Origin of the sequence: Apilactobacillus pseudapinorum (assembly GCF_040369555.1) — a bacterium.
In the GTDB taxonomy this organism is placed as follows: Bacteria; Bacillota; Bacilli; order Lactobacillales; family Lactobacillaceae; genus Apilactobacillus.
In genome coordinates this window covers 115,343-173,013 of the sequence record NZ_BAABVU010000026.1, presented here as the reverse complement: position 1 = coordinate 173,013, position 57,671 = coordinate 115,343, and the positions used below count along the sequence as shown (strand labels likewise).

Annotated in this window: 31 protein-coding genes (2 of these 31 running past the window's edge); 7 read left to right on the top strand and 24 right to left on the bottom strand. The window is 38.8% G+C overall.

Going from position 1 to position 57,671, the window contains the following annotated elements:
* Both ABWU86_RS05840 and ABWU86_RS05835 read right to left on the bottom strand, forming a co-directional pair.
* The coding region annotated (locus ABWU86_RS05840) for a hypothetical protein (protein WP_353321965.1) crosses the window boundary (this coding region is incomplete at its 3' end): on the bottom strand, positions 1-3,325 show 3,325 of its 11,644 nt. 8,319 nt of the annotated region lie to the left of the window's left edge.
* Positions 3,326-3,527: 202 nt separating this feature from the next.
* Entirely contained in the window at positions 3,528-24,830 is a 21,303-nt protein-coding gene (locus tag ABWU86_RS05835; protein ID WP_353321963.1) for a DUF5776 domain-containing protein, read from the bottom strand.
* 408 nt (positions 24,831-25,238) lie between these two features.
* Here ABWU86_RS05835 and ABWU86_RS05830 point away from each other — a divergent pair, with 408 nt between their 5' ends.
* Both ABWU86_RS05830 and ABWU86_RS05825 read left to right on the top strand, forming a co-directional pair.
* Complete coding sequence (locus ABWU86_RS05830; RefSeq protein ID WP_353321961.1) at positions 25,239-26,021, top strand: tyrosine-protein phosphatase; 783 nt, start codon at positions 25,239-25,241, stop codon at positions 26,019-26,021.
* 20 nt (positions 26,022-26,041) lie between these two features.
* Positions 26,042-26,980: an alpha/beta hydrolase gene (locus tag ABWU86_RS05825; protein WP_353321959.1), complete on the top strand. Its 939-nt coding sequence runs from the start codon at positions 26,042-26,044 to the stop codon at positions 26,978-26,980.
* A gap of 39 nt (positions 26,981-27,019) precedes the next feature.
* Here the strand turns inward: ABWU86_RS05825 and ABWU86_RS05820 are convergent, their stop codons facing one another.
* From ABWU86_RS05820 to purB, 3 genes are all read right to left on the bottom strand, one after another.
* Positions 27,020-28,255 (bottom strand): TPM domain-containing protein, encoded by a 1,236-nt coding sequence (locus tag ABWU86_RS05820; RefSeq protein ID WP_353321957.1) that lies wholly within the window; start codon positions 28,253-28,255, stop codon positions 27,020-27,022.
* 91 nt (positions 28,256-28,346) lie between these two features.
* The gene (locus ABWU86_RS05815; protein ID WP_353321955.1) at positions 28,347-28,898 is read right to left on the bottom strand and encodes a hypothetical protein; all 552 of its coding nucleotides are present in this window, start codon (positions 28,896-28,898) and stop codon (positions 28,347-28,349) included.
* An 89-nt stretch (positions 28,899-28,987) separates the two neighbouring features.
* Entirely contained in the window at positions 28,988-30,283 is a 1,296-nt protein-coding gene (gene purB / locus ABWU86_RS05810) for an adenylosuccinate lyase (protein ID WP_353321953.1), read from the bottom strand.
* A 233-nt stretch (positions 30,284-30,516) separates the two neighbouring features.
* Between purB and ABWU86_RS05805 the strand changes: the two genes are divergently transcribed.
* Together ABWU86_RS05805 and ABWU86_RS05800 are read left to right on the top strand one after the other, a co-directional pair.
* Positions 30,517-31,809 (top strand): adenylosuccinate synthase, encoded by a 1,293-nt coding sequence (locus ABWU86_RS05805; protein WP_353321951.1) that lies wholly within the window; start codon positions 30,517-30,519, stop codon positions 31,807-31,809.
* An 18-nt stretch (positions 31,810-31,827) separates the two neighbouring features.
* Positions 31,828-32,793 (top strand): GMP reductase, encoded by a 966-nt coding sequence (locus ABWU86_RS05800; RefSeq protein WP_353321949.1) that lies wholly within the window; start codon positions 31,828-31,830, stop codon positions 32,791-32,793.
* Between the two features lie 43 nt (positions 32,794-32,836).
* Here ABWU86_RS05800 and ABWU86_RS05795 read toward each other — a convergent pair whose 3' ends face one another.
* The 17 genes from ABWU86_RS05795 to ABWU86_RS05715 form a co-directional block, all read right to left on the bottom strand.
* Positions 32,837-34,642 carry a BspA family leucine-rich repeat surface protein gene (locus ABWU86_RS05795; RefSeq protein ID WP_353321947.1) on the bottom strand — a complete coding sequence of 602 codons (1,806 nt, stop codon included), beginning with the start codon at positions 34,640-34,642 and terminating at the stop codon, positions 32,837-32,839.
* Positions 34,643-34,794: 152 nt separating this feature from the next.
* Positions 34,795-35,142, bottom strand: coding sequence for a hypothetical protein (locus ABWU86_RS05790; RefSeq protein WP_353321945.1), 348 nt, complete (start codon positions 35,140-35,142; stop codon positions 34,795-34,797).
* A 454-nt stretch (positions 35,143-35,596) separates the two neighbouring features.
* Positions 35,597-37,237, bottom strand: coding sequence for a hypothetical protein (locus tag ABWU86_RS05785; RefSeq protein ID WP_353321943.1), 1,641 nt, complete (start codon positions 37,235-37,237; stop codon positions 35,597-35,599).
* Positions 37,238-37,372: 135 nt separating this feature from the next.
* Entirely contained in the window at positions 37,373-38,044 is a 672-nt protein-coding gene (locus ABWU86_RS05780; protein WP_353321941.1) for a hypothetical protein, read from the bottom strand.
* Between the two features lie 580 nt (positions 38,045-38,624).
* Positions 38,625-39,173, bottom strand: a complete 549-nt coding sequence (locus ABWU86_RS05775; RefSeq protein ID WP_353321939.1) for a class A sortase — start codon at positions 39,171-39,173, stop codon at positions 38,625-38,627.
* 241 nt (positions 39,174-39,414) lie between these two features.
* A complete protein-coding gene (locus ABWU86_RS05770; RefSeq protein ID WP_353321937.1) occupies positions 39,415-40,359 on the bottom strand; it encodes a dihydroorotate oxidase in 945 nt (314 codons plus the stop codon).
* A gap of 9 nt (positions 40,360-40,368) precedes the next feature.
* A complete protein-coding gene (carB, locus tag ABWU86_RS05765) occupies positions 40,369-43,545 on the bottom strand; it encodes a carbamoyl-phosphate synthase large subunit (protein WP_353321935.1) in 3,177 nt (1,058 codons plus the stop codon).
* A gap of 1 nt (position 43,546) precedes the next feature.
* The gene (locus tag ABWU86_RS05760; RefSeq protein ID WP_353321933.1) at positions 43,547-44,626 is read right to left on the bottom strand and encodes a carbamoyl phosphate synthase small subunit; all 1,080 of its coding nucleotides are present in this window, start codon (positions 44,624-44,626) and stop codon (positions 43,547-43,549) included.
* Positions 44,626-45,894 carry a dihydroorotase gene (locus tag ABWU86_RS05755; RefSeq protein ID WP_353321931.1) on the bottom strand — a complete coding sequence of 423 codons (1,269 nt, stop codon included), beginning with the start codon at positions 45,892-45,894 and terminating at the stop codon, positions 44,626-44,628. The genes ABWU86_RS05760 and ABWU86_RS05755 overlap by 1 nt, the downstream gene beginning before the upstream one ends.
* The gene (locus ABWU86_RS05750) at positions 45,878-46,816 is read right to left on the bottom strand and encodes an aspartate carbamoyltransferase catalytic subunit (RefSeq protein WP_353321929.1); all 939 of its coding nucleotides are present in this window, start codon (positions 46,814-46,816) and stop codon (positions 45,878-45,880) included. Before ABWU86_RS05750 ends, ABWU86_RS05755 begins: the two co-directional genes overlap by 17 nt.
* Positions 46,817-47,183: 367 nt before the next feature.
* Positions 47,184-47,765, bottom strand: a complete 582-nt coding sequence (gene apf / locus ABWU86_RS05745) for an aggregation-promoting factor (protein ID WP_293793998.1) — start codon at positions 47,763-47,765, stop codon at positions 47,184-47,186.
* Between the two features lie 307 nt (positions 47,766-48,072).
* Positions 48,073-48,585: a LysM peptidoglycan-binding domain-containing protein gene (locus ABWU86_RS05740; protein ID WP_293793943.1), complete on the bottom strand. Its 513-nt coding sequence runs from the start codon at positions 48,583-48,585 to the stop codon at positions 48,073-48,075.
* A 450-nt stretch (positions 48,586-49,035) separates the two neighbouring features.
* A complete protein-coding gene (gene nhaC / locus ABWU86_RS05735; RefSeq protein ID WP_293793944.1) occupies positions 49,036-50,421 on the bottom strand; it encodes a Na+/H+ antiporter NhaC in 1,386 nt (461 codons plus the stop codon).
* 412 nt (positions 50,422-50,833) lie between these two features.
* Complete coding sequence (gene trxA, locus ABWU86_RS05730; protein WP_293793946.1) at positions 50,834-51,154, bottom strand: thioredoxin; 321 nt, start codon at positions 51,152-51,154, stop codon at positions 50,834-50,836.
* A gap of 5 nt (positions 51,155-51,159) precedes the next feature.
* A complete protein-coding gene (locus ABWU86_RS05725) occupies positions 51,160-51,894 on the bottom strand; it encodes a DUF475 domain-containing protein (RefSeq protein WP_353321985.1) in 735 nt (244 codons plus the stop codon).
* A gap of 93 nt (positions 51,895-51,987) precedes the next feature.
* Positions 51,988-52,653 carry a glycoside hydrolase family 73 protein gene (locus ABWU86_RS05720; RefSeq protein ID WP_293793949.1) on the bottom strand — a complete coding sequence of 222 codons (666 nt, stop codon included), beginning with the start codon at positions 52,651-52,653 and terminating at the stop codon, positions 51,988-51,990.
* Positions 52,654-52,656: 3 nt separating this feature from the next.
* Positions 52,657-53,151, bottom strand: a complete 495-nt coding sequence (locus tag ABWU86_RS05715) for a MerR family transcriptional regulator (RefSeq protein WP_353321925.1) — start codon at positions 53,149-53,151, stop codon at positions 52,657-52,659.
* 197 nt (positions 53,152-53,348) lie between these two features.
* Here ABWU86_RS05715 and ABWU86_RS05710 point away from each other — a divergent pair, with 197 nt between their 5' ends.
* Positions 53,349-53,819: a C40 family peptidase gene (locus ABWU86_RS05710; protein WP_353321923.1), complete on the top strand. Its 471-nt coding sequence runs from the start codon at positions 53,349-53,351 to the stop codon at positions 53,817-53,819.
* A 66-nt stretch (positions 53,820-53,885) separates the two neighbouring features.
* Here the strand turns inward: ABWU86_RS05710 and ABWU86_RS05705 are convergent, their stop codons facing one another.
* Together ABWU86_RS05705 and ABWU86_RS05700 are read right to left on the bottom strand one after the other, a co-directional pair.
* Complete coding sequence (locus ABWU86_RS05705; protein WP_353321983.1) at positions 53,886-54,542, bottom strand: histidine phosphatase family protein; 657 nt, start codon at positions 54,540-54,542, stop codon at positions 53,886-53,888.
* Between the two features lie 67 nt (positions 54,543-54,609).
* Positions 54,610-54,873 carry a hypothetical protein gene (locus ABWU86_RS05700; protein ID WP_293793957.1) on the bottom strand — a complete coding sequence of 88 codons (264 nt, stop codon included), beginning with the start codon at positions 54,871-54,873 and terminating at the stop codon, positions 54,610-54,612.
* A 192-nt stretch (positions 54,874-55,065) separates the two neighbouring features.
* Here ABWU86_RS05700 and ABWU86_RS05695 point away from each other — a divergent pair, with 192 nt between their 5' ends.
* Both ABWU86_RS05695 and ABWU86_RS05690 read left to right on the top strand, forming a co-directional pair.
* A complete protein-coding gene (locus ABWU86_RS05695; protein ID WP_293793960.1) occupies positions 55,066-57,186 on the top strand; it encodes an LTA synthase family protein in 2,121 nt (706 codons plus the stop codon).
* 102 nt (positions 57,187-57,288) lie between these two features.
* A protein-coding gene (locus ABWU86_RS05690; protein WP_293793963.1) for a potassium channel family protein crosses the window boundary here: on the top strand, positions 57,289-57,671 show its 5' portion. Its footprint extends 361 nt past the window's final position; 383 of the gene's 744 nt are visible here — the first part of the coding sequence; it begins with the start codon at positions 57,289-57,291; its stop codon lies off the right edge, out of view.

Below are 57,671 nucleotides of genomic sequence, written 5' to 3'. Positions count from 1 at the left end.
CTTGGTATGCAGCGTTGTATTGAGTTTGGGCTTCTGAATAATTAGCATTACCAGTCACACTAGTCTTGTTAAATCTAGCATCGTTTAAACCAGCTTGATATGCAGCTTCCTTGTATCCTTGGGCAAAAGCAGAAGGATTGGAAGAGTTAATGTAAGCTGCTAATTGAGTGTAATCTTGGTTAGCAGTTCCATTAGCATAGGCTTGGTATCCGGCTTGGATCGCATTGTATGCGGCTAAGTAGTCAGCATTAGTCTTAGTGTTAAATGATTCTGCATCTTTATTAGCAGTTGTATTACCAATACTATCAGCAATCGCGTCAGTAATCCCAGAATTAACGTTACCTAATTGACCGTTAGCAACCGTCATATCACCATTAGATGTTTCCACAACTTTTCCATTTCCGGCATTTTGATAACCTTCAACAGTTGATGTGTAAGCTTGTGGTCCCAATATACTGTTAACGGAGTTAATTCCATAGTTCAAACGCATCCCAATGTATGTGGTTGGGGTTCCTGGTTGAATTTTGTAAGTAATTGGAATAATTCCACCACTATATCCAGTTGTATCCACTGTAAGAGTGTAAGTATTTGGATCCGCCTTTGAGTAAGCATCGGTGATGTTAGAGTTAGGCATTTGGGTTAATTGGTTATATGCACCATTACTGTTAGAACTAGCTACCCCAACATAAATTGGTTGATTGTTTAATTGTTTATAATTGGAAAGTTTAGCGTATGCGGTTACTGTAGTAGAGCCATCACCATTTAATTGTTTGGTAAGTGGACCGACGAATTGAACAGAAGGCACATCTGAAATTTCCAATAAATTACCAGATATATTTCCATTAATCTGATTACCATTTAAATCAACACCTGTATAAGAAGTTGATCCTGAATTTAAAGTAAAATTATATAAATACTGATTAGTCCCATCAGCTTGTTTAATCGCAACAGTATATGCATTAATGTTACCAGCATAACCAGTACCGGATGTTCCTGTGGTAGTTTGGAATTGTTGAACAGCACCTGACTTCATGAAAATAACGTGGTTACTACCAACAGAGTTAATATTGATAGGTCCGTAATATGGAACGTTGTAAGTACTATCTGAATTAGTAACTCCAACCTTCAAGTTACCACGTGAACCAACGTTAAAGTTACCTAACCCAACGTTATTAATCAATCCATCATAAACAGATTGGTGCCCTGCATATGAATTGTAAGTGGTGACATCAGGAACGGAATCCATAACAACTTGCATAACCCCACCATTAATAACATTGATTTGAGTACTACTTGAACCTTGTAAATCAATTGGTTGGTTGTAGAATCCTGAGATCCCGTTGTATCCTTCATAGTTCAAGGTTCCACCATTGATATTGATACTTACTTGTTGACCCGCGTAAACAGCCCCACCAAAGATGTTACTTTGCTTGCTATATAGTTGTGGAATAATGTTCAAGGTTGCGTTCTTGTTAATGTTTAGTGACGCACCTGTGTTACGTAGCCAGACACCCCAAACGGAACCATCAGCGATAGTTGCCGCATTCGCGTTACCACCACGTGGTATTAATGTCATCTTAGAGTTTTCACCGATGGTAAAGTTCCCTGTAACCACAACGTTAGTTCCACCATTAACTGGAGAAGTATTACCGAAGTAATTAGAGTTAGGTTCTAGGATAAAGTTATTAACTTCAAGGTTTTCTTGGTTACCATTTCCTTCGATTAAAACATTTGATTGCCATGGAGAAGTGTAAGTTGCACTTAGGTTAGTTGGAACTAAAACGTTTACGTTTCCACTAAAGTAAGTATCATTACTGTATGAACTTAGAAGTTGTGGTCCGACGTAATTAATGTTACTGAAGTGGAATACCGCTCCCGGTTCGGCACGGAATGTACCAAAGTAGTTAGCCCCATACATAGTTTGGAAGTTTTGTAGATAAATATCCAACGAACCATTTCCAGGACGGTTAACAGTATAGTTATTCCCGTGGAAATCCATCATATGATTTTGACCATCAACAGTTATGCTTGCTTGGTTAGTGTAAATAGTCCCATCATTTTCACCATTAGTAGCTCCTGATAAATCAATATCATTAGCGATTCTAACGGTTGTGAATGTATTACCATTATTATCTTTCGCAACGTTACCACTAACTGAACCAGAATAAGTTGATCCAGTCATAATGTTTTGGAATTGTTGACCATTTTGTACATATACAATTCCTTGGCTAGCTTGTTTAACAACATCATTAAAACCAGCATCGTAGGCTGCATTTCCAGTATTACTTGCAGAGACTGAAGTACTTCCGTTATAGGTGTTACCACTACTAAAGAAGCTGTTCATCGCAGTTCTAGCACCGCGGTAAGCTTGATCATAAGCATTACTTGGTGTATTAGTGGCTGAGTTTAAGTAGTAGTCTTGCGTATTACCATTTGAACCAGCGTATACACCTTGCCACTTACCTGATTCAGCATCTGCCATCCCTTGTTGAGTTAAGGCATAGGTAACCCCATAATCAAAAGCCTTACCTAAACCGGTATAGTTGGTATATTGTTTACGATCGTTGACAATCGCATCAGTATTAGCAGTTGGAATATTAATTACTTGAGTAGGTGAAGTTGCCTTAACAGAAGTATTGCTACTTGTATTTACCTTGTTAAGCATTGTTTGTTCGTATTTACTTACTGAATTAGAAGCGTCCTTAGGAGTATCAGCACCACCTTGATTAGTGTCGTTAGGGTTAGTGTTGTTTAAAGGAGTTCCATCAGTTGCGTTTGGTTGAGTAGTTGAAGTTGCAGTTTGGGAATTAGCAGCTTGTGCTTGCTTATCTGAAGAGTTGTCCCCTGCTGTTTTACGTTTACTATTAAAACCGTTAGATCCGGTTTGTGCATTAGCACTATCACTTTCAAAACCATCTTGCTTGGTAACAGTATTACCGTAGTAGTTGTAATCTTGCGTACCGGCACCAGTGTTTTGAGTGGCTGTATTATAGGCGTTTAAAGCAGATTGAGCCCCATTGTAAGCTGCATTGTAGTAGTTAGAAGCTTGACCACTTAATGAGCTAGAGTTGTTTCCCTTGTTTTGGAACGCATCTTGGGCCCCCTGTTGTATTTGACTAGCATATTGCGTTGTTTCGTCATTGTTGTTGTATGCACTTGCAGTATTGGTATCAGCCTTAGCTACAGTTGTAGTGTTAAGCATCCCATATGCAGACGCACCTAAAAAAGCTAATGAAGCAATTGATACTACGACCCATTGTTTCTTAACCTTTTTCATCATTTTCTTATCGTTTACTTTACTAAATTGTTTCTTATTGTATTGCATTTTCTCATCTCCTCTAAAAAAAGCAATATAAGCATTATACACTTTGTCCAGTGTGATATTCTCTTTATAGAATATCACTTACACGATAGAAACGTTACGATTTTTAATCAATATTAATAAGTTTTACCATATCTTAATAATTTAGCAAAAAAAAATCACATGAGGCGATTTTAATCTACTTCATGTGATTCTTTTTTATTTTCTAGTTATCTTTCTTAACGAAAGCCTTACTTCCAGTTACATATTCACCGTTACCGATGTAGAAACGAGTGGTTCCATAGTAGTTAACTATCTTTTGTACTCTAATTCTATCACCTGCTTGTAGTTTGATAATCCAATTATCATCAGTAAACTTAACGTCCGTATGAACTTGTACTCCAGCTTTGTTGATAACCTTAAATACCTTGTAGTTCTTAGTGTAGTAATTGCTTGAATTACTGTTTGAAGCTACTTGGTTGTTCTTATTAGGTTTAGTTACCTTACTTGAATTATTGTTCTTACTATTTGCCTTAGTATGTTTCTTAGTTACCTTAGCAGTAGTAGTTGGTTTATGAACGGGAGTCTTCTTGACTGTTGTCTTAGTTGACTTCTTCTTACCAGTTGTTTGCTTAGCAAGTGAGTTTTCGTCAGACAACAAGCCTTTATTACTTGTGATGTATTCTCCATTTCCAATGTAGAATCTTGTAATTCCTTGGTATTGAACGACTTTCTTAACCTTAATTACGTCACCACGTTGTAATGTGATTACCCAGTTATTATCAGTAAACTTCGTATCAGTATGAACTCTAACTCCAGTAGCGCTAGTTACTCGATAAGTAGTTTGATTAGTTCTGTAATAGCCAGAATTCTTCTTAACATTCTTAATCGATGTTGTCTTAGTTGATTTCACTTTCTTAGTTCGTGAAACCTTACTATTTTTCTTAACGCTATAGTATTCAGTAACATATCCTTCAATGTAGGCCTTAGAACGACTAAATAGTTTCTTAGGAAGAGCCTTTCCAATTGAACGGTCCTTCTTGGCTTGTGCGCGACCTTCAAGTTTTTGTGATAACTTATCGTCAATCACAAAGTCTTTATTACCAGTTACGTATTCACCATTACCAATGTATAGTCGAGTTGTACCACGGTATTGAACGATCTTTTCAACCCTAATTCGGTCGCCCTTTTGAAGTTTAATAACCCAGTTCTTATTAGTAAACTTGTCACTAGTATGAACTAAGACACCGTTCTTATGACGAACACGGAAGAACTTGTAGTTAACCTTGTAATAATTATCGCCAATTGGCACTTGCTTGTTAAGGTCATTATTTCTTGATGCTTCGTTAAGAACCGCATTAATCTTAGCTTGAACCGCTTTAGCGTATGCTTCTTGGTAAGCCAATGATTTACCTGTAAAGTCAGGATTCTTGGTGTTTCCACCATCTTTATATCCATCGATAGAACCATTGTAAGCATCGTCTTGAGCCGTTCCACCAGATTTTTCTTTACCAACAAACGTGGTCTTTGAAGCATCATTGTATCCAACTTGCGTATCCTGAGCATATTGGAAACCAGCTTGATAATATGGATCGTCTGATTTTGGTTTAGCATTACTATCTTTACCATCATCATGACCTGTCTTAGCTTGATCATATCCATATTTAATGCTTGTCACATCAGCACTTCCGACAGAGTATGTCTTAACTGCATCTTCTTCGGTTTGACCATTTGTATATGCTTTAACCCCATTATTTGCAGCATCCTTAAGGAATTGCAATGCAAATTCGTAGGCAGCTTGGTAAACTGGATCATCGCTGTAGTTTTGATGAGCATTGGGTTGCTTATCATTAAAGTCTTGAATTGCTAATGCAGCACCACGATATGCAGTATCGACATTATTATCTTCGCTATGTGCTGATAGCTCTGTCGCATTTTGCTTCATTTGATTAATTCCACTTTGTGCGTCATTGTATCCCTTAGCAAAGATGTCCTTGATAGCTTCATCATCGTTATATTGAGCCAATGAAACATCCAATGCGTTCCCTTTCAAGTAAGCCACTCCGGCTGCCTTAATAACATCAATAGAATGTTTCATAGTCTTAGCATAAACAGCTTTGTATACAGCTGATTGGTCAGCATCTGCGGGTACATCTTGTTTTCCATTCTTAGCATTGATAAGTGCTTGTGCAGCACCACGATATGCTTCATCTGAATTACTTGCAGTTGAATGATCATTAGCATTATTGGCATTTTGCATTGCTAGGTTATATGCATCTTGGGCATTGTTGTATCCTCTTGTGTAAGCTGCCTTATCAGCTTGGTTATTACCCAAGTTGTTAAGCGCAGTGTTAAGGTCAACACCATTACCAAAGCCAATTGCCCCGTTTGTTGCTTGTGGTTGTGCATCATTCAATGCACGTTGATATGCATCTTGGTAAACCTTATCGTTAATTGCATTGGCAGTATTACCGACAGTATTGTTCTTAACGTCGTTAATCGCATTAACAGCCGCCTTAAATACATAATCACTGTTAGTATTCGTAGCATATGGACTGGTATTACTTGGGTTTTGTTGTGCTTGAGCATATGCAGTTTGCGCATCTTCGTAACCCTTTGCAAAGGCATCCTTATCCGCTTGGTTGCTACCTAGAGTTGCTAATGCAGTTGATAGCTTAGTTCCGTTTAGGAATGCTGAACTACCATTCTTAGCGACACCTTGAGCGTATGATAAAGCCTTATCATATGCGCTTTGAGCAACTGGATCGGTACTTGCTGGACGGTTAGCTCCCTCTTGTCCTTCTTTTTGGTCATTGAAGGCAAGTGAGGCACCATGGAATGTCTTATCCGCATTACTATCAGTTTGATGACCGGTAGTATCTGGGTTAGCTTCTGCTTGAGCATATGCAGTTTGTGCATCAATGTATCCACGAGTAGCAGCAGCTTGTAATGCCTTGTTGTTACCTTGAGCATTAACAACATCTTGTTGTGAAGTGCCGTTATTAAAGCTGGCAGCTGCTTGCTTCCCAATTGCCAATGCTTGTTGTTTAGCACGTTCAAACGATGCTAAGTAGGCTGCATTAGTTTGAGAAACATCTGGAACCGCGTTATCACCACGGGAAACCGCGTTAAATGCATCAGCAGCACCACGATATACTTCATCTTTATCACCATTAGTAGCATGAGTTGAACCCATATTGGCATCCGCTTGCGCATCGCTGTATCCTGCATTTGCATCTTGATATCCCTTAGTAAAGACATCTTTTAGTGCTTGGTTGTTACCAAATTGGTCTAATGAGCTGTTAAGATCTGCTTGGTTACCAAATGCAGTTGCACCAGCATTAGATTGAACTTGTGCTTGTGCCAATGCTTTCGCGTACGCTGCTTGGTAAGTGGCAGAAGTTTCTGCATTTGCATTTTGACCTGCTTGGCCATTCTTCACATCAAGCAAGGCGGCTGCGGCACCACGGTATGCTTCATCACTATCAGAAGTACTACTATGGTCAGCACCATCACTTGCGTTTTGTAATGCTTGGTTATATGCAGCTTGCGCGTTCGCATATCCCTTAGCATAAACATCTTTTTGCGCTTGGTTGTTACCAAATGTGGCAAGTTGTTTTTGTAAATCAACACCTTGACCAAATCCAGTTGCACCACTTGTAGCAATTGGTTTAGCTTCACTCAATGCACGGTTATAAGCTGCCACATATGCAGGATCATTGTAATCATTCTTTTCGGCACCTGGAATACCGTTCTTAACATCATTATATGCATTAACGGTAGCCTTAAATACTAAATCGCTATTAGTTTGATCGGCATATGGACTGTTTTCGCTTGGGTTTTGTGTTGCTTGAGCATAAGCTGCTTGAGCATCATTGTATCCTTTAGTGAAGACATTCTTATCAGCTTGGTTATTACCAAATTGTTCCACTTGTTTACCAAGATCTTGGCTGTTACCAAAACTGGTAGCCCCTTGGTTAGCAACTTGTTTAGCAGCATTTAAAGCTACTTGGTAGGCACCTTGGTAGACTGGACTGGTTTCAGCAGTCGCATTTTGACCTGCTTGACCATTCTTCATATCATTGAAGGCTGCTGCAGCCCCTCTGAAACTTTCATCCACATTAGTATTAGTAGTGTGAGTAGTGTCATCAGGGTTTTGACGAGCAGCATTATATCCAGTTGATGCACTAGCTTGACCAGCTTGATATGCATTCTTTTCAGCTTGAGTCCAATTGCTTGAGTCAGGTTGATTATTAGAGAATTGATTTTGTGCCCCTAATAATGCCTTAGCTGCAGCTTGATCATATTCAGCACTGTATTGGTCTTGGTATGCTTGTGATTTTTGAGATGTATTATCAAAAGTCTTCTTAGCATTACCAGAAACGGCATCACTGTATCCATCCTTAGCACCATCGTGACCAGACTTAATATCTGTGTTTGATGATGTGTAGTTAGCGTTAGGGTCTTTTTGACTATTAAACGCTGTCGCACCAGTAGTTCCATCAGTGTATGCTTGGTATCCAGCTAGATATGCTGAACTACCATTAGGATATTTAGTATTACCATTAATTGCATCACTATGTCCTGAAACAGCATCAGTGTAACCCTTTTGTTCTGCCAAACCAGTGGCTGAATTATCTTGGGTTTGGGCATTTCCAGCATTAAATGATGTCGCACCTTGGAGTGCAGCAGCTTTTCCATCATTGTTAGCTTGGTTGTATGCATCCGCATAAGCTTTCGCTTGAGTTGAATCAGTTGATGTTGAGTTATTAGTACCATAACTTCCATCGTGGAACCCATTTACAGTGGCATGGTAAGCTGCCACTTGTGCAGCTGATCCATTATATACGGATCTAGATGGGTTCGCTTTGGCATCATCATAACCTGTCTTAACATCTTCTGCGGTTTTAATTCCAGCCAAGTATGATGCATCACTATTATTCTTATTAACATTACCATCATTTTGATCTTTGTATCCAGCAGCAGCTTGATTGAACGCGTTCTTATGAGCGACATTCAATGCATCATTAGCATTAGTTGCTGTATCTGGTTGGTTAGCATTAAATTCTGCTAAACCTGAAGCTGCTGCAGCCGCAGCTTCATTCTTGGCACTCTTGTATGCATTGATATATGCAGTTGATTTACCATCCAATGAAGTATCATTACCAGTTTTACCTGCAATGAATCCAGCCTTAGCACCTTCGAATGAATTGTATGCGTCACTATCCGTAATATTATTATTAGCAAGTGTAGTGTCACCCTTAATTGCATTGTAGGCGTTTTGGGCATTTTGTTTACCAGCATTGTAAGCATCTAATTGAGTTGATGATAATTTAGAAGTATCAGTAGTTGGGTTAGTTGCATAAGCATCATTAGCACCACTATTAGCTAGTTGTTTAGCAGCATCGTATGCATTGTTATATGCATCTTGATATTGAACTGATTCATTAGCTAAATTAGTGTCCTTTGGTGAATCGTTCTTACCGGCTGCAAAAGCAGCTTGGGCTGCTTGATATCCGGCCTTTTCAGAAGCAGATTCTTTACCAGTTAATTGACCGCCATTGGCGAACAATTGACGACCAGCAACCATATCATTATATGCATTCACCCCAACCATAAATTGTGGGTTGTTACGTTCTGCATCAGTGTAATTACCACCATTAGCAGCTGCTTGATATCCTTTAGCTGCATCTTGGTATGCTTTAGCGGCAACACCAGTTGGTGAATTAGTGGCTACTGGACTAACGTTACCATCAGCAAACGCTTGTGCACCTTGGGTTAGCGCTGTATTTGCATCTGATTGAGTTTTATTGTAAGCCTTTTGGTAAGCCAATGATTTATCAGCTAAATTAGTAACATTACCAGTCTTAGCATCATCAAAAGCTTGTAATGCTGCTTGGTTAGCTTCATCTCTTGGCGCATCCCCAGTACTACTATTTACCACACCATTGTATGCGTCGGTGTATCCGTTCAGTGCTGATAAACCATACTTATTACCATTTTGAACTCCACTATTCGCATTATCATCGACCTTGTTACCAGCGAAACCTTCACTAAATCCTTTTTGAGCATCAGCGTAACCATCTTGACCTAACTTATCAGTTGGTTCTGATTGGTTAGATACAAACGCATTAGCACCATTAGTGTATTGCACTTGCATTGCTTCAATCGCTTCTTTATATGCCGCACTCTTAATCGGATTATTTTGAATGTAAGGATCTTCTGAATGACTACTATGTCCTGGATTGGTAATCAAATCATTTTTCGCTTGTTGTGCTGCTTGAGTAGCACTTAGATAAACTGGATCTTGGTTGTTACTATCAGTGTTACTATTCACAACTCCACTTACCGCTGATTGAACAGCATTAGCAGAAGTAATTCCGGCTTGTTGCGCTGCATTCGGGTTACTAATTGGTTGATTATTAATGACGGAATCAAAACCAGCCTTAGTATCGTTGTAACCTTGTGCCAAACGATCTTTAGATGCTTGAGATGTAACATTAGTAGTATCAGCAGCATGTAATCCTTGGTTGAATTGTTGTTGTCCAGATTCATAGTTACCTTGTAAATCTGAAACAGCTTTGTTATATGCATACACGTATGCAGGATCTTTGTATTGAGCTACTTGTGGATGATCTGGGTTAGCAGCAACTGCAGTACTAGCATCTGTATACGCTTTTTGCGCCTTAGCATAAGCATCATTATCAACGTGAGCTGTGGCAGTGTTGTTTTCAGCATCACTTAGACCTGCTTGACTTGAATGATATGCATTATATCCAGCAATGTATGCATTGGTTGAGCCACTTGGAATTGAGGCTGCTGGATTATCTTTTGCTAATTGGTAACCGTTACTTGCATCAGTGTATCCCTTAGCTTGAGCAATTGAATGTGAATCATTTCCAGTCGCTTTGTCTAGTCCCTTGTTAAAGTCACTTGCACCCGTAGCTGCATCTTGTTGAGCTTGGGCCTTAGCAGCTGCATATGCATCATTGTATACAGTTGATTGACTTGCATTACCAGCAGCAGGGGTTTGGTTATCTGAATTACCATTAGCACCATCTTTGTAACCATTCAATGTAGCTTGATATGCGGCTTCTTGAGCAGCAGTACTCTTGTATTCATTGCCGTTGTTACCTGGGTTATTTGTCGCATCATTAATACCATTTGCTAATTGCTTAGCTAGGTTAACCCCAGCTTGGTAGTTAACGTTTTGATTATTATTGTTAGCACTACCATTCTTTTGCGCTTGGTATCCTCCCGCGGCAGCTTCATATGCACTCTTATGAGCTTGGTTTAATGAATCATTTGAGCTAGTAGAAGAATCAATTTTTCCTGCTTCGTATTCCTTCACTCCATCATTGGCTGAAGCAGCAGCTTCATCCTTAGCTTTATTGAAAGCATTTAGGTAAGTATTGGACTTACCACTTAAGTCAGGAGTAATTCCGGTTGTTCCAGCCACGAAACCAGCTTTAGCACCGTCAAACGCTTGAGCTGCATCAGTTCCTGCAGCATTTGGATTGTCTTTAGTGTTGTCTGACTTGGTGTCGTTGTATGCAGCAGTAGCATTTTGTTTACCAGCTGCATAAGCAGCTTTTTGAGCTTGAGTCCAATCTTTTTGACTGATTGGCGTAGTGTTGTTGAATGCTTCTGAAGCACCAACCGTTGCCTTTGCTTTAGCATCAGCATAAGCATTATTAAAGACATCTTGATATGCTTCTGGTTGGTTCGCCAAGTCGCTTGGCTTAGCACCATCATTTTGACCGATTGAGTATGCAGAAAAAGCTGCTTGATAACCAGCTTTTTCTGCTGCGCTTGCATCATCAGCAGGGGTTTGACCATTTACAAATTCATCATGACCCTTAACTGAATTTGTGTATGCATCAACTCCGGCCATAAATGATGGGTTCTTCTTATCGTCTTCGGTAATCTTACCGTCTCTAGCAGCTTCATAACCTGACTTAGCGTAATCGTAAGCAGCTTGTTGAACTTGGCTTAATGCATCATCACCAGTAGGTCTAGCTTGACCATTAGCAAATGCAGTAGCCCCAGCTGTAGTGGCTTGTGCGGCTTCTTGTTGCGCTTTTTGGTATGCCAATTGATATGAAACAACTGGTTTTTGTGAAATATCAGTTTGTTTCAAGTTCTTAGCGTCATCAAATGCTTGAAGTGCTGCTTCATTGGCTTGTTGTTGCATAGCATTTCCAGAAGTATCCTTCTTGTTAGATAATGCATCTTGATAACCCGCCAATGCACTTTGACCAGCTGTTTGTCCATCTTTAGTTGCACTATGTTCATTAGGCATTGTAGTGCCATTAAAGCCAGCTGCAAATCCAGCTTGAGCATCAGTGTATCCTTGCTTACCTAAATCAGTGCTTGGCTCTGCTTGGTTGTTCAAGTATGAACTAGAACCAGTCGCGTATTGTTGATGCATTTCATTAACAGCAACTTGATATGCAGCAGCCTTAATTGAGTTATTTTGAATAGTTGCGTCATCTGATGTAGTTGAATGATCTGGGTTGTTTTGTAAGTCTTGTTTAGCTTGACCGGCTGCACTGTTAGCAGTTTGAACAATTGGATCACTACTTGATGAGATGTTATTTGTCGCAACCCCATGAACTGAATCAATAACTTTTTGTGCCATTTCAGCACCTTGTTGGGTAGTTGCGTTGGCGTTATTAGTAGTAGTGCCATTAATCTTGTCATTAAAGCCACGTTGAACATCAGCATAACCTTGTTCAATTTGAGTCTTAGCTTGACTTGATTTAACACCTGAAGTATCAGCTGCATTGTTACCATTTACAAATTGGTTAGTACCAGTTTGATAGTTTTGTTTCAAGTCGTTAACTGCCTTGTTGTAAGCAGTTTGGTATACCTGTGAACTATCACTAGCACCGGCTGGCAAATCTGGGTTGGCACTGATTGCTTTAGAAGCATCATCATAAGCCTTTTGCGCCTTATTATAGGAAACTTTATCAACTACATTTTCAGTAGTTGTGCCATTTTCAATGTCGTTAATTCCGGCTTGACCAGACTTGTTAGCATTGAAACCAGTCTTGTATGCAGCAGTTGCATTACCAGGAATATTTGCATCCTTATTATTGGCCTCAGTATAACCATTAGATGCATCAGTGTAACCTTTTTGTTCTGCAAGGCTTTCAGCTGAACTACCAGTTGGTTTTGCACTACCAGCAATGTATGAACTAGCTCCAGTATTTGCAGCAGTTTCACCCTTTTGCTTAGCATCTTGGTATGCATCGTTATATGCCTTCGCTTGACTTGGATCATTATTAGTAGTTGCGTTAGCGTTATTACCATCACTACCATCTAAATAACCATTAACAGTAGCTTTGTATGCAGCATCTTGAGCAGCTGAACCAGAATTGTATGAATCCTTCTTACTTGGATCAGATAATGCATCGGCAGAACCCTTGGCAACATCTTGGGCTGTCTTCACACCAGCTTGATATGCGGTATCAGTATTACCCTTATCAACATTATTACTATTTTGGTCGCTGTAACCTTTTGCTGCTTGGTTGTATCCATTAACGTGAGCAACGCTTAGCGCATCCTTAGCTTTTGAATCAGCAGAATCGGTATTACCGGCATTAAATTCTTTAGAACCATCGTTAGCCGCTTGTTCAGCTTGTTTCTTAGCAGCGTTGTATGCGTTAATGAATGTTTGAGTCTTGTTAGTTAGGTCAGTGGTTGCACCAGACTTACCGTCAGCAAAACCAGCCTTAGCACCATCGAATGCTTCACCGGAATTAGTACCAACACCATATGGGTTGGCAACTGTAACATCTTGTTTGGTCTTATCGAAACCAGTTTCAGCGTTTGCCTTACCTGTGTTGTAAGCATCCTTTTGTGCTTGAGTCCAAGCACTTTGATCTACCTTAGAAGATGAGTTACCAAATGCTTCGCTAGCACCTGCTTGTGCCTTTTGCTTAGCATCTGTATATGAATCTGAATATTCATCTTGGTAAATACCAGGTTGTTGATTCAAATCACTTCTTTGTGGTTGATCACTTGCACCAGCTGTATAAGCGTCTTTAGTAGCGTTATAAGCTAGCTTTTCAGCTGTGGTTGCATCACCTGGTAATGCTTTTCCTTCATTAAATAAAGTACGACCACTTTGAGCATCTTGATATGCCTTTACCCCAGCCATGAAAGATGGGTTATCTTTTTGTGATTGAGTCAAAGTTGCGCCAGTCTTGGCTACATCGTATCCAGTACGTGCATCATCGTAAGCCTTAGCTTGTGCATCTGTAATTGCATCAGTAACAGTTGGGCGAACTTCGCCACTTGCGAATGCAGTAGCACCATCTGTAATTGCTTTTTGAGCAATTTCTTTGGCCTTGTTGTAGGCAGCTTGGAATGCTACTGGTTCCTTAGCAAGGTCGCTAGAACTCATTGAAGACCCATTCTTAGCATCAGCAAATGCTTGTTTTGCACCGTTGTTACCGTCTTTTTCGACTTGTGGTGCATTCGCATTTTCATCCTTTAGAGATAATGCATTGTTGTAACCAGCAAGTGCTTGTTCACCAGCGGATAGTCCGCTTTGGGCTGCACTATGTTGGTTAGCAATTGATGTTTGACCACTGAAACCAGCAGTAAATCCATCGTTCGCTTCTTGGTAACCCTTCTTACCTAGGTCATCACTAGGTTTTGCAGAATTACTCAAGTAAGCGTTGGTTCCTGCATCGTAATTAGCTTTGTATTGTTCTTGTGCTTGCTTGTATGCAGCAGCCTTAACTGGATTGTTTGCAATGGTTGGATCAGTTGATACATCTGCATGATCTGGGTTACTTAATAGATCATCGTGTGCAGATTGAGTTGCGGTATTAGCAGCTTGTGCAATTGGATCACTGCTGTTCTTGTATGAACCATCCACTGATGCCTTCACTGTATCAGTTACTGTCTTAGCAGCATCCATCCCTGCTTGTTCAGCAGCATTTGGATTAGTGATAGTTTGTCCATTAATCGCAGCATTGAAACCATTTTGTGCGTCTGAGTAACCTTGGCTAATTCTACCCTTACCTTGGTCAGACGATGCACCAGAAGTATTGGCACTGAATTGTGCATCTAAGAATTGTTGCTTACCTGCATCGTAGTTGTTCTTCAAGTCAGCTTGAGCCTTATTGTAGATTTCTTGATATGCAGGTGAAGTATTGGTGGTTGGTGCTGGGTTGTCAGGGTTAGCAGCAATTGAATCACTAGCATCCTTGTAAGCTTTTTGAGCTTGTTGATATGCTGAATCATCAGCATGACTAGTTGGGGTTGTCGCACCCTTTTCAATATCTGATAAACCTGTACGAGCAGATTCAGCAGCATTGTATCCAGCCATGAATGATGGATTGTTCTTTTCCGATTCAGTTGGTGCTTGGTTCTTAACAGCGGCATCATGACCACTTTGAGCATCCTTGTAACCTTGACTTTGAGCTTGACCAGCCAAACTCTTATCGGAAGTATCCGCTTGACCTGCATTAAATGCATTAGCACCATCATCAGCCTTTTGCACACCTAGTGCATGAGCTTGGGTGTATGCATCAGTGTACGCCTTAGCTTGTGCTGAATCACCTTCAGGCACAGTTTGACCATTAGTGTTGTTATTAGCACCAGCTGTAATACCTGCTAAAGCAGCATCGTAAGCGGCTTTTTGAGATGCATTATCTGGAGTGAATGACTTGTCATCACTACCAGTTGCTTTTTGAGCTGCTGAAAAACCAGTGTTTTCATCACTGCGTAGTTGTTGACCTGCCATGTATGCTGGGTCGTTGGTATTGATACCAGGACCTGTTTTGCCGTTGTATCCTGCTTCGGCTTGGGTGTAACCATGATTTTGAGCTACCCCATCAGCCGTTTTATCATCTGGATGAATTACGTTAGTGTTATTGGCAGTGAAGGCATTAATACCATCGTTTAACTTAGCTTGGGCTTCTTGTTGCGCCTTATCGTATGCTGCTTGGTAAACCGGATTGCTGTCGTTATTTCTGCTTTGACCTGATTGACCGTTAAGAATGTCATTGACAGCAGATTGGGCACCATTAAATGTTTCAGATTTATCTGAACCTGAAGCATATGGATTTTTAGCAGTTGAGTCACTTTGAGCAGTATTGTATGCAGTATTGGCATTTTCTTTACCTGCATTGAAGGCATCAACTTGCTTTTGAGTCCAAGTGCTTTGATCAACAGTTTTACCATTTAATGCACTAGCTGCACCTTGCGAAGCTTTATCTTGAGCATCAGCATAAGCTGCGTTGTAAGCATCTTTATATGCTTGAGTCTTACCATCAAGATTTTCTTTTTGACCATCGTCTTTACCAGTAACATAAGCTGAATTAGTAGCATCATAACCATCTTTTTGTGATTGAGTCCAAGAGTTATAAGTTGATTGTGAAACTGGTGTGTTACTTCCGGCACTTGCTAATCCATTTTGTCCTTGAGTAGCATTGGTAAATCCTTGCATGAATGATGGATCATTCTTTTGCGCAGGGGTTAAGCTGCTTTCGCTTTGATTATTCTTAATGACAGCATCGTGTCCATTTTGCGCACTCAAATAACCAGCGCTTTGGACCTTTGATAAAGTATCTGTAGCATTGGTATTAGGTTGTCCGTTAACGTATGCAGTTGCACCATTAGCATAACTTTGAATTGCTTCAGCAGCAGCTTTATTATATGCGTATTGGTAAGCGTTGCTAACGTTATTGTATGTTGAAAGAATGTTTCCCTTACCTTGAGAAATATCTGCGTATGCTTGAGTAGCTCCGTTATTACCATCAACTTTATTTCCATCAACATTATTATATGTTGAAGATGAAATACCTGCTTTGGCATCTTGATAACCTGCTAATGCATTTTGTCCCGCAGTTTGACCAACTTTAGTTTGACTATGTTGATTTTTAAGATTACTACCGTTAAATCCAGCAATAAAACCATTCTTAGCATCTTGATAACCCATATCATATTCCTGGGTTGGATTAGATGGTTCCGCTTGACTGCTTAGGTATTGTTGCGCACCTGAACTATAATTAGCTTGCATAGCATCAACTGCATAAGTATATGCAATTGGGTATACCGGGTTATTGTTATTAGCATTATTTGTAGATGCTTGATCAGATACATCTGGATTATTATCTACAGCGTTCTTAGCATCCGTTGCAGCTGTTCCAGCTGTTGTATAAATAAGATCCGTGGATTCTGTATTGTAATTACCAGTATTGGCAACATCTTTAACCGCTTGTAAAATTTGTTGACCTTCAGATTGACCGTATTTAGCACCGCTAGATTTTAGTGTTAATGTTTGAGATAAATATCCAAATCTATATCCTTTTTGTGCTTCGCTTAATCCTTGTGCAATCATAAGAGTTGAATATTGATTGGTTCCTACAGGAGAAGCAACTCCATTAACAATATTATTAGCTAATGCTAGGTATCCGTTTCGGTAATCATTCTTTAATTCACCTACAGCAACATTATATGCATCTTGATATGCTGGAGATTTGCCAGCCATATTTGGCAATGTTGTTGCATCTGGGTTCTGACTTAGTTGGGTATACGCATCCCTATAGGCATTAATTGCATCATTATATGAAATTCTATCTGTTGCAGAGCTTTGATTAGAAATACTTCCGTACAAAGCATCGGTATTACCAAGTAATTCAGATTGATATGCATTGTATCCTGTCATATAAGCAGAATCAGTAGACTTAGCACTTCCAACATTCTTGGAATCACTAAAACCAGTTTGAGCACGACCATATCCATAGTTAAACGCTTGTGAATCAGCATCCATACCGGTAGCTTGGTTTTGCCCTCTAACATATGCCAAAGCACCATTAGCACCGTCTTGAATAGCAATATCTCTAGATTGATTATATGCATCAACATAGGCTTTTGATTGGTTAGCATCACGACTTAGCGGTGTTGCGGATGCATTAGGAGTGTTCTTTAATACATCGTTAAAGGCTCCGGCAGTACCATCGTAAGCTGCTACTCTAACAGCTGATCCTGTGTAGTTAGCCCCTTGAGTTGGGTTAGCTTTGGCATCGGCAATTCCTGCTTGAATGTCATTATACATAGTATTACCAGCAATGTATGACGCACTCTTGTTAGTAGTATCAAATGTATTTGTGGTTGATGCATTGTAACCCTTTTGTGCTTGGTTAAAACCATTACTCATCGCTTTAGTATCAACAGTAGCATTTGATGAAGTTGTGTCATAATTGTTACTTCCGCTAGCTTGGAACGTTTGAACCCCTGTATTTTCAGAAGCACGGGCTTTGGCCTCAGCAGAAGACCTTGCTGATTGGTAAGCATTTGATTGGGTATTAATTCCACTTACCCCGTATGAAGGTAATTGAGAATTTAGAATATTTGGATTAGCAACAAATGCATACGCATCCTTTACCCCATAGTAAGCATTCTTAGAATCACCAGATAGTCCACTATCAGTACTGTTTAATGGTTGAGCTTGTTGAACCCCATTTGATGCTTGAATCCCTTGTGTATTACCAGTGTAATATGGTTGGGGCTTGTTTTGCGCAGTGACACCACTAGTACCATCTTGGTAACCATTTTCAGCAATTGTTACCCCAGACGCGTAGTTGCTATCTTTTTGTTGTTCAGCTTGGCTCACAGTACCGTTAGTGTAGTCATTGGCACCGGCTTGAAGACGACCAGCTGTATTACCTTGCTTGTAAGCATTTTGGTAAATAGGGTTGTTTGCTTGAGCAGTACTGTTGTTGGTAGATGTTCCTTCGGTAGATGCAGAACCATCCTTGTATCCATCAACAGATCCTTGGTAACCATCTTGGTATGCGAATGGGTTAACAGTACTTGGAACGTTGGTTGGAATGTCGTTAGTTGAAGAATTACTCTTAACAGCTGCCAAACCATCATTAGCACCTAAAGCTTGTGAGTATACTAATCCATAAACAGTGGTTGTATTACTGTTATTACGTTGTTTCTTTTGTGCGTCAAGCAACGCATTCATAGTGTCTGCGTAACCCGGTTCAGTGTTGGCGTTAGGATTGTTACTACCATTATTAAAGTTATTAATGGCATCAGTATATCCCTTCGCGGTAGCTTTACCATTTGCAAAACCTGCTGCAGCATTAGTATTAGCTGGAGCAGATGAGTTTGGATTACTCAAACCTTGCTTAAATCCAGTGGTTAATGATTGATATGCTTGGGTATAACTAGCTTGAATGGCTGCTGTAGTTTCTTGACCTGGATTTGGTTGAACCCCATTATCGAAATCTCTGACAGCATCAGCAGAAGCCTTGTTAGCATCTGCGACTGCACGGTTGTATCCATCAATATAAAGGGTCCCATTAGGACTACTTGTAATTGGTTGGATTGTTCCATTAGCTGCGGCATTGTTCAATGCATCAACGACACCATGGTATGTTTGCGAAGTTGAATCAGATACTTTTGGATTACTTTTTGCTTCCGCAGCGTTGTAATCGCTCATGAAAGTACGACCAATTACTTGTCCATTTTGGTAGTTCGCATTTGTGCTTGGAGTTGAACCAGTAGTCATACCAAGAACTGAATGATAACCATCTAATAATTGATTATATGCAGCAGTATAAGCAGAGTTCTTAGCCCCATCAGCGTTTAAAGTTGCATCTGTGGCTGTTTGGTTCAAGCTCAATTGGTTCTTAGCATCACTTGCTAAATTAGCTCCATCTGAATAAGCCTTGTTATATGCATCAACGAAGACTTTGTCATAAGTGGAATTAATGGAACTTGATCCTGTAATTGAACCAGTTGCTCGATCATTGTATCCAGCAATTGTACCGTTGTATGCATCCAATTGATCAGGATCACTTGGTGCATTATTCTTAACAGAATTAATAGCTGTACTAATTCCAGTATTTAGTTGTTGTTTTTGAAGTTGTCCATCAGTGTAACCTTGAGACTTAGTGTTAACAGCGCTTCCAGTTGTCCCATTGTACCCATTAGTTAAGTCATTGAAACCAGCTTGTACAATTCCAAAGTAATTTTGATTTGCTGGATTGCTTGTAGTTGGTGCCACAGTTGTCTTCTTTGCAACATTTTCACCAGCTTGATAATCAGCTTGAGCTCTAGCATTAAACCAGTTTTGTAAGTCGATGTACATGTTACCGCTAGTACTTGATTTATTAGTGTAGCTAGTGCCTTGAAGTGATGAAAGTTGTGTATTAAAGATATCAGCAGCAACGTTGTAAGCAACTGATTTAGTAGTGTCATTTGCAGCAAGCGCTGTTTGACCGTTAGCTAATGCATTATTAGAGTCACTAAATCCGCTAGTAGCATCATTTTGGCCATTACCATTATTGAATGATGTGTAACCTTGTTTATAAGCGGCTTGCAAAGCATCAGTAAATTGTTGCAATATTGCACTACTATTAACATAAGTTGGATCATTTTTGTTAGCTGATGGCATAAATGTTGGAAGGTTTTGTTGCTTACCATCACGAGCATCTAATAGACCTTGTCTAGCTGCGTTATAACCTTGATTATAGTATGTGATGTAGTATTTTTCATGCCCACTAACAGAAATAGGTAAGTTATTAGTGTAATCTTGCGCCCCTTGGGCGAATGCTTGGGCGTCACCATTCTTAGTTGCATCACTACGTTGATCTGCTACCCCACTATTAAAACCAGTTACATAAGTCTTATCAGTATTATTAGTGGTAATGTTTTGGTTTCCAGGTTGGTTAGAAGCAGTGGTGTAACCATCAGTATGACCTTGAGCGGCAGTGTTTACCCCTGTCGCATAGTTAGTATCACTGTTGGCAACAGTTTGACTAACAGTGTTGTTAACGTAGTCATTAGCCCCCGCTTGTTCTCTACCTTGAGCGTTACCATTTTGGTATGAAGTAGCATAGTTAGCTGTTGATCCAGTTGAATTATTATTAGCACTAGATCCGGTAGTAGATGATACCCCATCCTTATAACCATCAACAGCTCCCTTATATCCAGTTTGATATGAAGCTGCTAAGTTACCTTTATCATTGTAATTAGATGGGATAGAACTAGTATTACTATCAACACTTTGTGGATTACTGCTACTTTTAACAGTGTTCAACCCATCAGTTTGTCCTTGATTAAATGCTGATTGAGCATCTGTATAACCATTGTTGAATGCTTGTTGTCCAACTGTTGAATTACTGTATGGATTATTATTCGCAGTGTTTGATTGTTTGTTATTAAATGCTGACGTTCCTGATTGATAGGCTAATGGTTGGACGTATAAAATATATCCAGCTTCTTCAAGCAAGTCTAATTTTGATTCTGTTTGACCCGTTAGATTAATGTCAGTTTGTCCTTGATTAGCCTTGTAGTATCCATACTTGATACTCTTGTAGACAGTCTTGTCCCCTACATATGAATCATCTGATAAAGCGTCATGACTAGTGGTCCCTGCTTCTGATGATGCGTTAGCAGCAGCATGGATTAATGCTGCTTGAACAGCGTCAAATGCTGATTGAGCAGCGGCCAAGTTATAAATTCCAGCAGAAGGGTTGGCAACTGTTGGTTTTTGTTTAGCAAGCGCTCCATTGATTAATGATTGTCCATATTGGAAACCAGCTTGTTCAGCCTTACTTGCGTTTGGATTTGGATTAGCAGCGGTTGGGTTTGATACGTTTTTAACCGCATTGAAATAACCCGCTTCCGCATCTAAATAAGCATTCTTTTGCGTTGGATTTGATAAAACAGTTCCGTATCCACCAGATGTACTGTTAATAATCGCGTTTCTTTCATCTTGAACAAATGACAATGCCCCTTGGGCATCAGATAGACCAGTTGTTGTAGCTGTGGCTGGAATTCCAAGGTAAGTTGAGGCAAGTCCATATTGAGATTGTAGTGTTGATAATGGAAGTGATGCTTTACTTGGATCTAGTCCAACTAGATATGCTTGGTTATATTGGTTTACCCCATCTTGATAACCAGCAATATTTTGTAGTTGTGGACTAGTAATACCGAAATGGGCATCACTAACACCAGCGTCGTATGCAGCCTTTTGATAACCTTGAATATATGCAACTGGGTTAACAGAGGCACTAAAACCAGGACTCTTCTTTAAATCATCTAATGATAATGGTGCATTTTTATTGAATGCTGCATAACCACTTTGGGCATCATTATAAGCACCAGTATAGTCAGTACTAGTTCTCGTGCTAAAACTTTCAGCATTCTTAGCACTTGAATTACCGTTTGAAGCATCTATTAATCCATCGATAACCCCATTTTGTTGTACGACTGTACTACCGGCTGTGATTCCCATATCACCATTTTCGGTTACTTTTCCGTTGGCACCAGTGTTATATCCTTCAATAGTAGTAGTGTAGTTGTTGGTTCCCGCAGTAGGGCTAGTGTTAACAATATTATTAACACTAGTTAGACCGTATTTTAGACGCATTCCGATAAATTGTGGGTTAATGTTTCCAGTTGCACTCTTTTGTAGCACAAAAGTAACTGGAATAATTTCGCCAGCGTAGTTAGTTGGAACATTAATTGCCCCAGTATATAAGTTCGGATCGGCATTTGAATATAAATCTTGTGTAGATGAATTTGGATAAGTTGTTAAATTGTTAAAATTCCCCTGTGGATCAGTACTACCATATCCAACTTGGTAATAAAGTTTTTGCCCTAAAATTGAGTTGTAATTGGTCAATTTAGCGTATGAAGTAATAACAGTGTTTCCGTTATTATCAACAGAAACTCCACTAGTTCCTACAAATTGAACGGCAGGGATACTTTGAATTTCTAGTTGGGTAGTGTTAACTGTTCCACTGACCAGGTTACCTGAACCATCGACACCAGTATAGTTAACACTACCTGAAGGTAGGTTGAAGTAATAAAGTGGTGTGATACGGTTGGATGAATCTAATATTCCAACATTGTAAGCATTAATTCCTTTTTGGTTACCACCAGTTTGGAAAGTGTTGTTAGTAGTATTGTTATTGTAGAAGATAACGTGATCACTACCAACACCATTAATAGTTAAGTTCCCGTAGTATGGTGTTACGTACCCACCATTTTGGTCAGTAAGTCCAACAATCAAGTTACCACCATTTCCAACGTAGAAATTCCCATTGTTATTTTCGTTGGCAATTAATCCGTATAAAGTGGCTTGACGACCACCAGAAGTGTAATAAGTTCCGGTAGTTTGTGGTAAACCAGCTTCTAGGACCTTAACCAAACCACCATTAATGACTTTAATTGTGGATGCACCTTGCATATCAATTGCTTGGTTATAGTACCCAGCAGTACCGTTATATGCTTGGAAGTTGATGGTACCACCATCGACAGTGATGTTACCCCCACTCATGTAGATACCACCTGATAAACGGTTAGCAGTTTGTGAAGCTAACGGAATAATGTTCAAGACCGCATCTTTAGCAACGTTCAAGTTGGCTGATGAACTACGGAAGTAAATTGCCATATTAGAACTATTAATTCCATTTTCCCCTTGTCCACCAGTATCACGACTGGCAAGGGTCATCTTGGAATTTTGACCAAGTGTCATATTTCCATACAATTCGATTACATTTCCACCATATACTGGTGATGTATTACCGAAGTAATGTGAATTGTTTTCTAGAACGAAGTTTTGCACTTCCAGATTTTGTTGGTTCCCACCACCGACGGTTAGAACGTTTTGCGTAAATGGTGAGTTGTAGTATGCAGACTTAGCCAAATTATTGTAGTTAACCGGGTTTAAAACGTTAACATTTCCAGAGAAGTATACGTTTTGTGAAGTTGCACTAAGCAATTGGCCCCCGATGTAGTTAATATTGGAATAATGAATATTATCATTAGCTCCAACACGGAATGGACCATAGTAGTTAGCAGCATAAAGGGCTTGGAAGTTTTGTAGATATAAATCGGTAAAGTTACTATTTGTAAATGTGTAATCCATATCATGGAAGTCCATCATATGATTTTGTCCATCAATCGTAATGGATGAACCTGTCGCATTAATATTTGCGTATTCACCACCAGTACCAGTAAGTGCTGTTAAATCAATATCACCAACAATTTTAATCTTGATAATATTGTTAGCAACGTTTCCACCACCAGCATTCATCGCACCAGTTTGACCAGTTAAGACGTTGAAGAATTGTCCACCATTAGAGACAAAGACCACACCAGATCCCTTGGCAGTTTCTTGGCTAACAACATCGTTATAACCCATGTTGTAGTATTGGTTAGATGTATTCACTGGGTTAAAGGCAGTATTAACTTTAAAGTTATTGGAACTGTCGAATGAGTTAGCAATTGAATCTTTAGCACCCATATAAGCTTGATCGTATGCGTTATTTGAGTTTCTAATTCCAGAAAATGATTTTACATAGAAGTCTTGATTCCCTGAACTTGCTTGTCCAGGAGCAATACCAACCCATTTACCAGATTCAGCATCACTATAACCTTGCATTGCCAATGTCATGTTAACGGCAGTATCAAAAGCCTTCGCCAATCCGGTGTAGTTAGCGTATTGTTGGCGTGCTTGTTGAATCACAGCATCAGTAACTTGCGGTATGATTGTTGGCTTAATGCTACTAGATGATTGCACACTGACGTTATTAACATTTGAGAATTTTGATAATAATTGTTGTTCGTAGTTTTGAGTAGATGTATATGCAGCGTAAGGAGTATCTGCACCACCACGGTATGGTGAGTCTGGACTGTTGTAGTTTTGTGGTGTTCCATCAGTCAAAGCAACTTGTGGATTAGTAGTAGATGCACCAGTAAATCCACTTCCATTACTTGCAGAAGCACCAGAACTACCCCCATTACTATTAGATGAAGCTACGTTATTGGCTGCAGGGGTATTATTAGCTAAACTGGCTCCACTAGAACTTAAACTAGCTGTTTTGACGTTTCCAGCATCATCTTTTCGGTTAGGAGTGTTTCCATAGTAGGTATAATCTTGAGTTCCCGCACCAATACCTTGTGTTTTTTGATTATAGTCATTAATTACAGCAGTTGCGGCATTATAACCGGCGTTGTAGTAGTTAATTGCTTGACCGGTTAAAGTCGAAGCGTTATTTGATTTACCATTGTAAGCATCTTGGTAACCTTGTTGAATTTGTTGAGCGTAAGTTACAGAATCGTCATTGTTATTGTAACTAGGAGCTTGGCCATTTGAGCTCGAAGAAACTGCAACAACTGGTTTAGAAGCCGTAGTTCCACTACTTTGGGCAGCGGTACCAGACTGAGCGGTTGTACTACTTGAAGAAGCTGCGTTTTGGGTAGTGGTTCCTTGAGAACTAGTCCCAGTTGAATCTGCCTTCGTCAAAGAAACGTTAGCACCACTGCTACCGTTACTTTGATTTGTATTATTATTATTTGATTGTGTTCCATTACTAGATGATGATCCGTTAGAGTCGGCGTGTGCATCATGCCCACCAAAACTGTAAACAGTTGTTCCTAGAGCAGCTAAAGTCGCAACGGATACAACTACCCATTGTTTCTTTACCTTTTTCATTACTTTTTTATCTTTTACTTTATTAAATTGATTCTTGTTGTATTGCATAATAATGGCCCTTTCTAAATTCAATCGGTTATTAAAAAGTTAATTGTTTAGTTACTATATTAATGTTTATTATTCCTTGCACATTAAAAAAGTGCGTATTAAAGCTAATTTTATATAATATTAATGCTATCATTTTCTTAATAAAATTTGAAATGTTTTGAGCTTTTTCTAAATAAAATCACATTAGTTATTAAAAATCGCAAATCATAATCATGCTATATTCTTTCTATTTTTTATTGAAAATATAATAACATATAAATTACCTTTTCCATTAGATATAAATTCTTTTAACTTACTTTTAATATTCGTAATAAATAATCCACATAATTCTACTTCTGACTTTCTTTATTAGTATTTTTCTTTTACAATGTAATAAACACATTTCGCATTCCAAAGGAGGGAACCAATATGACTAACCAACGCTTACTAAATATCGAAAAAGGTTATAACTTCCGTGAATTAGGTGGTTATCAAACCGCTGATGGTAGACACGTTAAATGGAACAAAGTCTTACGTTCCGGTGAATTAGCTGAGCTATCTGAATCAGATTTAAACTTCTTAGCAACTTACGGTGTCAAATACGACGTCGACTTACGTTCAGATGCTGAACGTGAGAAAGCTTCTGACAAGCTTCCTAACAACGCTGAGCTGATCAAGAACCCCGTTTTCAACAGTGGTCACGACAAGACTGAACGTCAATACGCTGAACAATACATGTTTGACGCCACTCGTGGTAAGGCCAACATGATTCGTTCTTACCAATCAATGGTCACTAGTCCGGAAGCTCAAGCTGCTTTCAAAAATCTTTTTAAAGTTTTACTTCAAAATGATGGCGATGGCGTTGTATTATTCCACTGTGCTCAAGGAAAAGACCGTACTGGTCTATCCGCTGCCTTTTTCTTATTCGCATTAGGTGTCGATATCGATACCATCAAACAAGATTACTTAATTTCTAAAGAACAAATGGTGCCATACATTCGCTTAAAGGTTGATCAATACAGTAAATACGGTATGACTGAACCATTGGAACAAAATCTTCATGATTTATACACTGTCGACGAATCATATTTCGACGCCGCAATGGAAACCATTAACGAACAATATGGCAACATCAATAACTTTTTACATGAATTCATTGGTTTAACCGATGCAGATATTGATAAATTAAAATCCATCTATCTAACCGATTAAACCATATTGGAGGGATTTTTATGGGATTTAAAAAAACTGCTGTAGCATTAGGAATCATGTCGACTGCAGTCAGTACGACGGCCTTCCTATTCAGTAACTACTTATTTAAGTTAGGAATGAGTCGCAAAGATGACGAACCAGCACCACAAGCAAGCCAAATGCGTTTTGCTTACGCTTACTACCGTTATGTCGATTGGTTCCATGCCATCCCTAAAGAAGAATGGATCTTAAACGAAGTCGACACTGGTGAAAAAATGGTCGCATCTTACGTCCCAGCGGAAACACCAACTAAGAAAACCATTATTATGGCTCACGGAGTGGGGTGTAACCGTGAAACAATGGCGAACTTCATTAAGATGTACCACGAACTCGGTTTTAACGTATTAGCACCTGATGACCGCGCCCATGGTGATAGTGACGGTAAATATGTTAGTTACGGTTGGAAAGATCGTATCGACTACCTTCGTTGGATTCAATTAGTTCTCGAAAAAGTCGGTTCCGATGCCAAAATCTTAATGTTTGGTATTAGTATGGGAGCTGGAATTGTCACCATGTTAAGTGGCGAAAAGTTGCCTAAACAAGTTAAGGCCATCATCGCTGATTGTGGTTACACCAATGTTGGTGATGAATTTAACTACCTATTAAAGGATATGTTCCACTTACCACCTTACCCAATCGAACCACTAGTCAGTGCTATCAACTGGTACAAAGTTGGTTACCGTCTTCACAACGCTTCTTGTACTGAAGCATTGAAGAAAAACAAACTCCCAACATTGTTCATCCATGGGGATAGCGACATCTACGTACCAACTTACATGTCTTATGAAAACTATGCCGCATCAAAAGGACCAAAACAATTATGGATTGTTCCTGGTGCAGGACATGAAGAAAGCTTCTGGACTAACCCAGTCGCATACAAAAAACACGTTAAAGATTTTCTTCATACTCACTTTGATTAAAAACAAAAAAGAGTTTCCAATTTTCATTGGAAACTCTTTTTATTTATGACGTAATTGTTTTAATAATTGGCGTCTTAATTTTAATAATTTAGCTCGCATACGATGGCTTAAATGTTTGTGTTTTAATTGACGGTTAACCTTTTTCAAGTGTTGCTTAACCGTAAGAAGACTATGCTTAGGATGTGTTTTATTAACCACATCCCCTGTTGTATTTTGTCTAATTACATCCATCAATTGATCTAGTGCTTCTCGTTCTGCTGGTGTAATCAAGCCAGTTTGGTCGTAGACAATTGGACCGAAGCCATCGTTTTGAATCTTTTTGATTGTCGCACGCAAGGCATTCAATTGTTGATTTAAATCAATGACGGTAGCTTGGAGCGTGTTAATTTGCGCTTGTTGTTGTGCAATTTGCTTAGTTAATTGACTATTGTCAGGTTGCGGTACAACTGGTTGAGAATCATCTTTATCCGGCACGACTTTTTTGTCCGCATCTGATGGCTTATCTGCTGGAACGCTTGGTTGGTCGTGCTTTTCTTCCGCATCTTTATTAGCAATATCATTATTTGAATTATCAGCAGATGGTTGCTTGTTATCTGAATTTGACTTTGGCGCAGGTATAACCGGCTTAATTGCATCCAGCAATCCCGCTAATTGATATTGGTGACGTGAAGATAAGGTCGTCCCCGCAAAGCTATCATCATGATTTTGCAAAGCAGTTTTTGCTTCGCTTGTTAACATGGCATCACCCAATCGCACTAATCCATCGCCATGTTGACTGGCATCGACTTGCGCCAATTGTTGACTGAATTGCTTCAATAGCAGCTTTTTATTATGAATATAGTCTAAAACTGAACTGACGACATTTTCAACATCGCGATAACTAGCGAAGACATCGTCAGCATCTTTGGCTGCTTGTAAGTCGACTGGAATGGATTGAAGTAGATCATTTTCTTGCTTTAATAAACGTTGATAATCATCCACAGACAGGCCAAGTTGATTACAATAATTTTGCCAATCGCTAACGTTATCATTTCCTACGAAAGTGTCAGTACTTGGTAGTAATTTAACGAATCTTTCGCCTTCAGCAACTGTATTATTGGTTTGTGGTTGAACTAAGTTCTGCACCTCTTGTTCATAATCCGCAGCTAGTTTGGATAACAACTGCGGTAGTGCTTGCACCTGACTAGTTTCGTCAGCATGTACTGATGCCAAGCCACTATTTACCCCTATTGTAAGTAAAATAATTCCCAGCAATATTTGCGCTTTGAATTTCATTAATATCTCCCCTTTAAAACGTGATATTAATAATTACGCAAAACAGTGCTGGTTTTTTCTAAAATAAAAAAGCCGACCAGTCAGTCGACTTTTATTTAAAAGTAAGTGTCATCACAATTGAGGCGTTAATAAAAATGTAAATTAACACGTCGATTACTAAAAACTTCCAGTTAGCAACCACCGCTAGTTTAATTTCGCGCAACCATGCGGTTAAATAATTACCTTTACTAGATGCGCCGATGCCATCAATCACAGCTAAAGCGATTTTAGCGTAAATCAATGCCATCCCCGCAATCACGACTGTCGCAATCAACAAGACTAATCCACCTAACACATCACCGATTGGAAATGTGAAATATGCTAGTGTAAGTTGTTGTGCTGCCAACATAATTGTAATAATCGAGGGCACCACAATAATGCGACGTGATGGAATTAACGCACATAAAAGGTAGAATGCGAACACAACGGCCGCATAACCGATCGCACTAATTACGTGCGGGATATCAATTAGATGAAACATCACACGAATGGATTTCCAATGTGCGAAATGAGCTTTACTCATTGTGTAATAGACTGAAAATAAGAAAAATGGAACTGCAAACATCCAGCCTTGCTTAGTCATAAACGTAAAATTTTTCTTCATATATACCACCTTGTTAACATTCTAACTGATTTCTAATAAATATTAAAGATAAAAAAGGCCCGGTTTCCAATGAAACCAGGCTTTTTTAATTAGTTTAAACCACAACGTTTGAAAATTTCGTCGACGTGGCGGATGTGATAGTGATAATCAAAGGCATCATCGATGTCTGATTGAGTTAGTTTTTCAGTGATAGTGGTGTTACCTTCTACCAATGGTTTGAATTGTTTATTTTCATCCCATGCAATCGCAGTTAAAGGTTGAACTAGGTCATAAGCAGATTCTCTAGTCATCCCTGCTTCAACAAGTTTTAACATTACACGTTGTGAGTAAATTAAACCGTTAGTTAGGTTCAAGTTGCTTAGCATTCTTTCTTCAAAGACATCTAAGTCACGAACAATGTTGTTAAAACGGTGCAACATGTAATCAATTAAGATAGTTGAATCTGGTAGAATCACACGTTCAGCAGATGAATGAGAAATATCTCGTTCATGCCATAATGCCACGTTTTCCATTGCGGTAACAACGTGACCACGCATGACACGAGCTAACCCACAGATGTTTTCTGAACCGATTGGGTTACGTTTGTGTGGCATTGCTGATGATCCCTTTTGCCCCTTCGCAAAATGTTCTTCAACTTCATGAATTTCAGAACGTTGTAAACCACGAACTTCAGTCGCAAATTCTTCTAAACTAGTTGCGATTACGCCTAAACATGCGATGTAGTTGGCGTGTAAATCACGTGGTAGCACTTGGCTGGCCACTGATTGAGCACGAATGCCTAGTTTTTCGCAAACGTATTGTTCTACGAATGGGTCAACGTTGGCAAAAGTACCCACAGCACCGGAAATCTTACCAGCTTCAACATCTTTAGAAGCGATGTCAAAACGTTCTAGATTACGTTTCATTTCTTCGTACCAACGAAGTAACTTCAAACCAAATGTAGTTGGTTCAGCTTGAACACCATGGGTTCTTCCCATGATAACAGTGTCCTTATATTTAAGCGCCTTATTACCAATTGTTTCAATTAATTCTTCAATATCTCTTCTGATAATCGCGTTAGCTTGTTTTAAACGGTAACCTTGCGCAGTATCTACGATATCGGTACTGGTCATTCCAAAATGAATCCATTTACTCTCATCACCCAAGTATCTGGATACATCACGAGTAAATGCAACGACATCATGGTGAGTAGTCTTTTCAATTTCTTCAATTTCTTTTTCATCAAAGGTAGCGTTCTTTTGGATCTTAGCCAAATCCTCAGCCGGGATTTCTCCTAACTTAGCCCAAGCTTCATCAACAGCAACCTCCACAGCTAGCCATGAGGCGTATTGATTATATTTAGACCATACATTTCCCATCTCTGGTCTGGTATAACGATCAATCATCACAATCCATCCTTTCGGTATTTCATGATTCTATATTACCATATATAATTCGCATTTTCATCACTACAGAAAAAAATATTAATTTAATTGTTCGTTTTTGATTTGTTTTCCGAACAATATTTTCTCATTTGTTAAAATAGTTCTTGATTTTTATATTCACCATGGTAAAATCTTTCGTGGAGTGTTTTTTAAGCCACTCCTCAATACTAAAAGAAATATATGAGGTGAACTTGATGTCATCAATCGTTATTATAGGTAGCCAATGGGGCGACGAAGGGAAAGGAAAAATAACTGACTTTCTCAGTCAAGATGCTGATATGATCGTAAGATATTCTGGTGGAGACAACGCCGGCCATACCATCGTTATTGACAACAAGGAGTTTCACTGCCGTTTAATTCCTTCTGGTATTTTCTACTCAGACAAGTTAAGTATTATTGGTAACGGGGTGGTTGTTAACCCTGAAACCTTAATTTCTGAAATGGACTACTTAGAAGAAAATGGTTTTGATTACTCTGGTTTGCGCATTTCTAACCGCGCTCAAGTAATCATGCCATATCATATGTTATTTGACAAATTGCAAGAAGAACAAAAGGAACATAAAGTTGGTACCACCCACAAGGGAATCGGACCTGCTTATATGGATAAACTGGAAAGAATTGGGATTCGTGTCGCTGATTTAATCGACGAAAAGACCTTTGCTGAAAAGTTACATCAAGCCTTAAACATTAAAAACAACATTTTAGATAAGTTATACGACCAACCTGGTTTTGACTTTGACGAAATCTTTAACCAATATAATGAATACGCTAAAAAAATTGCACCATACGTAACTGATACTTCCCTACTTATTAATGAAGCATTAGATGCCAACAAGAAAGTATTATTCGAAGGTGCTCAAGGGGCAATGTTAGATATTGACCATGGAACTTATCCATACGTTACTTCATCTAACCCGACTGCCGGAAACGCAGCCACTGGTACTGGAATTGGCCCTAACCGTATCAATTCAGTAGTCGGTGTATGTAAAGCCTACACTTCTCGTGTTGGTGATGGTCCTTTCCCAACTGAATTATTCGACGAACGTGCTGACCGTATTCGTGAAATCGCTCATGAATATGGAGTCGTTACTAAACGTCCCCGTCGTATCGGTTGGCTAGATGCAGTGGTCCTAAAACACGCTGTAAGAACTTCCGGAATTACTGACTTATCACTAAACTGTCTAGATGTGCTATCTGGTTTTGATACTGTTCGTATCTGTGTTGGTTACAAACACGATGGCGAATTAATCAAGTACTACCCTGCTAACTTAGACTTCTTAGATGAATGTGAACCTGTCTTCGAAGACCTTCCTGGCTGGTCAGAAGATATCACTAGCTGCAACACTGTCGAAGAATTACCTGAAAATGCACAAAATTACCTAAAACGGGTTGCTGAACTAACTGGCGTAGAACTATGTACTTTCGCAGTAGGTCCAGATCGTGAAGCTACTAAGATTTTAAAAAATGTATGGGAAGACCATAAATAATGAAGTGAGGTCATAATAATGAAAACTTTCGATTATCATAATGTCCAATTATTGCCCGAAAAATGTATTATTAAGAGCCGTAGTGAAGCCGATACTTCCGTTCAATTCGGTCCTCGTAAATTCCAATTACCAATAGTTCCCGCTAACATGGAAACTATAATGGATGAAAATTTAGCCACCTGGATGGCTGAACACGACTACTTCTACGTAATGCACAGATTCCAACCAGAACAACGCCTAAACTTTGTTAAAAGTATGCATAAAAAAGGTTTATTCGCTTCAATTAGTGTTGGTATCAAAGATAGTGAATATGACTTCATTAACGAATTAAAGGAAGCTAACGAAGTTCCTGAATACACCACTATCGACGTTGCGCATGGTCATTCAGAATTCGTAATTCAAATGATCAAACACATCAAGAAAGTAATTCCAGAAACTTTCCTAATCGTTGGTAACTTAGGTACACCTGATGCGGTTCGTGAAATCGAAAATGCTGGTGCCGATGCCACTAAGATTGGAATCGGACCAGGTAAGGCATGTATCACTAAGTACAAGACTGGTTTCGGTACTGGTGGTTGGCAGCTTTCAGCCCTTAAATGGTGTTCAAAAGCTGCTACTAAACCAATGATTGCTGATGGTGGTATCCGTACTAACGGTGATTTAGCTAAATCAATTCGTTTTGGTGCTACTATGATGATGATTGGTTCAGTCTTTGCTGGTCACGTTGAATCACCAGGTGACATCGTTGAAAAGAATGGTAAGAAGTTCAAACAATACTGGGGTTCAGCTTCTGCTAAACAAAAAGGTGAACACCATAACGTTGAAGGTCGTCAATTATTAATCCCATTCAAGGGAAACATTGCTGACACCCTCCTAGAAATGAAAGAAGATTTACAATCATCAATTTCATACGCTGGTGGAAAAGACCTAATGTCACTTCGTAAGGTTAACTACGTCCTATTAGATAGCATTGATGAATCTTAATATATAAGAAAAAGCCTAACTCGATTGAGTTAGGCTTTTTTGTTTATCTCTTGTGGTGATCATGGCGATGAAATGCCACTAAACCTAATGATAAAACGATTAAAATTAAACCGAAGATTTCGGCTGCTTTAGTGGAACGTTGACCTGTTTGTGGTAATTCACTTTGGTGGTTGGCATTCACATTAGCGGATGGGTTAGTGGTTGGTTTAGTCGTATGACCTGTTTGGTGGTGCTTGTTAGTATTTGTAGTTGGCTTTCCAGTGTTATTGTCGTGGTCATCAATTACGCCATTAGATGCTGCGGAGCTATCAGCGGAACTTGAAGCACTAGATGCAGCGGTTGATGAAGAGCTGCTTTGAGATGAGCTAGCACTTGATTCCGCAGAACTACTTTGCGCACTACTTTGACTTGATGATTCCGAACTACTACTTGTTGCAATAGATGCTGCGCTGTTTTCTGATGAACTAGCACTTGATTCTGCTGGACTGCTTTGACCTGATGATTCTGCACTACTACTTGTTGCACTGGATGCAGCGCTGCTTTCTGATGAACTAGCACTGCTAGATGCATCTGAACTGCTGGATGAACTGTTAGAATCTGGTTCTGTTCCAGGTTTGTAGACCTTAACATCTGCATCTTGATCAGTTTGGTTGCCTAAAGTAATAGTTTGGGTACTGTTTTTATCCAATCCGTATCCATCAGGAATATTAACATTCACACTGCTACCAGGAACCCCCTGTAATAACAATGTTGAAAGCACTTGGTCTGGATGATCACGGTCGACAATTTTAATCACCGCCGCTACCCAATTGGATGACGCTGATTGAGTTGGGTCGTTTAGTACGGCTTGACCATCAACCAATTTGTAGTAATTCATATCACTCACTGAACTTTGGAATGCCATCTTGGACAAGTCCATATTAGGTCCAGTAACGATGCTAGATAATTGACGCTTTCCATCATCAATATCGGTTGGGTATCCATCATCTTTGCCATTAGGTTGTAAATCAAAACTTCTAGTGCTATCAGATTCCGAGTTAGAAAATCCAGCGATATTAATGTTTTTTAAGCTTGGAGTAGCAAAGAACATGTTTAGTAAGCTGGGATTATTAACGGTTTTAAAGTTAGAAATATCTAAGCTTGATAGTGAAACATCCCATGCGACAAAGTAATCAAAATTTGTCACATTTGAAACATTCAAACCATTTAAACCAATAATATTAGTTAAGTTGTAACTGTGGGCAAACATTTCTTGCATGTTAGTAACATTACTGGTGTCTAGTCCAGTTACGTTAATCGTTTTAACATTGTGATCTCCGGCAAACATTTCCAGAGAATAGTTTAGCTTAGGGGTCTTCCATGAACTGATATCGATTGATTCAATACTTTGGTCTTCCGCAAATAGACCATCAGAGTATTCCATATCAGATGCATCCACCTTATCTAAGCCAACAAATTCCTTTAAATTATGAAAGTCCCCTAACAATCTAGTGGATCTAGAAGGTAATTTAACGGAGTCATTAAACACAATTTTAGTAACTGCGTCTTTGTTCACATTGGCTGGGAAATCCATGGATAATATTCCATTCCCATTCAAAGTTAGAGTGCCATCTTTAGTGAAAGTGAAGTTAACAGTTCCCCATTGGCCAGTAGCTTGCACTTCTGAATCATCTGAAGAATTTGTTTTGGTCGTTTGTGTAGTATCACTAGCTGCAGCTGTAACAGATTGAGTGCCAATTAATGATAGACCTCCGGTTAGCGCAAAGGTCGCTACCGCCATTACAACCCAGTTTTTCTTTACTTTTCTTAATGTCTTTTTTTCATTTGTCCTTTTTAAATCTTGGTTCATGTTCATTCACCCCTTATATCTTGAATCAAAGTAAGCATATTCCTTTTTAGCCCACTATAATAGGGTTTTAATCAAAATTTACAAAAAGTAAAGAATTCTTAATTTTTGACATCAAAACGAAAAAAGACGACTTCTTGAGCCGTCTTTTTAATCTATTCAATTATTTTAATGTCGCTTGCTGGAACGTAACGATGACTTTTAATTTCATAGAAGGTTTGGTTATGCGTTTTGACCGTATTATAAACGTGTAAACGGGTGCGCTTAGGCAAGTAGATGCTGCCACGCTTATGTTTGGTGCTAGGCGTGAAGTAAGCGAATGTGTTGTTCTTGGCGACTTGGATAATGTAGACGCGGTTGTCCTTTTTATTAGGACGACGACGGGCAATTTTGGCGTGACGATTAGCGGAGACATTGGTGGCCATCTTGCTAACCACCCCAATTCCGGTCACGGAAATCAAACTAACTGCTGCAATCGCTGTGATAATCTTTTTGTTGGTCATTGACACGCCCTCCTTCATGGTTACTTTATTAACCTATAATTTATTCCTTTTATCTGAAAAAGGCAATATGTATTTTTTAAGTCAATCAGATCAAATATGTACGGATTGGGTTTGGGCTGTTCTAGAATCTAGTTTCTAACGTCGGGAATTTCATGGTTCTGGATTGAACAAATGGCGTGTAGGTGTGACCTTGACCATCGGTTAGACTATTGATTGCATTAATTGGTTTAGTTTCATTTTCATAACCGTAGACATATTGTGTCTTTAAATCATCGGTGTAACCAGCGGAGTTTTGGAAGTTGTCACCTTGCCAATCAATATTGAAACCGGAGAAGTCCCCGGAATTATTAAAGTCAAAATCATAATGGTGAAGTGTTGCTCGCCAACGTTCAATCCCAACTTTGACTGGATTTGATTTATAAGAACCCGGTTGGCTATAAACTTGATAGTTGGTTTAAGCTTGGTTTTTAATATAGTACATTCCGTATTGTGAAGGTCCATCGTCGTGCCAACCGTCGGAACTGGGTTGCGGTAAGTTATTAGCTTTGACTTTAATTTTGATGGTAAATGTTTGGCTATTTTTGTTCTTCATACCTTGGTAATTATATGAATCTGAGAGTGTATTTCCATTTTGAGAAATACTGATATTATCAGTAGAAACACTTTCGATAGTTAAACTATCAGGTACTTTATCCGTGAACGTCCAATAATCATCTTTATTAGTCTCGCGGGTGTCATAAATAGGTTCACTTCTATCTTGATATACCGGCTTTTTATTCGTACCAACGTTTACGGTGTAATTATGCCAATATTTGATATATCGTTCTGATGTGTAGTGTCGTTCGGGGTATTGACCCTTAATGGTATAAGTGTATCCTTCACCAGATTTATGAATTCTAGCCTTACTAGATGTTTTATTTAAAGTGGGTGTACCTGTAGGATTAGGTTTTGGGGGTAATTTACGGTATTTATAGGTGCGTGATGTAATGGTGAAGTTCCCATAACCTTCTCCGGAACCAAACGTGAACGTCTGGGTAGCACCTTTACCAGTGATATCGTAGAGAACGGAGTGGGTGTCGAAGTCTTCGGAAGACTTATTATTCGTGTAGATGGAACCGGGTTTACCACCGATGACGGTTGAGTTGTTTCCAGCACCTTTGATTAGATTATTAATCTTAGAACGGTATTTGATGATGGCGGATTTTTCTTTACCTCGAGAGTAGGTATAAGCGATGTCACCATTATCCCAATTAACAAATTTACCAGTTTGGTCATACCATTTGTCAGAATGCTTGATACCATTTGGTTGAGTCGCTTTTAAATAGTTGTTCATACTCATGGATGAGTAGCGGAAGAAGAAAGCATTATTTCTAAAGGAGTTAATCCCTTTGCCATCAACATCATCACTATCAGCTTGATTGGAATCATAACTAACCCCGTTTAGTGAGTTAAACGAGATATATGCTTTTTTGTCTTTATCCCAATTAATACCTTTAATTTCCCAAACAGCTTGAGCTGATAAAATACCGTCGTACCAAATTCCATTTTTAAAGTTTGGGCTAACATATACATCTGGTTTAACAGAAGAAGTACTCCATAAATTAGGTGGATAATAGGAGAAGTTTCTTATCGTTAAACTAACATCATAGGTTTCACCATTATATTTAACAGCGTTTGCATAAGTAATTACTATTTTTGAATTTCCCGGATTGTACTTTGGTAGCGTTACCTTATAAACGCGACCACCGTTTCCCATATGTTGAGCAACATTTTTACTATGCAAGTTTTTATTTGCTTCGTAAGTTTTAGTGTAAATACCAGTTGTTTGATTATAAGGCCATCCGGTGATTTCACTATTTTCAGTGATGGTTTTCTTTTTGAACTTAGCACCACCATATGCGTTTACTGTGGTGTCATCATCACCAGTATTTAATACTTTTAACTGATTTTTCTTCATTTCTTTCGGGTTCATTGTTTGGAGCTTATTGACAGTTGCTGCGTGAGTGTTAATCGGATGGCTATTTAAGACACCGATTGATGTCGCAACAGCAAAAACTCCAACGAATCGTTTTAATGATTTTTGCCAATTTATCATATATCTTTTTACTCCTCTCATGATTATAATAAGCGTCAGTTTAGCACAATCAGTTCGACTTAATATAGATGTAACTGTTTAATTTTTGGTAAAAAAAGAGCTTACTCGAATTGAGTAAGCTCTAGTAAGGTCTTATTATCTAACAATTAATACATATTTTGCATTAGCGGTAACAAATCTGTGACCTTTGATTTCATACATAGTCTTCTTGCCAACTTTTACAGTCTTAACAACATGGTACTTAGTACCTTTCTTGATTGCTTTACGACCAACATGGTACTTAGTGTTGGTTGACTTGTATGCATAAATCTTTTTAACAGTCTTAATTGTGTGGACTTTCTTAACTGTCTTTTTCGCTACAACTTTCTTCTTAATAACTACTTTCTTTACAGTCTTTTTGGCTGTCTTCTTAGTAGTTGTCTTAGCTGGAACGTAAACTGGCTTTGGTGAATGGTCTGAGCCATCATCAGTCCAAGGATTGTAGTTATTGTAATCAATCCCGATATTTTGCGCCAATCTATCATCGGTGTTTGGGTCAATACCCTTAGCTTTATCTTCAGCGATAATGTTAGCAACATCACGCTTATCATTATCAGCACTAGCTTTTGCGGCGGCGTCTCCAGCTTTATCAGCAGCTTCTCCATCAGCATCAGCTTGAGCTTTTTGCGCAGCTGTTTGATTAGGTGTACTTGTCATCCAACCTGAGTCCCAGCCTGAGTCGGCGTGGGCAATCGTGGTGGTTGAGATTCCTGCCATGATGGCAAATGGTGCTAGTAACATAATTAGTTTGTGGTTTAGTTTTTTCATAATAATTTCTCCTTAAACTCATTACAAAACTTCTGATCAAAGTGATATGTTTAGTTTTACATAAAAAACATGAACGTATTCTAAGCAGTCTAAATCGAGCGGTCTTTGTACCATCGTCATAGTGAAACATCGTTTTCACTATTTATTCGTACAAGTGTCCCTCGAGGTATTTAAAAATATTTTTCCTTCTTCTAGAAATGATTCTCGGTATAAAATCACTTCCAAAAAAACTTAAGAAAACTCATCGATCACCAAATATAAAATGTTTTTTATCCAACTACACTAACGTATTTAGCGCTGGCGGTAATGTAGAAGTTGCCTTTGATTTCATACATTTTCTTGTTGCCGACTTTGACAGTCTTAACAACATAGCGATAATAACATAATTAGTTTTTATAATAATCCTCTTAGAATTAACGTTCATCATGATGTGACTAAATCTCTATGTATATCATTATAATAGCATTATCATTTGTTTATTGCTATATAAAAAGGACAGTTCATAACTGTCCTTTGGCATTATTTATCAACGATTAGTGATTTGGTTACCTCGTCTTTTCACGGTTTAAACCGTTTTTAACTATTGAAACACCTTCGCATTTTGGTTATTCAACTTTTCAACTTTCGCTAACTTAGCGACTACCAGTGTTCGATTAGGTTCATTAATCGTACCACTCGAACAAGTGATCAAAGTAACCACCGGTGTCTTATAAGTATCGGTGACATAGTGGACTTCATATTGACTGATGGTTTTAATGAATGAAACACGGTAAGTATAGCGTTTCTTGCCATCTGTAAAGTAAACTTCGGTATTCTTTTTAACCTTGTGCAATGGGCCAAACAAGATTTTGCCATTACTCATATGGTGTCCGGCCACCGCGAAGTTCCCTTCGCCCAGCTTTTGATCTGCCTTCATCGTTCCGGCACCAGAGAGGAGTTCTTGATTATTCAAACCATAATACAAAGGTAAGCTAATCTTGACCGATGGAATCGCGATTTTACCAATCATTTGTTGCTTCTTACCATTTAAGATTGCCTTGGAGATCGATGAAGCCGACACACTTTCGATTTTTCGAAAATCAAAGTTAGCATTCTTATCCTTGGCGGTCGCCGCAATTCGGCCGTTCATTTCACTATTAGTTAAATATTTAATCGCGCTATTTTCTAACCATGGTAGCGAGATTAGAAAGACCCCGACCACCAGCAAGGTCACCCAAGTCGCTGTATACAATTTTTTCTTCATTGTGATTGCCCCGCTTGTCTTTTTTCTTTTTATCCTATCACAAAACAGCGATTCTGCACGGTGGCAACCCTAATCCTTACTAAATCTTAAACAATCAAAAAACGTGTTCACAACACGTTTTTTTAGTTTAATCTTCAATTACTTTTAACTTCCCACGGAAGTCCGCTAATAATTCGTAGCCTTTTGCTTCCATAATATCAGTTAATTCACGCGTTACTCGTTCGAAAGCCCCCAAACCTTCTTCGTATAACTGCGTTCCGATGGAGACCATTTCAGCACCACACAAGATGTGCGCGAATGCATCCCTTCCGTTAGTGACCCCACCAGTTCCGATAATCTTAATTGATGGGTTCAAACGTTGACGTAACCCGCGGACGTTCGCCAATGCGGTTGGTAGGACCATCGATCCCCCAACGCCACCAAAACCACCTTTTGGTTTTAAAACAACTGTTTCCGAGTTGACGTCAATCCATAACCCATTTCCAATCGAATTGATGGTATTCACATGGCTCAATGGATATTGGTTTAACAATTCAGCAATTTGGTCAAAGTGGACTAAATCAAAATATGGTGGCAATTTAATCCCTAATGGTTTCTTGTAAAAACTGAAAACTTCCTTTAATAAGTCATTCGCAGCTGGGAAATCATAGGCCATTTGTGGTTCACCAATCACGTTCGGACAAGATAGGTTTAATTCGGTCAAACCTTGGTAACTATCGTCGTCTTGTAAAGTGTGTAACATTGCCAAATCTTCTTCTTTCGAGCGTCCGGCAACTGAGACAATCACCGGTTTGATTTGGTCATGCGTCTTTAGATAATCCATGTAGTAATCAAAACCTTCGTTCGGTAATCCCATTGAATTAATTGATCCGTTCGCTAAACGATAGTAACGAGGCAATGGATTGCCGAAGCGACTTTGTGGCGTCATACTCTTAGTGACCATCGCACCGGAAACTGGTTCCTGCATTAAGTCATCTAATTCTGCTTCGGTTTGGCAATGGATTCCAGAAGCGTTTAAAAATAGGTTGTTCACTTTCATATTGGCGATTTGTGCTGATAAGTCTACTGACATGGAGTCCTCCTAAAGTGGGTTTACAGTTAGTGTTTGGTCTTCTAGTACGGTTAATAGTGAAGCGACCGTATCTAAGGCGGTGAATAATGGCACCGCGTTTTCAATCGCAGCGGCACGAATCTTGGCTTCATCATCGAATGTAGTTTCGGTCGAGTCAATCGTGTTCACGACTAGTTTCAAGTGTTGTTTGTATAGTTCTGAAACCGGATTGTCGTCTTGGTTATCTGAGAACTTGTTAATTAAGGTGTTCGCAAGCCCATTATCATTGAAGAATTGATGGGTCTTTTGGGTAGCCTTGATTTGGAAACCTAGTCTTCTAAAACGTTTGGCTAAAGCGAGTGATTCTTGTTTGTCTTCATCACAAACGGTGAATAAGACGTTACCGGAAGTTGGAATGCTGATGCCAGATGCGATAAATGACTTGTAAAGTGCTTTGGCGTAGCTGGTATCTGATCCCATTGCTTCTCCGGTCGACTTCATTTCAGGTCCTAATGTGTTATCGACATGTGGTAGTTTTGAGAAACTAAAGACTGGTGATTTAACGCTAATCCGACTGGCTGGGTATACCACTCCTGATGTGTAGCCTAAGTCGGCTAGTTTTTCGCCGACCATAATGCGGGTCGCTAAGTCAGCCATTGGAACGTGAGCCACCTTCGACATGAATGGCACGGTTCTAGAAGCTCTTGGGTTCACTTCGATGACGTAGGCGGTTTCGTTTTGAATCACAAATTGCACGTTCATTAGCCCTTTGGTGTTAAGTGCTTTCGCTAGTTCGATTGCGGCAGTTTCAATTTGTTTTTGGACCTTATCCGACATAATTTGTGGTGGGTACACGCCCATGGAGTCTCCGGAGTGAATTCCGGCTCTTTCGATGTGTTCTAGAATTCCTGGAATGACGACGGTTTCCCCATCTGATACGACGTCTACCTCTGCTTCAGAACCTAATAGGTATTGGTCAATTAGGACGGGGTGGTCGTTAGATGCGTGCACCGCTTTAGTCATGTAGCGGTGTAGTTCTTCGTCATCATGGACGATTTCCATCGCCTTTCCACCTAAAACATATGAAGGTCTAATCATGACTGGGTAGCCGATTTGGTTGGCGATTTGTAATGCTTCGTCAATGTTAGTGGCGGTGTCCCCTTGTGGTTGTGGTAATTGCAATTGCTTAATCACTTGGTCGAAGTCATGACGGTCTTCAGCACGGTTGATATCGGAAACGTTAGTTCCTAAGACTTTTACCCCCGCTTGGTGCAATGGTTCTGCTAAGTTAATCGCAGTTTGCCCACCGAATTGAACAACGACACCGACTGGTTTTTCCAGTTCAATTACGTTTAAGACCTCTTCAATCGTTAATGGTTCGAAGTATAGCTTATCTGACATTGAGAAATCGGTTGAAACGGTTTCTGGATTGGAGTTCATGATAATCGCTTCATAGCCTAATTGTTGCAGCGTTTGAACCCCATGGACGGTCGCATAATCAAATTCGACCCCTTGACCGATTCTGATTGGGCCAGACCCTAGTACTAGCACTGATTTTTTATCAGATACTTGTGATTCGTTTTGTTGACCCCAAGTACTGTAGAAGTAAGGTGTCGCTGCCTTGATTTCTCCGGCAGAGGTATCAACCATCTTGTAGACTGGTGTGATCTTGTTTTGTTTTCTTAAATCACGCACTTCTGCTTCTTGAACGCCCCAGATGGCAGCAATCCATTCATCAGAAAAGCCATATCTTTTGGCCATCTTTAGCATTTGTGATGAATGATCAGTTTCTAATTCTTCGGCGATTTCGACGATGTGGGCAATCTTATCTAGGAAGAATAAGTTGATTTGAGTTTGTGCATTGATTTGTTCAATTGCGACACCCCGTTTAATCAATTCGGCAATCATGAATAAGCGGTCGTCAGTAGCGTCTTTAATTGCTACTAACATTTCTTCAGTTCTGCTGTCGGCATAGACTGCTGAGTCGAAGTAACGTTGATCGATTTCCAAAGAACGAACTGACTTCAATAAAGATTCTTCGAAAGTGCGACCCATTGCCATGACTTCTCCGGTCGCCTTCATTTGGGTTCCTAAGTGATTATCAGCTTGCGGGAACTTATCAAATGGCCAACGCGGAATTTTGGTAACGACATAGTCTAATGCTGGTTCAAATTGGGCTAATGTGATGTGGGTAACTGGGTTTTGGATCTCGTTGAGGTTAATTCCGACCGCAATTTTCGCAGCGATTTTAGCAATTGGATAACCGGTCGCCTTAGAAGCTAGCGCAGATGAACGTGAGACACGTGGGTTCACTTCGATGATGTAATACTTCATGCTGTTGGCATCTAGTGCCATTTGGACGTTACAGCCCCCTTCGATATGCAAGGCACGAATGATTTTTAGTGCCGCATCACGAAGCATTTCGTATTCACGATCGGATAAGGTTTGGACTGGTGCCGCCACAATTGAGTCCCCGGTATGAATCCCAACTGGGTCGACGTTTTCCATTGAGCAGACAATCATCGCGTTATCGATTTGGTCTCGCATCACTTCCATTTCGATTTCCTTGTAGCCGGCAATCGAACGTTCGACTAGCACTTGGCTGATGGGTGATAAACGGAGGCCGTTTTCCATAATTTCGGTGAATTCTGCCATATTATGTGCGAAGCCCCCACCGGTTCCACCTAAGGTATAAGCTGGTCTAATCGCTAGTGGAAAACCGATTTCTTCAGAGAAGGCGACGGCGTCTTCCATGTTTTCAACGGTCTTAGATTCTGGGACTGGTTCACCGATTGCTTGCATTAATTCTTTAAAACGTAAACGGTCTTCAGCTTCTTCAATCGCGTCTAGTTTGGTGCCTAGTAGTTCGACGTTGTATTCTTCTAGGATGTGGCTATCAGCTAATTCTTTAGCCATGTTCAAGCCAGTTTGCCCACCTAGTGTTGGTAAGATGGCGTCTGGTAATTCTTGGCGAATAATCTTACTGATGAATTCCATTGTAATTGGTTCGACGAAAATCTTGTCGGCAATCGTGGTATCAGTCATGATAGTCGCTGGATTGGAGTTGATTAGAATTACTTCGTAGTCTTCTTCTTTTAAAGCTAAACAAGCTTGTGAACCAGAATAATCAAATTCCGCTGCTTGTCCGATGATGATTGGACCAGATCCAATTACTAAAATCTTGTGAATGTCAGTTCGTTTTGCCATCTTAAATCCCCGCTTTCTGGTTATCTTGCATTGCTGCTACAAAATCATCAAATACATATTCCGCATCGTGTGGACCCGGTGATGCATCTGGATGGTATTGGACTGAAAAGGCTGGACGATTCTTTAAGCGAACCCCTTCAACTGTTCCATCGTTAATTTCGGTTTGGGTAATTTCTAATTCGGTTGCTTCAATTGAATCGGCATCAACCGCATATCCATGATTTTGTGAAGTGAAGTAAGTGGCTGGTTTGCCATTTTCTTGAATTGCATGGTTAAAGCCACGGTGACCAAACTTCATCTTGTAGGTATTCGCACCGTTAGCTAAGGCGAATAATTGATGGCCTAAACAAATTCCTAAGATTGGAAGTTGTGCTTCTAGAATTCGAATGGTTGGTAGGACGTAGTCTAAGTCTTTTGGATCGCCGGGGCCATTGGATAATAGAATTCCATCTGGGTGGCTAGCCAGAATTTCTTCTGCGCTGGCAGTGGATGGGAAAACAGTTACGTTTAAATTACGTTGGGCTAGTGAACGTAAGATGGAGTCCTTTAAGCCAAAGTCGATTAATGCGACTCTTAGACCAGTGTTAGGTGCTTGATACACACTATTAGTGGATGCACTTTGTGCGGATGTGCTAGCTAGTGGTTGGTCGAAAGCAGCTTGAATGGTTTCTGATTTTAAATCATCAACAATCACAGCTTCCATCGAACCTTCATCACGTAATTCTTGGGTTAATGCTCTCGTATCGACTTGTGAAATCCCTGGTAGGTCTTCTAACTCAGCGTATTGAGTTAGTGTCATGTTACTGCGCCAGTTACCAACTAGGCGGGCAATTTCGTTAACAATAATTGCGGTCACGGATGGATGTAAACTTTCCATGTCGTCGCGATTCACTCCGTAGTTTCCAATTAGTGGATAAGTAAAAACCAACATTTGGCCATCGTAACTTGCGTCGGTCATACTTTCTTGGTAACCGGTCATCCCTGTTGAGAAAACCAATTCCCCGTGAACGACTTTTTTAGAACCAAAGCCGACACCTTCATATGTTGATCCATTCTTTAGTACTAAGTATCTTGCTTGCATTATTCCTCGCTCCCATCTTGATATGCGATGTTTCCATCGACTAGTGTTAGTTTGGTTTTGCCATAGACTTGTTCACCGATGAATGGTGAGTTCTTTCCTTTGGATAGGAAATCGTTAGCATCTATTTGATATGGTTGGTCTAGTTCCATCAATGTGATATCCGCTGGTTGACCAACTTGTAGTTGCCCCGCTGGTAGGTGGAACAAGTTTGCCGGGTTGCTGCTCATCCACTTGATTAGTTGGTTTAAATCAACGATGCCGTTCTTCACAAAGTGGGTGTACATCAAGCTAAATGCGGTTTCGCTACCGACAATTCCAAAGGATGCGTCACGCATTGAACCAGACTTTTCCTGTTCGCTGTGTGGAGCATGGTCAGTGGCGACCATGTCGATGGTACCGTCTAGTAAGGCAGCGATTAGCGCCTTGCGATCTTTCGGACTACGCAATGGTGGGCTCATCTTCATCATTGGGTCGTCAGTCGTAATCATTGAATCATCTATCAGTAAATGATGTGGTGATACTTCGGCAGTGACGTTAATTCCGCGGGCTTTGGCGATGCGGACTAATTCGACTGATTCTGCAGTTGAGATGTGAGCGACATGGTAATGGACACCCGTTGCTTTCGCTAGAACTAAGTCACGAGCTAGCTGTGATGATTCTGATAGTGGTGACATTTCTGGTAAACCTAATCTTTTGGCGGCGTCACTTTCGTTCATCACACCCCCATTGATTAGAGAGTCATCTTCAACATGGGCAACTAATGGTTTGTTAGCTTCTTTAGCTGCTTGCATCGCTAAATACATTGTTTCAGCGTTTTGGACCCCATGACCGTCGTTAGTAAATGCAATCGCCCCCAAACGATTCATTTCCGCAAAGTCAGTAGGTTTATAGGCAATCAATTGCTTACTGATCGCAGCATATTGATACGCATGAACAACGCTTTTATCTTGGTTTAACGCTAATTGTTCAGATAATGCATGTGGTGTGTCGACAACTGGTTTAACGTTTGGCATCACACAAACACTGGTGAACCCACCGTGCGCTGATGCTTTACTACCTGATTCGGTATCTTCTTTATAAGTTAATCCTGGGTCTCTGAAGTGGACGTGAACATCGACTAAACCGGGTAGTGCAGTGGCCTTTTGACCGTTGATTACTTGATCTACTGATTCGTTTACTTCATTATTAATGGCAGCAATTTTGCCATCTTCTATTAGGATGTTGACAAGTTCTTGATTTACATACACATTTTTAATTAAGGTCTTCATAGTTATCCTCCGCTATTAGGTTTCGTTGCTTCAAGATGGATTCCAAAATTGCCATGCGGGCGTAGACCCCATTTTGCATTTGACGGAAAATTCTGGATTGTGGTGCTTCCACCAATTCGTCAGCAATTTCAATGTTGCGATTAACCGGTGCTGGGTGCATGATGATTGCCGTTGGTTTCATTTTTTGCGCACGCTGTGTGGTTAATCCATACACATTGGCATAATCAATCGCAGTGAAGTTTTCACGCGCGTCGTCGTTTAGACGTTCTAGTTGGACACGTAACATCATTACAACGTCGACATCTTCAATCATGTTGTCAATGGTGGTAAATGTTCCGAAAGCTTCGAAGTCTTGTGGGTACCATTCATCAGGTCCCGCGAAGTATAAGGTTGCGCCTAAACGGTGTAGAATTTCAGCATTGGATCGTGCCACTCTGGAGTGGAGTAAATCACCGATGATGGCGACCTTAATGCCCTTAAAAGTTTTAAATTCATCGTAGATGGTTAATAAGTCCAAAAGACTTTGTGATGGATGTTGGCCACTGCCGTCTCCAGCGTTAATCAATGCCGCGCTGATATTGTCATCATCGATTAGTGGTTCATACCATCCAGTTGTCTTATGTCTAATCACCACGCCATCGATACCGATAGCTTGAAGTGTTTTAACCGTATCCGCTAGTGATTCCCCTTTTTTAGTTGAACTATTATTAGGGTCGATGTTGAATGGCTTAATCCCCATTTTGCGTTCTGCCATCTCAAAGGAAGTATGCGTTCTAGTACTATTTTCAAAAAACATATTGGCGAAGTAGACTGATCGTTTCAACCTAACTTGTTTACCATTACGAAATTGCATAGCGTTATAGATTAAATCCATAATCGATTCATCACTTTGATGATTTAAATCTAAAAAATGTGTTTGCATGTATCCATCCTCCTAAAAAAGCACCCAACTCGATGAAGTGGGTGCTCGAAAATGGACCGATTGCGTCGTTCTTCAATGCACCCTCTCTGGAGTTGCTTAATTGAATCTAGATATAAAAAAGGACTTCCCTGACCGTGTCAGAAAAGTCCTTCAATGTCTGATAATTACACTGATGGCGTATGGAATCTACGCAAGGCCTTGACTGACTCTCTGGTCAACTCTTAAAGGCGAATCTCTTTTTATGTTGTTTATAATATATCATACTGAAAATATTATACAAGGATGAAATTTCAAAGATGCAAAAAAGACGCCATGAGAGGCGTCTTTTGGTAGATATAAATATTGATTGGATGAAGCGAGCTGCTTCTTAGTACCAACCGTGTTGTAGCCAGAATGCTTTGGCGTTATCCCATGAACCGTAACGAGATGCCACGTATTGATCAGCAACTCTTTCCTGGTTAGCAGCAGAATAATCACCATTTAGCATTGAAGAACTGAGTTGGTATTTACCATAGTATTGACCATTTTGCGCAGTGTATGAACCACTTGATTCACGGTTGGCAATCCAAGCTTTAGCATCACTATTGCTACCAGTGTAAGTAGTGGTTGTGTTAGTAGTTTGAGCTGCTGGTTGGCTAGCAACACTAGCAGTACTACTTTGAACTTCCGTTTGTGAAGCCACGTTTGCATCACTAGGCAATGATAGTTTTTCACCAACATAAATTAAGTCGGTATCAACACGTTCGTTGGCCTTTCTTAATGAGTCTAGAGACACGTTGTATTTTTGTGATAATCCCCATAGGGTGTCACCACTTTGGACGGTCACCTTTTGTACCGCTGTGTTAGTAGTATTGTTAGTACTTGTTTGACTGTTAGCAGTTTGATCCGCGTTGGCAGTCGCACCACTTGCGATAAATAAACCAGCTACTGCAGCAGTAGCGAATAACATTGATTTCAAATTAAATGTAACGATAAATCTTCACTCCTATATATAAATCTATAACTCGAATGGGTTAATCCAATTGATTAACTGTCATCTATACTACATGGGTATCATTACACCGACTTCTCACCCACGTTAAAAGTTTCGCTTGATTCGTAACAATGTCGTCTTGGTGTAATCAATTGCAATCAAAACCACTCAAAGTGTTGATAATAAAGGATTTCTTACGTTACGTGGGACTTAAAATAACTTTAAAATGCTGTTTTAGACAATAAAAAAACGTTGAAAGAGAATTCTTTCAACGTCTTTTTGCTTAATACCAATTAAAAATTTCCCAGTGCGCTTTAGCGTTAACCCATGAACCATAACGGTCGGCAACGTATTGTTCAGCTACACGTTCTTGATTGGCTGGTGAGTAATCACCATTTAAATATGCTGTATCCAATTGATATCTACCATAGTAACGACCGTTTTGCGCGGTGTATGAATCGGTAGATTCATGGAATGAAATCCAAGCTTTAGCTTCTGCGTTTGCTTCGTTCCAAGCTTCTTGTGAATCTAATAGTGATTGACTTTGTTTCTTAGAGGATGAATGTTGCTTAGATGATTTATCATCTTTTGCATCATTATTATTGTCAGGAATAATTAAATGATCCCCAACTAATAAATCGTCATCACTATACTTGTTGTTGGCACGTTCTAACACAGAAATAAAAACATTATATCTATCTGACAAATTAGCAAATGTATCGCCAGACTTCACGGTCACTACTGTACTAGCAGTTGTAGGAACAGTAGCGTCTCGGAAAATAGAAATTAATCCCACAAAGGAGATTACGGCTACGAGAAATAAAACATTAAATTTATATCTAATACTTAAACACTCCCATAAAAATTAAAAAAATGATTAATGCGATATGTTGTACTTTAACAACGAAGAGTCATTCTATAGACTTTATATTACATAGATATTACACAGAAGTAACAAATAGTTGCCTGTACGTAATAATGTAATGTTTTAGTAATCTTCTGCAATACAATTGAACACAATGACTATTAACTCAGCATTCCAAATTTAATAATCGCGTACAATATCTAGGTAGTTTTTGATCAGAAAAGTGAAATTTTTTTGCTTTTTTTAGTAAGTGAACTGATTTCATGTTTCATTTGGACCCTTGTGTAACATAAAAAATGATGTAAAAAAGCCTATCATAAATGCTATTATGATAGGCTTTTTAACGTTTTATTAATAAAATTAAATTATGTTAATTATTAGCTAATCATTAGTGTGCTTAATTGCAATTCCAGTCACCGCACTGATGATTGAGAAGATTGGTGAGAAGATACTTAGGAATAGGAATGGTGCAAAGTGAGCAGCTGGTACTCCTAATGTTGCTGAAATAAATGCTCCGGCAACCCCCCATGGAACCAAGTAGTTAATTACAGTTCCTCCATCTTCGATTGCTCTACTCAAGGCAACTGGTGCTAAGCCAGCTTCATGAAAGACTTTCTTAAAGGCGTTGGCTGGTAGAATCTCTGATAAGAATTGTTCACCAACAAAGATGTTAACACCTATTGCAGTGCAAATAACAGCGATAATCAATTTTGCATCAGTGTTTAAGTGCTTAGTAAGTGGTTGAATCACTGCATCGATAATACCTAAGTGCATTAATAATCCACCAAATGCTAAAGCAATCATAATTAAAGCAATTGTTCCCATCATAGAACTAATTCCACCACGAGATAATAACATGTCAACTGAACGATTCCCAGAGCGTGATACGAAACCGTTAGTAATTAAATCATTAATCTTAATCAGAGCGATGTGACGATCTTGAATGAATAATAAACCAATTGAAACAACGATGTTAATGAATAACGTTGGAATCGTTGGAATGTGGCTCCATGCACAAACTAGTAATAATACAATTGGGATAACCGCTAAGAATGAAATATGGAAATGATCATTCAAAGCATGTAAAGTATTATTAACATTAGCTAAACTAGCGCGACCATCACTGTGGTTTAAAAAGACAAATAAAATAAACGAAGTAATCATAGCGGGAATGGTTGACCACATCAAGTTTTTAATATGGGCAATTAATTCGGCACCAGAAACAGCTGAAGCTAAGTTAACAGTTGCTGATAGTGGTGATGACTTGTCTCCGAAAACGGCACCAGAGATAACAGCCCCGGCAATCATGGCTGGGTTCATTCCCATAGTGATACCAATTCCCATAAAGGCAATCCCTAAAGTAGAAATAACAGTAAATGCACTACCAATAAATGTACCCACTAAAGCACAAACCAAGAAAATTGATGGCAAAAACCAGTTAATGTTAATCAAATGAAAACCAAACACCATCAATGTAGGAATAACTCCAGAAGCAATCCAGACACCTATTAATGAACCAATTAATAAGAAGATAAATAATGGCACAATTCCATTTTTTACCCCTGAAACGAACCCATCATCGATATCATCCCAAGTAAATCCTTTAAAACGACCCCAAAACACCAATAACATAATCCCCACTAAAATTGGTACTTCTGGTGAAATGCCTAATCCAATCACGCCAAATGACATAATTGCCATCATAATAACTAAAACCATGATTCCTTCTGTAAGTGAAACAGACGGTCTTTTTTGTTCTTCTTGCATAATATTTCCCCCTGAGTTTTAATACGCTAATTTTTAATATGTAGTTGGTTGTTAAATTTTAATATCGGATTAAACCTCCGCAGTTCGCTAGTTGCATATTATCGACTTCTTTCCATAAAAAAAGTCCCTGTTGTAAAAACAACAGGGACGATTATTTGTATTTTTTGACCGTGGTACCACCCAAATTAGTAACCACACGTAGTGGTCACTCACTCTGCTAGAAATAACGACTCTAGAAACCGTTCTTGGGTAGACACTATCCAATGTATTTCAGCAAAATTAACCTGATCGGTTCGCAGCAACCACCGACTTCCTGACACCCAGTTAACTCGTTACTTGATTTGGAATAATTGTTTTCTTTTATTTGATTAAACTAAGATTAGCACTACCTTAAAATTTCGTCAACTAAAATTTACATTTCAGCTAGCTTTCTATTTAAGTAATGTGCCATTTTATCTTTGGGATAAATACCAGTGACTTTTTCAACCGCCTTACCATTCTTAAACAAGACGATACTAGGTAGTCCCATCACCTTATACTGTTTGGCAATGTCTTCGTTGTTATCAACATTTAATTTACCAAAGTGAATTTGATCACCAAATTGATTTTCCATTTCTTCTAAGACAGGATCCATAATCTTACATGGACCACACCAAGGAGCCCAGAAATCAATCACTGTGATTTTGTTATCTGTTTGTTCTGCCAGATTTTCTCTGGTGATTGTTACAGCCATTTGAATTACCTCTTTGCTTTACGAATAAAATGGATGATAAATGTAATGATGAATGCCATTAAAACAATCAAACCAAAATGTAGTGGTTCGATTTCAATGTCAATCATTGGAATTGATAGAATTAATTTTAAGGCAATTATACCAATTAAAACGTACGCCATCGTCTTTAATTCTGGAATCTTCTTCATGACAAGCATGATTACTTCGGCAATTCCTCTCATACATAGAATTCCGATTAAACCACCAATTAAAACAATAACTGGATTTTCAGAAATCGCTAAGGCAGCTAAGACTGAATCAACTGAGAAAACAATGTCCATAAATTCGATTTGAGCCACTGTCATCCAAAAGCGTTTACGATTGGACTGTTGACTACTTTGCTTAAACATTGATTTCTTAGGTTTATTCGAGTGGGCGAAGTGATCAAAAACTAAGTAGAATAAATATAATCCACCAATTACTTTAATTTCCCAAATATGAATTAGAAATACTCCTAATCCAATAATTAAAAATCGGAAAAGGTAAGAACCCCATAAACCATAAAATAATGATTCTTCTTGTTCTTTTTTTGTTGGCAATGCTTGGGCTTGAGTTGCAAGCACGACTGCATTATCGACTGACAAGATACATTCAATTAATACTAAAGATAAAATAATTATCCATGCATCCTCTGAAAATATTACGTTATGCCAGTTATTTAAATCAAAAAACGGACCATATAACTTGCTTAATAATGGTATCACCTAAAGTCTCCTCTACTATTTTTATCCATATTATAGCTGAATGTTTTTCAAAAATGTAGCATTATTATCTATTTTAATATTTATTTAAAATTATTTATCGTACTTAGATAAATCATATTGTTTAATCAATGCAATTAGCGATTTAGCGTAATTCGGATCAGTAGCGTAACCATTCTTTTGAAGCATTGCTGCTTGTTCTTCGTAACTGGTTACGTTCTTCTTTTTAATGAAGTTAAGCGCTACGACTGTACTGTGATTTTCCACGGCAGCATAGACACTTGGGTATTTTCTAAATGTGGCAGGAATGGAGATCTTTTTCTTGTCGCCTTCCATGACCACTTTGACACCTTTGGCCACCTTAGTATCCTTGCTGACATATTCGTCAGTGTAATAACTAATTGATTGTCCTTTATAAGTTCCTTTAACTCCAAAAATGTTATAAGCTTTTTGATACAACTTAGATTGACCCCAATTGGATTCTTGAATAGCTTGAGCAATCACAATACTTGGCAACACAACGTGTTCTTTTTTCCAAACCTGCATTGCTGGTTTCGCAATAGTTTCAGCAAATTCGTGACGACGTTTAGCATCAGCTTTTTGTGCATTGATGATGCGTTGCTTATCGGCTTTTTCAATCGCATTTTCACGCATGTTATTTCTCACTTGTTTAGCGACGCTATAACCACCTGCTAAAATAACAAAGACAAATAGTCCCATAATCACGCGTTTAACGATATTTCCTTTTGGTGTTTTCATAATTTACTTTTCTTCTTTCTTTTCAATCACTCGATATTCGATATCTTCATCTGTATTTAAAATCCCATATAAAATTGACTCTTTTTCCTTATCAAAGTAACCCAAGTTAATGGCCGGTTTCCCATCAATTGTTTCAACGTCTTGAAATGCAATCATCATAAAATCACGGATTTTACGCACTTTTTTAATATTTTCGTTCGCAGCTTTATAAGCTCCATTAAGCGTGAAGCCTTCGTCTAAGTAATATTTCATTAAACTAACGCGATTCAAATTTTCCATATTAAAAACTCGTGAGCTTGAGTTGTCATCACGAATGGATTCAATATAACCCTTTTGTTCCCAATAGCGCAGTTGTCTAGTTGAAACATTAACCATTTTACTTACCTCACCAATCTTGAAGATCAGTAAATTTAAGTCGACTTTTTGCGGAAAAAATTTTTTATATGCAGCCATGATATGATTCCTTTCACCGTAATCTTGATAATTTAAATTTACCATAAATTACAGTGCCTTTCATCACTTTGATTATCACAAATTAATATTAAACAACAAAATAGCGAAAATTACATTAAGATTTCACCTTTTTAACTAGATTGAAATTGCTTTGTTACATTCTTGAAACATTTGTCCTTTATTATAAGTAATATAAATTGAGATAGAGATAAAAAGAGAGATATAAGAGAGGTTTTTAGAGAATGAAAAAGTTTATCACAAAAACAGCCGTAACTTTTATGGCTTTTACATCACTACTTTTTGCTGGGGCAGCAGTAAGTAGTAACAATAACTCAGCGCACGCTGATACTATCCAACAATTCGATACTGTTTACAGTGTGGCGAAAGCTCAATTAGGTACTCCGTATGTATATGGTGCTACTGGTAATGGTGGTTTCGATTGTTCTGGTTTTACAAGTTACATATACAAAAACTCATTAGGTATTACTTTACCTAGAACTGCACAAGAACAATACAATGCATCAACTAAAGTTAGTCGTTCTAACTTACAAAAAGGTGACCTAGTATTCTTCGGTGCTACTAAGAGTTCTATCTTCCACGTTGGTATGTACATAGGTGGCGGCAAGATGATTGACGCTCAAAATCGTGGAGTTATTCGCGAAAAAATTCATACACCATGGTGGCACGTCGTAGGTTACGGTCGCGTCGCTTAATAATTTCTCTAAAAACCAAAAAGACGATTACAAAATGTAATCGTCTTTTTTATATCTACTATTATATTATTGATTATAACTTGTAACCTGAATGTTCTCATCTGAAACGGTTAATTGAGTCACACTTCCATTAGCTGGACGTTCTGTAATATCATACTTTCCTTCACCGAAACGTTCAACTAAACTTAAGACCGCATTACCATGGCTAATTAATAATACATTGGAACCATCTTTAATTAAAGGTGATGATTTAATTTCAGCTAATCCCTTATCCCAACGTTTCCAATATTCTTCACCACTTTCTGCTTGATGAAACGGATCGGCTTCTTTTAAAAAGTCCTTAGCTTGATTAATAGAATACTTACTAACGATATCTTTAAATGTAGGTAGTCCATGAGGGGCTCCTGCCACGTACCAAGTTTGATCCATGTCATTTCCTTCATAATAACCGTAAAACTCTTCACGCAAGTTAGGTGAAACCACTGGTTCTTTAACTGAATCAGCTTGGTTAGCACCTAATACAATTGCAGCCGTGTCCATAGCACGTGTGGTGTTACTACAAAACGCAGCATCAAAATGAATATCTGATAAACGTTTTCCAGTATCTTTTGCTCCTGCAATTCCTTTATCTGTTAAAGGTGAGTTACTCCATCCCTGTAAACGATTATAAATATTAAAGTAGGTTTGTCCATGTCTAACTACATATAGATTAAATTTAATAATCTTCATCCCCTTTTAAAACAAGTATACTTAGCATAGCACTAATAAAAAAAGTTAGACAGTCATCTGCCTAACTTAATTCTGTATCATAATATTTGGATGCGATTTGATGATATCGTAGTTGATTTAATGTTTTGTAAATAATCATTTGAAGTTCACGTAACTTAATGATAGTGTATGAGCTCAATTGCACAAGAATCAATCGTTCTGTACGTTGAATAATCTCTTGATTGTTGGTTAACGCAGATAAATCACTGTGAACCATTTCAGGCATAAATTCAATTATTTTACCATCGCTTAATTGAATATTTAATTTATAAGCTTTATTTTCCATTAATGCCATCAACCTCCTACCATTTAATATTATTTTACAACTTTTTGTATTTTTTGCAACAATATATAGTGAAGGGTTAGTTTTTGTTAAGCATATATTGTGTTTTTTCTTTTTGACTCTAATAAAAAACATGCCTTTTTGTTCACTGTCTGGTAATATTAGATATGAATTACATCAAAGGAGCTCTTCATTTTGAAAGCGATCAACTATATCCGCACCAAATTGTCCACTAGATTTGGCTTCTTCTGCTTACTAGCGGGACTATTTTGGGCTAAAACAATCTATGCATATTTCACTGACTTTCAGTTAGGATTAGCTAATCCATTCGAATACTTCGTCGCCTTCTTCAATCCGATTGCGACCACCTTATTCCTATTGGGACTAGCAATGTATATTAAATCAAGCCGGTTATTCTATCCAATAATTTTATTAATTGATGGATTAAACACTTTACTACTATATTTAAACGTTATTTATTACCGCGAATTTACCGATTTCATGACCGTAAGTACCATGACCGGTTATTCCAAAGTGAACCAAGGATTAAGTGGTTCATCATTGGCGTTAACCATGCCCCACGATGTCTTCTATTGGTTAGATATCGTTTTAATCTTAGTCCTACTATTATTCCGCGTGATTCGAATTGATAAAGACAAAATGGGTTTTAAAGGTGCCTTTGCGATTACTTCAACCGCCATCTTAATATTTACAGCCAATTTATCATTTGGCGAAATGGCACGTCCGCAACTACTAACTAGAACCTTTGACCGTACCTACATTGTTAAATATTTAGGCCTAGATTCATTCACTGTTTATGATGGGATTAAACAACAACACAATAACGACTTAAGAGCGATGGCTACTAAGTCCGAAATGAATGACGTCCATAAATTTATTAATAAACATTATGCGGCACCAAACGCCAAATTGTTTGGATCGCAAAAAGGCAAAAACGTGATTGTGATTCACTTGGAAAGTTTCCAACAATTCTTGATTGATAAGAAAGTTAATGGTCAAGAAGTCACACCGTTTCTAAACAGTCTCTACCACAGTAAGTCAACCTATGCATTTAGCAACTTCTTCCATGAAGTCGGACAAGGAAAGACTTCCGATGCTGAAAACATGTTAGAAACTAGTACTTATGGTTTGCCACAGGGATCACTGTTCACTCAATTTGGTAGTGATAATGTCTTCCAAGCTGCTCCTTCAATCTTAAAACAAGAAAAAGGGTACACTTCTGCAGTCTTTCATGGTAATGTTGCAAGTTTTTGGAACCGTAATAATGTTTATAAGAACATGGGTTACCAATACTTCTTTGACGCTAGTTACTATGATACTTCTGGTGATAGAGCCAGTGGTTATGGTCTAAAAGATAAATTACTATTTAAAGATTCTGTGAAATACTTACAAAGGTTACAACAACCTTTCTATGTTAAATACATCACAGTGACTAACCACTTCCCATACACAATTGATAGCGAAGATTCAAGCTTCAAGACTACTAACACCGGTGATAGCAATGTTGATAACTACTTCAAGACTGCGCATTATCTAGACGAAGCGGTCAAAGAATTCTATGCTTACCTTCAAAAGGCCGGCCTATTGAAGAATTCAATTATCATGTTGTATGGTGATCACTACGGAATTTCTAATTCTGAAAACGTCAACTTAGCCAAGGCATTGGACAAGAATCCAAATGATTGGAATAACTTTGATAACGCCCAGTTACAAAGAGTGCCGTTAATGTTTAATATTCCAGGCATGAAGTCTGGTTACATCGATAACACCTATGGTGGTGAAATTGATGTTTTACCTACTCTTCTTCATTTACTAGGGGTTAACACCAAAAAATACATTCAATTTGGAACCGATCTATTCTCTAAAAAGCATGACACGGTCGTTGCATTTAGAAATCGTGATTGGGTCAGCACCAAATACACTTCAATTTCTGGCACCATCTACAGTAATAAGACTGGTAAAGTAATTAACGCAACCCCACATCAAAGAAAAATATTTAACAAGATGCAAGCACGCGTCAATACTGAACTATCTTATTCTGACGAACTAAATGAACAAAACTTACTTCGTTTCTACACTCCCAAAGGGTTCAACCCGGTTAATCCCAAAGATTACAACTATCAAAATGGGTTCCAAAAAGAACTGGGAGCCGAAACCGAATTAGGCAAGAAATCAACTAGTTTGTATGATAAATTAAAGAAAAAATCAACGGAAAACCTATACAAAACTGATGCCCCTGAAGTCAACCATACGGGTGGCTCATCACGTATTAGTAATAAAAATTCTGACGATTAAAATTCAAAACGGACAAATTTTTGTCCGTTTTTTTATTTGCTTTAAGGTTTTTTAAAGGTAAAATAATCATAATTGGATAATGAGATAAAGTGAGTTGAAAGCATGAAACAATTTAAAAATAAAACAATTGAATTAATTTACAGCATATTTATTATCTTCATCGCCGTCTTCTCAGTCGCTCTAGTCGGCTTAGATTACTTAGGCGTGATCAATATTTACCACGGTTTCATCGGAACTGTGTACTATGCAATTTGGATTTTCTACATTCTAGATTACATAACTGGATTTTGTTTAGCTAAAAATCATAAACAATTTCTATTAGAAACATCGCTGGACTTAATCTCTTTAATTCCAGCCCACCCCATCTTCGTGATTTTCCGTTTATACCGCGTAATTCGGATTGTCCGTCACTATAACTTATTTTGGAAGTTTGGTTGGGACGGTAAAGTTACCGGTGGGATTCACCGTTTCATTTATGATACTGG

Coding starts and splice junctions, on each gene's coding strand:
- ABWU86_RS05770 (WP_353321937.1), bottom strand. CDS start 40,359: ATGTCAGTAGACTTATCAGCACAAATCGCCAATATGAAAGTGAACAAC.
- purB (WP_353321953.1), bottom strand. CDS start 30,283: ATGATTGATCGTTATACCAGACCAGAGATGGGAAATGTATGGTCTAAA.
- ABWU86_RS05790 (WP_353321945.1), bottom strand. CDS start 35,142: ATGACCAACAAAAAGATTATCACAGCGATTGCAGCAGTTAGTTTGATT.
- ABWU86_RS05775 (WP_353321939.1), bottom strand. CDS start 39,173: ATGAACGGCCGAATTGCGGCGACCGCCAAGGATAAGAATGCTAACTTT.
- ABWU86_RS05785 (WP_353321943.1), bottom strand. CDS start 37,237: ATGATAAATTGGCAAAAATCATTAAAACGATTCGTTGGAGTTTTTGCT.
- carB (WP_353321935.1), bottom strand. CDS start 43,545: ATGGCAAAACGAACTGACATTCACAAGATTTTAGTAATTGGATCTGGT.
- ABWU86_RS05710 (WP_353321923.1), top strand. CDS start 53,349: ATGAAAAAGTTTATCACAAAAACAGCCGTAACTTTTATGGCTTTTACA.
- ABWU86_RS05700 (WP_293793957.1), bottom strand. CDS start 54,873: ATGGAAAATAAAGCTTATAAATTAAATATTCAATTAAGCGATGGTAAA.
- ABWU86_RS05815 (WP_353321955.1), bottom strand. CDS start 28,898: ATGAAGAAAAATTTTACGTTTATGACTAAGCAAGGCTGGATGTTTGCA.
- trxA (WP_293793946.1), bottom strand. CDS start 51,154: ATGGCTGTAACAATCACCAGAGAAAATCTGGCAGAACAAACAGATAAC.
- ABWU86_RS05800 (WP_353321949.1), top strand. CDS start 31,828: ATGAAAACTTTCGATTATCATAATGTCCAATTATTGCCCGAAAAATGT.
- apf (WP_293793998.1), bottom strand. CDS start 47,765: ATGTTATTCGCTACTGCTGCAGTAGCTGGTTTATTTATCGCAAGTGGT.
- nhaC (WP_293793944.1), bottom strand. CDS start 50,421: ATGCAAGAAGAACAAAAAAGACCGTCTGTTTCACTTACAGAAGGAATC.
- ABWU86_RS05795 (WP_353321947.1), bottom strand. CDS start 34,642: ATGAACCAAGATTTAAAAAGGACAAATGAAAAAAAGACATTAAGAAAA.
- ABWU86_RS05750 (WP_353321929.1), bottom strand. CDS start 46,816: ATGCAAACACATTTTTTAGATTTAAATCATCAAAGTGATGAATCGATT.
- ABWU86_RS05825 (WP_353321959.1), top strand. CDS start 26,042: ATGGGATTTAAAAAAACTGCTGTAGCATTAGGAATCATGTCGACTGCA.
- ABWU86_RS05805 (WP_353321951.1), top strand. CDS start 30,517: ATGTCATCAATCGTTATTATAGGTAGCCAATGGGGCGACGAAGGGAAA.
- ABWU86_RS05780 (WP_353321941.1), bottom strand. CDS start 38,044: ATGAAAAAACTAAACCACAAACTAATTATGTTACTAGCACCATTTGCC.
- ABWU86_RS05715 (WP_353321925.1), bottom strand. CDS start 53,151: ATGGTAAATTTAAATTATCAAGATTACGGTGAAAGGAATCATATCATG.
- ABWU86_RS05830 (WP_353321961.1), top strand. CDS start 25,239: ATGACTAACCAACGCTTACTAAATATCGAAAAAGGTTATAACTTCCGT.
- ABWU86_RS05820 (WP_353321957.1), bottom strand. CDS start 28,255: ATGAAATTCAAAGCGCAAATATTGCTGGGAATTATTTTACTTACAATA.
- ABWU86_RS05720 (WP_293793949.1), bottom strand. CDS start 52,653: ATGAAAACACCAAAAGGAAATATCGTTAAACGCGTGATTATGGGACTA.
- ABWU86_RS05760 (WP_353321933.1), bottom strand. CDS start 44,626: ATGCAAGCAAGATACTTAGTACTAAAGAATGGATCAACATATGAAGGT.
- ABWU86_RS05835 (WP_353321963.1), bottom strand. CDS start 24,830: ATGCAATACAACAAGAATCAATTTAATAAAGTAAAAGATAAAAAAGTA.
- ABWU86_RS05755 (WP_353321931.1), bottom strand. CDS start 45,894: ATGAAGACCTTAATTAAAAATGTGTATGTAAATCAAGAACTTGTCAAC.